This window comes from Rhizobium freirei PRF 81 (genome assembly GCF_000359745.1).
In the GTDB taxonomy this organism is placed as follows: domain Bacteria; phylum Pseudomonadota; class Alphaproteobacteria; order Rhizobiales; family Rhizobiaceae; genus Rhizobium; species Rhizobium freirei.
Genome location: NZ_AQHN01000003.1, coordinates 1 through 52,449 on the forward strand (window position 1 = coordinate 1; position 52,449 = coordinate 52,449).

Genomic DNA, 52,449 nt, shown 5'->3' on the forward strand with positions numbered 1-52,449 from the left:
TCGCCAGAGTGAGGATGTTGACATCCGAGCCATTCCACGGTGGATTGTAAATCCGCACGGGGTTTCCACGCCAATACGCAGGATAGCTCTTTGTAATTCCTCATATTGGTAGGGTTGTTCGCCAATGCTGAATCACAGTTTGAGCACAGAAAACTACATCTCGATCACCAGAACCTCCCGGGCGACAGCAACACGAGACCTTCACGATATGGTGGTGAAGGGAGCAGTGAGCCGGAGCGGCGAACGCCGCCATACGCGACATGCATTGAACATGCCCGAAGCTAGGAAATAGAAAAGCGTCTACTGACACGGCTTTTGTGCGCTCGCTCCTGAAGACCGATATCTTCGAGCACACTTGCCAGATCGGCTTGATCTGGCGAGGGCAGCCCGTTAGGTTGCCACCGCGATCAAACTGCAAAGACATGAGGATTGTTATGCCGACAGGCAAGGTTAAGTTTTTCAACGCCGACAAAGGCTTTGGTTTCATCACGCCGGAATCCGGAGGGCCTGACGTTTTCGTTCATGTCTCCGCCCTGCAATATGGCGATGTGCTGAGAGAGGGGCAGTCCGTTTCCTATGATCTCGGCCAGGATCGAAAGACCGGAAAGTCAAAAGCGGAGAACGTCAGACCGCTCTGACGACGATAGACAAACTGCTACCCGATATCTCGGGTAGCAGTGAGCGGGAATACGCAGTTGACATCGGAAAGCCCCGATCTCAACGGCATCACCTTTCGTCGTCTATCGATGAAAATCGACCGGGGCGAATTATCGCTTGCTCATTTCGTTGCCCAATCGGACGAGGATCAAGCACTTTTTTCCGTACCGCTCCATAAGATGTCATGCTCCCCCGCGGCACCTTCTCCCCGCATTGCGGGGAGAAGAAACGCTGCAGCAAAGTATCAGAACGGCGTGCCGGGCAGTGCCTGCGTCGCTTCTTTCTGAACGGCCTGCAATTCCTTCGGGTCGTAGCCGAGAGCCTGCAGAACAGTCGGCGCCACTTGTGTCGTCTGCACCAGCGCCGTGATCGTACGCGGCGGGATGGACGGATTGCTGAGAAGCAGAGCCACGTTGCGGTCATTGGCATTGCTGCCGCCGTGTTCGGCGATTTTCTTGCCGCCGGTATAAACGACGCCAGGGTTCACCGTGACTATGAAATCAGGCGCACGCGTATCGCTGGCCGGATCCTGATACGCGAGTGCGACCTGATTACTGGTCAGCAATTGGCCGATGCCGAGTGCCTTGCCTTGATCCTTCAGATACTCGGTCGCGGCGGTCAGCGCCTTTGCCCGCTCTTCCGGCTTCAGCCAGATCAGCGATGCATCGTCGGCGATGTGGAAGGCATAGCCCGGCATTTTCGTGTAGGGATCCTCGTCGGTCGGCTGGAATTTCGACGGATCGATCGGTGACTGGCCGTGTTTTGACGCAATAACAACGAGCGTCGTGTCATCGAGCTTACTGTCATGCAAGGCGCCGACGAGCTCGCCCAATGCGTGATCGACAAAGTCGAGTTGCACTGCCAACCCGCTGTTCGGCATACCGTTGGCGTCTGCATAACCGCCGATCAGACCGGCATCATCGCCAGGCCCGGCTTTCGGCAATTTCTGGCCAACGCTCACGGCCTGCAGATTCAAACCAAACAGTGCCGGGACCGGCTGCTTGTTCGCACCTGTGCTGTCGAATCCCTTGATTTCATTGATCACTGCTTTCACATGCGCTGCGTCAAACTCCCGTTCAGCCTTGAAGCTTCCGGTGGTTTTTACCTTGCTGCCAGGAATAAGCGAATCCTGCTCCAGCGCATACAGATCGTCGACACCCGTGCCGGATGGACCATTGAGCCATTCATAGGCCGGATGCTTGTCGCTCCATGCGGTGCGGCCACCGTGTTGATGCACGACCTCGAACACGTTGTTCACACGGACGAAATCATGCGGAAACACCGGCTTGCATTCGCCTTTCACCAGCATTCGCGGTAGCTTGGCTGGATCAATCTGCGTCATCGGTTTACCGGGCGTGCCACCGGCATCGAGGCGGGTATCGTCGATGTCGATGCTCTCGGCGAAATTGACCTCGATACCGGGGTTGCCTTGGCATTTCGAGTCCGCGGCAAAATAGCTGCGATCGAAGGAATCATCATAATAGACGCCCGTCACCGCGGGAGTGCCGCCGGTCACTTGCGCGACCAGACCTGGGAATGAATCGGAGGGATTGGTGGTGACGGCGTTCGGATAAAACACACCGGTCTTCTGAAGAGAGGCCATTGTGCTCTGCGGATGGTTCGCAACATAGTTCGCCAAATCCACCGCGTGCAGACCATCCACCGAAATCAGCAACACATGTTCATAGGGCTTGGCATTTGCCGGGGCTGCAGCCGCCGCGCAGGTCAGCGACGTGCCGAGCAAGAGACTGGCCATAAGCTTATACATTCACACCTCCATGGTCGAAACAAGCCCCCGAAAGGACGCTAGGGCCGCGGCATGACAGAGTGATGAACTGCGGCGGGCTCGATCCGGAGGTATTCTCGGCGCACGGGCTGAGGGCCGGCTATCTGACCGGGGCGGCCAGCCGCAGCATTCCGCTACAGGAGGCCATGCGGCAATCGCTGCACAAATCGGTGACGCCGGCCGCCAGCTGCTACAACAACGCCGAACGAAAGAAGGGACGGGCGGCGCGACCGGTCATTTCGCAAAAGCACTCAAAATGGTTCTGGTGCAGACATTTTGCGAGACATAAAACCGAAGAGAAATAATTCGCCATGGACCGGCTGGTTGACATAAGGAGCTTCCTTATATTCTCTTTCCGGTCGAGCGTCTCGTAACGACGCGTAGAGGTAACGGATGGGTGTCGAATTCGTCTTGATGACTATTCTCGGATGTAGCGAAAGTGGCACGCACTGCCGCTACATTGCAACGGCGGATGAGCGTTGGGGGAGCATCGCCCTTTGTAATGCCGTTTCAGAAAATCGTTTGCTGGCTTATCGTGACCGTCCCTATCCTGTAATAGTAGCGGTCTGCCAGAAACCTGAGCCTAAGGCGATCTCGGATATTTCTGTCAAACCGCTGATAAAACAAAGTGAATCGGATCCAGAAGCCTTGCGGTCGGTTACGCAAGGATCACCTTCCGTCACACCACAAGACAAAAAGCGTCTTGCCGACCGCGCCATCGAACAAGTTGCGAAAGTGCTACCGACAACAGAGGGTCTCAAGACTATACTGGGAAAACCGGTCAGGTTGGTCGAAAGCGGCTATTCCTGGGTTGCTAAGCGATTTGAATAATGAGGCTGTCAGCCGTCGTGAATCAGTAGATTCACCCGCAAATCCGAGCTTTTGCCGATTCTCACCTGGGTTCAGTGGACTCGTTTGCCTGATTGAATGGACTGACGCTCGCCCAACCGGCTCGGCAAGAGGCTCTCCGAGACCGCTTCCTTGCTTCAGAACCTGACCAAAACCCCATGATCAGAGTGGATCCCTTCCAAAACGGCCGACTTTACGAGATTTCCGCCATAGAAGCCCGCTGACGTGCTTTCGGCGATTACGTTGGGCGTCCATCATCAATCGGGCCATCTCAATGCGGCGGAGCTCGCCCGAGCGCTCGGCGTCGACGGCAAGACAGTTGGTTCCTATCTCGACCTGATGGTCGATCTCCGTCTGATGCGTCGGCTCGAGCCCTGGCACAGCAATGCCGGCAAGCGCCTGGTGAAATCGCCCCCCGGGTCTATGTCCGCGATTCCGGCCTGCTCCACAGTCTACTTGGTTTGACAACACTCGATGACGTCCTGGGCCATCCTGTTGCCGGATCGAGTTGCGAGGGCTTCGTGATAGAAGCCATTCATGCCGTTATGCCGGAAGGGGCTCAAGCCAATTTCTATCGCACCTCGGCCGGCGCCGAGATCGATCTCCTTGTCACCTTGCCCCGTGGACGTCGCTGGGCGATTAAGATCAAAAGAAGTCTCACTCCAAAGGTTGAGCGTGGGTTCCATCACGCCTGCCTCGACCTGGAGCCGGATCGCGGCATCGCAGTTTACCCGGGCAGCGAAGCTTATCCTCTTGGCAACGCTATAGAGGTGCTCCCTTTATCGCAGCCTGCAGACGCGACGGCCCCCTTGCCGCTCTGCCCCGCAAGCTGTCGAACGCCAGATAGATGACCGGCGTGGTAAACAGCGTCAGGACTTGCGAGACAACCAGACCGCCAACGATCGCAATGCCAAGGGGAACACGCAATTCGGATCCTGGTCCGGTTCCCAAAGCCAGCGGAATGGCACCGAACAAAGCCGAAAGCGTTGTCATCATGATAGGCCGAAACCGCAGCATGCAGGCCTGGCGAATGGCATCATGTGGCGCCAGATTCTGTGTGCGTTCGGCATCGAGCGCGAAGTCGATCATCATGATCGCGTTCTTCTTGACGATGCCGATCAACAGGATGATCCCGATCATCCCCATGATGGAAAGATCCAAATTGGCAAGCTTCAGCGCCAGCAATGCGCCAAGACCAGCGGACGGGAGGGTCGAAATGATCGTCAGCGGATGTATGGCGCTCTCATAAAGAACGCCCAGCACGATGTAGACAGCCACAACAGCCGCCAGGATGAGCCAAGGCTGGCTTCGCAGCGAGTCTTGGAATGCCTGCGCGGTCCCCTGGAACGTACCGATGACCGCCGCCGGCATGCCTGCGCTCATCTCTGCTGCTTTGATAGCCGTCACTGCATCGCTGAGCGCGCTCCCCGGCCTCAGGTTGAAGGAGATCGTCGTCGCCGGCATGGATCCCTGATGATTGATGGATACCGGCAGCACGCCGGTCCTCAATGATCCGAGCATGCTGAGTGGAACAAGCTTGCCGGTGGTCGAAGACTTCACGTAAAGATGCGACAACGCTTCGGGCGACAACGCAAACTGAGGCGCCAGTTCCATGACGACGTGATATTGGCTGACCTGTGTATACATGGTCGCTACCTGCCGCTGTCCGAAAGAGTCATAGAGCGTTTGATCGATCTGAGAAACGCTTACACCCAATCTGGATGCCGTGGAGCGATCTATGTCGAGCGTGAGGCTGGTCGCGGCCTTCTGCTTGTCGGAAATCACGTCCTGGATTTCCGGGAGACCTTTCAGAACCTTGGTCATCGTCACCGCCCACTTGTCGAGCTCTGCCGTGTCCGGGTCTTGAAGCGTATATTGATACTGCGAAGCAGAAGACCGTCCACCGATCTGGACATCCTGGCGAACTTGCAGACCGACAGTCAGCCCTTCCAGACCCGCCGTCGCCGCTCGCAAGCGGGCAAGTACTGCCGGCGCCGGGCTTCGCGTGCCGATCGGTTTAAGATTGATCTGAAGCTGACCGACGCTGGCCGACGGACTGGGATTGATCCAGTAAGCAACGTTGTCGACAGCTGGATCATCCATGACGACATGCGCAAGCGCCTGCATCTTGGTCGACATATCCGCAAAGGTTATGTCTGTCGCGGCCTGTGCCTGCCCTTGGACCCACCCGGTGTCTTGCTGCGGAATAAAGCCCTTCTGTATGGAAACATAGAGCCAGCCCGTCACCGCCATCGTGGCAACCGCAACGATCAAGATGGCGAAACGGTTGCGGAGAACGACATCGAGTGTTCGTCCGTACCCCGCCGCACATTTTTCGAAAAACACTTCCGACCAACGGAAGAGCGCCCCGTGCGGCCGATCGTGATCGTGCTTGATCAACCAGGCGCACATCATCGGGGTCACCGTCAGCGAGACAAGCCCCGATATCATGATCGCGACGCTGATCGTAACCGCGAACTCCCGGAAAAGCCGACCGACGATCCCGTTCATCAGAAGAATCGGAATGAAAACGGCAACCAGAGAGACAGTCATCGAAACGATGGTGAAACCCACCTCGCGCGATCCCTCAAGAGCTGCTTCAAAAGTAGACTTTCCATCTTCGACATGGCGCATCACATTCTCGATGACGACGATGGCATCGTCGACGACGAACCCGACCGCGATGGTCAATCCCATGAGCGAGAGATTGTCCAGGCTGTAACCGGCGAGATACATGACGGCGAAAGTACCGATCAGAGACAGCGGAATGGTCGCCGCAGGGATGATCGTCGCCCACAGATTTCGCAGAAAGCTGAAGATAACCAACACCACGAGGCCGATGGTAATGAGGATCGTGACCTTGACGTCGTTGACCGAGGACCGGATCATTCCCGACCTGTCGGCCACGACCGACAGCTTGATACCGGCAGGCAGCCCCGCCTCCATTTGCGGCAGCTTGGCCTTGATGCCCTCGATGGTGTCAAGCACGTTCGAACCAGCCATTTTATGGACATCCAGCATGACTGATCGGGTGTCTTGTAACCATGCCGCCTGATTGACATCCTCGGGAGCCGACACGACGGTCCCGAGATCCTCTGCTCGAATGGGTGACCCATTCTTATAGGCGACGACCATCGAGCGGAATGCCGGCACATCCATGATCTGATCGGTTGCATCGAGAACGGTGGTCCGTCCGTTGCCGGCGAGCTGCCCCTTGGGTTGGTTGACGGTCTGAACACCGACGGCGCTTCGGATATCTTCCAGCGTCAGCCCCCGCGCCGCAACCTTGTCCGGATCGAGCTGGATGCGGATTGCCGGCCGCTGGGGGCCGTGATAATCCACCAGCCCCACGCCATTCATCTGCGAAACCTGCTGGGCGATGATGTCTTCGGCATAGTGATCGAGTTCGGTCGTCGGAATGCGATCGGATGTAAGCGCCAACGTCAAGATCGTCGCTTCTGCCGGATTGCTCTTGTGAAATTCTGGCGCGGCCGGCAGATCCTTTGGCAGTTGACCGCTAGCGGCGCTAATTGCGGCCTGAACGTCCTGCGCGGCGCCATTGATATCCCTGTTGAGGTCGAATTGCATCGTAATCGAGGTTCGCCCGGACGAACTCGTCGACGTCATTTGAGACACGCCCGAGATCGTCGAAAGCTGATTTTCCAGCGGCGTCGCCACCGATATCGCCATGGTCTCGGCGCTCGCGCCGGGAAGGGAGCTCGAAATCTGGATTGTCGGAAAGTCGACCTGCGGCAACGATGCGATCGGCAGCAGTCCGTAGGCAATGGAGCCAACGATCAGAAGTCCGGCCGCCAGCAGGCAGGTTCCGACCCTGCGCTGGATGAATATTTGAGACAAGTTCATTGGACTGTATCCTCGCCGGCTGCTGCCAGCTTCTTGCCGTCTGAGCCTTTCGTCGAGACAACGGTTCCATCGGCGAGCCGGGACTGGCCGGAAGTGACGACGGTCTCGCCGATGGATACGCCCTGCGTGACTGCGGTGAGGTCAGAGTAAGCGTTGCCGGTGGTGACCGAAGCAGTGGAAACCTTATTGCCCGGCTTTAGAACGAAGACATACGGCCCCGTCTGTCCATTCTGAATCGCCGATGATGGTACGACCGTCGAATTTGGATCGGTGCGCAACGTTATGTTTGCAGTCACCAGCTCACCTGGCCACAGTGTCAGGTCGTCATTTGCAAACACGGCTTTCAATTTCACCATGCCGGTCGATGAATCGACCTGACTGTCTATCGCACTCAGTTTCCCGTCGGCGAGGTGCTTGGCGCCGTCGCGGCTATATGCCGACACGCTCAACCGGTCCCTCGCCTGCCCCGCGATCAGATCGGGAAGATCATCCTGCGTCAGCGTGAATTCAACCGCGATGGGCCGCATCTGCGTGACGGTCACCACGCCGGCCGCATCGGCTGCGCGGACGATACCGCCTTCCTGCTGCTGACGCAGCCCCACCCTGCCGCTGATCGGGGCCGTGACGGTTGCGAATTCCAAGTTGAGTTTTGCCGTATCGAGCACCGCCTTTCCAGCCGCCGCCGTAGCGTCCATAACCTTGACTTGGGCTGCCGCGGTCTGAGCCGCTTGTGTCGTGCCGCTGCCGGTAGTCGTCAACTTCTGCGCTCTGGTCTCGTCGATCTTGGCCTGCTCCAGTTGAGCCAGCTCCTTGTTGTAGTCCGCCTGTGCCTGCGCGACGGCCGCAGCGTAAGGACGCGGATCGATCGTTGCCAGAATATCGCCTGCTTTGACATCCTGCCCTTCGGAGAAGGCTATGTTTTGAAGCTGGCCGTCGACGCGGACTTTCACATCCACTGCGGTCAACGGAGAGACGATGCCGAGGCCGCTGCGCATGACAGGCAAGTCTTTTTTTGCCACTGCGGCTGTCTGCACCGGAACTGGGGCGCGTTCGGAAGCCGGTGCCCTGGTTTTGCTCAGACCGGGCTCTGGCCAGTATACGAAATATGCTGCAGCGGAGCCGGCTAGGGCCAGAGCGCATATCCCGAGAACATAAATTGATCTACCTGAACTGTTTGACCCTGAAGGGGATCGATCCACGACAACACTCCATCACGCGCTTGGAATTGCGCGAAAGCATGAAGCCCGCCGCGCATTGCCTGGAATTTGACGGATCGCAAGTGGCTACCAATTCGCGCCAGGATGAAAAATTTTTTATGTTTCGCCGATGGCCGGGTTCATGGCTTGATGAGATACCCGGCACCCGGGACCGTGGTGATCATGCTTGTCGTTGTGCCCATGTCGATCTTCTTGCGCAGGCGATGGACATGCATGTCGACGATATTGCCACGAGGATCGAAGGCATAGTCCCAGGCGGCCTCAAGCAGCATGGAACGGGTCACAACGGAGCCGGCGTTGCGCATAAGAGTTTGCAGAAGCAGGAACTCCCTGAACTGCAGATCGATAATGCGCTCGTTCCTGCGCGCGATCCGCCGCCGGATGTCGAGCGACAGGTCACCGACAACCAGGGTGTTCTCGTGGCCATCGCTCACGAAATGCTTTGTAATTGCCTCGATGCGAGCAAGGAGCTCCGAAAAGAAGAAGGGCTTGGCCAAATAGTCATCGCAGCCGGCGCGCAGTCCCTCCACGCGATCCATCGAGCTGGCCAATGCACTCACCATGATCACCGGCACATTGACCTTCATCTCCCGAAGGCGCCTCACGAGCTCGATACCGTCAAGCTTGGGCAGCAGCCGATCGACGATCAAGCCATCGTAGATCAACTCCATCGCGAGCGCGAGGCCGAGTTCGCCATCGCTTGCAACGTCGACGACATGCCCGGATTCGGAAAGTCCGCGCTTCAGATAGGCCGCACTTCGGTCATCATCTTCAACTACCAGCAGACGCATTCAATCCTCGTTGAAGACAGCATGTCACTCCAGGCGCTCGTGAAGATGAAATTGATTTCATGTTCAGGCGAACGAACATTCAACATTGATTATCTAGATAATACGCGGAAACTAGTCAGCGTTCCTGGAGGAAATGTGTCGAAGATACTGGTGGTCGAGGACGACCTGGGCACGGCATCGGAAATCGAGGCGGCACTTGTGGACCACGGCTGCACTGTTACGCAATCGCTCGACGGCCGGGACGGGTTGGTCAAGGCGATTTCGGGCACATTCGACGCGATCGTTCTGGACCGCATGTTACCCGGCGCTCTCGATGGGCTTGGAATGCTGGCTGCTTTACGCGCCGCCTCAGTGCAGACGCCGGTTCTCATTCTGAGCGCTCTTTCGGCGGTTGATGAAAGGGTACGCGGCCTCAAGGCGGGCGGCGACGATTATTTGACCAAGCCGTTCGAAGCGCTTGAATTGACCGCGCGGCTTGATGTTCTCATGCGCCGGCGCACCAGCGCCACCCAAGAGACCGTCTTGAGGGTCGGCGATCTCGAAATCAATCTGCTGACGCATACCGCAAGCCGGGCCGGCAACGTTATCGATCTTCTACCAAGGGAGTATCAGTTGCTTGAATATCTCGTCAGGCATTCAGGCCAAATCGTCACACGCACGATGATGTTCGAAGAAGTATGGCACTACCGCTACGGCGAAGCGACGAATGTCATCGATGTCCATATCAGCAAACTTCGCAAGAAGCTGGATCTGCCGGGCCTTGCGCCCATGATCCGAACGCTTCGTGGCTCAGGCTATGTTCTCGATGCGGCCAATTGAACTTTTCAGGACGAGCGGTTTCCGGCTGGCGCTTGCTTTCCTGCTCGTGTTCGGCACCGCTGCCACTGCTCTGTTTCTGTTTGTCGATTGGCAGATGCGGGACTTTCTCGACCAGAGAAGCGACGAATGGCTCACGCGCGAGATGCAATCACTTCAAAACCTGCCGGCGGACGCGATCGTTTCGCGCCTGTCGCTCCGCAGCAAAGACCTGACGAACAGCGAGCGTCCGTTTTCTCTCTTCGACGAGAACGGCAAGCTCATCGCCGGTGTCCCGCTCGCCTATCCGGAAAAAGCTGTCTTTGACACTCCCTTCGATTTCGCAGACCACAGTGCAGCAAGGAAAGACCATTACAGAGGGCTGCTGCATCGCCGTGCCGATGGCGGCTCCCTGCTCGTCGCCCAAAGCCTGCATGAGCAGCGTGAGTTTCGGGAGCGCCTCGAGAATGCGACACTGTTCGCGTCGCTGACGACAGCGTTACTCGGACTTGCAGGCGCCATCGCCGTCGGCTTCGGCGCGGTTCGCCGATTGGACGCAATGTCCGATGCCGCAGCGCAAATCATGAAAGGCGACCTCAAACAGCGACTGCCGACGGGCCGCGCGGGAGGCGACATCGATCGTCTCGCCAATGTCGTCAACGAAATGCTCGACGAGATCGAGCGTCTGATGCAGGAGGTGAAAGGCGTTTGCGACAATATCGCCCACGATATGCGCACTCCACTCACCCGCCTCCTGGGTAGCCTTGAGCGGGCGCGCCGTCGCGCCACAAGTATCGACGAATATCACGGCTATGTCGATGAAGCGCTCGAAGAGGTTCGTGGCATTCTCAAGACGTTCGGTGCGCTCCTGCGCATCTCGGAGGTGGAAGATGGTCTGCGAAGGTCGGGCTTCGTCGATATCGATCTGAAAGCGATCGCACGCGATGCCGTCGATTTCTTTGAACCCGCGGCAGAGGAATGCGGCGTCACCCTCTCATATGTCTCAAGCGACGACGAGCCTGCCATCATTTCAGGCGATCCCAGCCTGATCTTCGAAGCGATCGCCAACCTGATCGACAACGCGATCAAGTTCACGCCAAGAGATGGGCGAGCAACCGTCCGTGTCGAAAGAAACGGGCGTGTTGCGACTGTAGCCGTCGAGGATACGGGCATAGGGATCCGCGCGGAAGACGCCGATGCCGTGCTTCGCCGCTTCTATAGGGCCGAGAAAAGCAGGCATGCCCCTGGTAACGGACTGGGACTGAGCCTCGTTTCGGCCATTGCGAGGCTTCACGGCATGCGCCTGGAAATCACGACACCCAATATTGGCACCTGCGTTCGTCTGGCAATCGAATAGAGTTGCTTTGCCTGTGGAGTTCCGCACCGCTCGGACCCGCAATTCCATTTGGCGCTGATCCGTTCAGTCGCGGAAATGCCATCGACAAATTGGCTATATCGATAGCGGAGCGGGGTCACGGCAAAATGCAAAACAGAATTCTCAATGCAATCCGAGGAACTGCTTCAGCTCCTTGCTCTGCGGATTGGCGAACACGTCTTCGGGTGGGCCGATCTCATGCACTCTACCTTCGTGCATGAACACAACACGCGAGCAGACGTCGCGGGCGAATTTCATTTCATGCGTCACCATCAGCAGCGTCATGCCTTCGGATGCCAGCTCACGCACGACGGACAGGACCTCCGCCACGAGTTCCGGATCGAGCGCAGACGTAATTTCATCGCAGAGCAGCGCAATCGGCTGCATGGCAAGCGCCCGCGCTATCGCCACGCGCTGCTGCTGACCGCCCGACAATTCGTCCGGATAGGCATCGAACTTGTGCGCCAGTCCGACACGTTCCAGCATTTTGCGTGCGATCGCCTCCGCCTCCGGTCTCGACGTCTTCTTCACAACGATCTGCGACAGCATGACGTTGCCGCCGACGGTCTGATGGGGGAATAGATTGAACTGCTGAAAAATCATGCCGACTTTCAGCCGGAGAGCCTTGAGATGCAGGTCGTCTTCCAGCAATTGCGCGCCGGCTACAGAGACCGAACCGGCGGAAATGGTTTCCAACCCGTTGATGCAGCGAAGCAATGTCGATTTTCCCGAACCGCTTTTGCCGATGATCGCAATGACCTCTCCGGGTTCGACGTCAAGGTTGATTCCTTTCAGAACCTCGTTCGCGCCATAGCTTTTGCGGAGTTCAGTGATTTCGATGAGCGACATTAAGCTTCCTTTCGAGAATCTGGCTGCTCTTCGACAAAGGCCAGCACAGGGCGAAATAGATGAGAGCCACCAGGCCATAAACGGTGAACGGCTGGAAGGTGGCGTTGGTGACCACGGTGCCTGCCTTTGACAATTCCACAAAGCCGATAATCGATGTCACCGCGGTGCCCTTGATGACCTGCACGATGAATCCGACGGTCGGCGGAACGGCGACACGCATGGCCTGCGGCAGAATAACGTAGCGCATCTGCTGAAGACGTCCCATTGCAAGGCTCGCCGAAGCCTCCCACTGGCCTTTTGCCACTGCTTCAACGCAGCCACGCCAGATTTCGGCCAGGAACGCCGCGGCCCACAGCACGAGCGTCAGACCCGCCGCGAGCCAGGCAGGAACATCGACGCCAAACAGGCCAAGCCCGAAAAAAGCGATGAAGAGCTGCATCAGCAGCGGCGTACCTTGAAAAAGCTCAATGTAATATTTTGCGAATACCTTGATTGGCTTTCGTCGGGAAATGCGCGCGAACAGCAGTAAAAACCCAACGATACTCCCGCCTGTGAAGGATATAAGCGAAAGCAAAACGGTCCAGCGGGCGGCGAGCAGAAGATTTCTCAAAATGTCCCAGGTGGTGAATTCTATCATCTTGCACTCCTGCGCGGAAAGATGAAGCCACCGACCGCTACGAGCACCTGTCGGAGCAGAATTGCGAGCAGAAGATAGATAGCGGTGGAGACCATGTAAGCTTCGAAGGCACGGAAAGTGCGCGACTGGATGAAGTTGGCGGCAAAAGTCACATCCTCCGCGGCGATCTGTGAGACGACGGAAGAGCCGAGCATGACGATTATCAGCTGCGACGAGAGTGCCGGCCAGATCCGTTGCAGGGATGGCACGAGCACCACATGGCGGAAGGTTTCGAAACGGGTCATGGCCAGACTTGCGCCAGCTTCGAATTGGCCCTTGGGCGTAGCCTGGATGCCGGCGCGGATAATTTCGCAACTATAGGCGCCGAGATTGACCACCATCGCGATATTGGCGGCGGTCAATTCCGAGAGCTGCACCCCCACTGACGGGAGACCGAAAAAGATGAAAAAGAGCTGGATAAGAAAAGGCGTGTTGCGGATGAGCTCCACATAGGCCGCAACCGGCGGCCGCAGCCATTTCGGCCCCAGAGCGCGGACCCAGGCACAGAATATGCCCAGAGCAATGCCGAAAACACCGCCTATGGCAATCAGCTCGAGAGTGACGAGAACACCTTTGACAATCTGCGGGTAATATTCGAGGAGCCACCCAAAATCGAATCTGTAATGCACCCGATAGATTCCTTTCGATGATGAGAAAACGGCGCACCGGGCCCGTCTGACCGATGCGCGACTTTGGCGGGATTTTTTATAGGTCCTTCGGAAGATCAGTCTTCAGCCACTTCTCGGCGATGGCGTTCAGGGAGCCATCGGTCTTGGCCGCTGCGAGAATGGCGTTCAACTTCTCCAGAAAAGCAGGCTGTTCCTTGTTAAGCCCGATATAGCAAGGCGAGTTTTTGATAAGGAACTTGAGCTCGGGGCGCTTAGGCGGATTTTTCTCAAGAATGGCGGCAGCAACCACGTTGCCCGTCGCCACGACGTCGACCTGACCCGAAAGAAAGGCAGATATCGTACCGTTATTGTCCTCGTAACGCTTGATGGTCGCGTCAGCCGGAGCAATCTTCGTCAGTTCAAGATCTTCAACCGCGCCACGGGTCACGCCGATCGTCTTGCCCGAAAGATCTCCTGGCTTGGTCACGGCGACAGAGGCCGGCGCAAACACGCCGTTGAAAAACGGGGCATAGGCTGTGGAGAAATCGATGACCCTCTCACGATCCGGATTTTTACCGAGGCTCGAGATAACAATGTCGACCTTGTTCGTCTGCAGGTAGGGTACGCGGTTGGCGCTGGTGACAGGCACCAACTCCACCTTGACGCCAAGTTTTTCACCGATGAGCTTGGCGACGTCGATGTCATAGCCCTGCGGCTGCATATCTGTGCTGACACTGCCGAACGGCGGGAAGTCCTGCGGGACGGCGATGCGGATGGTGCCGCGACCGGCAATGTCGCTCAGAGCGTCGGCGATAGCAGCCGGTGCGAGGCTGATCGCTGCGGAAACGGCGGCGATAGCGAGAAAAGAACGTCTCGAAAACATGGTGATTTACTCCTTGGGCTCTTGGGATAAGGGAGGCAGCGCAAGGGAATTGCGCAGCTCCGAAAGCGGGTCTGGACGCTGGCTGAGATCGAGACCCTTTTCGACTTCATCGAGATGACGGATCGCAAGTTCGGCAGCCGCATGAAAGTCACCCGCCTGCAGCGCCTCGAAAATGCGATAATGCCCCTCGTGGGATTCCTTCGCATGGAAATCCGACTGATAGAGCATCGAAATGAGAATTGTTCTGGCGGTCAGGTCGCGCAGCGTTTCGACGATGATTTCGTTTCCGGCTATTTCGGCAATGCGGATATGGAAATCGCCCATCAGGCAGGTCAGGCGCTGGCGATCACCTTCGATGATCGCCCGTTTCTCCTCCTGCAGGTGCGCCGCAAGAACCTTCAGATCCTGCGTGCTGACCGCCAGGAGATTGCGCAACAGCCCGAATTCGATGATCCGCCGCGCCTCATAGACCTTCACGGATTCTTCAGCCGACGGTTCGACAACGAACCAGCCACGACGCGGACTGACAGTGACAAATCCCCGCGCTTCCAGCCGCATCATCGCCTCGCGAATGCGGGTGCGAGAGGTCCCGAAAAGGGTGGCAAGCTGATTTTCGCCCAACCGCGTGCCAGGTCTAATTCGTGCCGACAGGATGGCGGAGACGATAGAGGCATCGATGGCGTTCTGGGCGTTCTCTTGTGTATTCCAATCTTGCATACAAGCTTGAAAAGCAACCTTCATGCCAGTTTCAAACTGCTAGCAAAATCAGAATCATGATCTGCATAGCCGCCCCAATCGACAGCAGATTGTGCTTAAAATTTAACCATTGGATCTGCTGACATCATAGCCGTAAATGCGATTGGACTCGCGTTGTCAGCTCAACTGTTGACATTCGTCAACGATCGGGTGTCAACGATCGGTTTGATCCCACTTGCGATGGCAGAATTGAAACGTGGCTCCAATCCCCACTCCTCTTTTTCTCCAATCGCCAGACCGGAAACAAGGCTCGCATCGGGATCTCAAAGCAGTTCCAAGACGAGATTCGGGAACCGAGGCTTGGCAGTGTTGTCCGTATTGCGACGCAATATCCAACAAACGAAAGAAATGCCCCAATATGCGGTCGGCATACGGTGTGCTTAACCAGCTATTCACCAAGCGCAGATACGTTTTCCCTATAATTCAAGGGGTTTGAGCGCCATGTCATTTCTGAACCGAATGAGCATTCTTTCAAAGCTGCTTTCCGTCATCATATTCATGTCACTGATCATCGTCGCCTGTATCTGGTATGCGACCGCAGAAATGAGGATGATCGACAATTCCTATACTGCGTTTCTCGATCACGAAGCACGCGCTGTGGCAAATGCTCGGCGCACGAACACGTTCAGCTATGAACTCGTTTACAACGTCTTCAGAGCGATTGCGGAAACTGATCCCGACCAAATAAAGCGGTCGAGCGACGCGTTTGACAGCACGGTTCCCGAACTCAAGCAAATCCTGGCCGATCTTCGTCAGCAGGCACCGGCTTTTTCCGACCGCATCGATGACCTCGGGAAGAAGACGGACCTCTTCATCAACAGCGTCACTGCGGTGATGGATCTGGTGAAGAAAGGTCAAAACAAAGAAGCTGTCGATTTGTATCATCATCAGGTTGATCCAAGCTTCCATGAGCTCAGCCTGGCGATCCGTGGTCTCACGACCGATATCCAGTCCTTCGCCGACAAGGGTTCGAACGCTTTGACGGATAAAACGAACGCGACGCGATTCCTGACCGCGACGTCTTCGGCAGCAGGACTGGGCGCTGGTTTCGTGATGGCAATCATTGCGATTGTCTTTGGCATTAGCAAGCCGATGGCGGCGTTGCGTGCCAGCATGGCGCGGCTGGCGTCGAACGAGACGAATATTCAAATCCCTGGAATGGCACGAGGCGACGAGCTTGGCCAAATGGCTGGTGCGGTCGAGGTGTTCCGTCAGGCAGCCATTGCGAACGAGCGGCTGGAGGCAGAAGCCGAGGCAAGCCGTTCCCAATCGGAAGCCGATCGCTTGAAAGTGGTAGCCGAGGCCGAAGCCGCCGCGCAAGAGCGCTTAAGGGAGGCAACGGCCGGCCTTGCAAATGGCTTGAAGCTGCTGGCCGCTGGCGACCTGTCGTTTCAACTGACGGAGCCGTTCGCGCCAGACTTCGAGACACTGCGACACGATTTGAATGCGACGATCACCCAGCTCAGCGAAACGCTCCGCGAGGTCGCTCGTTCGACGGCATCGATCGATAGCGGTTCGCGCGAGATCAGTCGGAGCGCCGACGACCTTTCGCAGCGTACCGAAAAGCAGGCGGCTTCGCTTGAGGAAACAGCTGCGGCCCTCGACCAAATCACCGTCAATGTTTCGAATTCTTCCAAACGCGCCGAGGAAGCACGCGCCGTGGCCATCCAGGCGAACGCGAGCGCTGCACGATCTGGAAAGGTCGTGGCCAACGCCGTTGAAGCCATGAGCCGCATAGAGCAGTCTTCAAATCAGATCGCCAACATCATCGGTGTCATCGACGAGATTGCCTTCCAGACCAATCTGTTGGCGCTGAACGCTGGCGTCGAAGCGGCCCGGGCTGGGGATGCCGGAAAGGGCTTCGCCGTGGTGGCGCAAGAAGTGCGCGAACTGGCGCAACGTTCAGCGCTGGCGGCCAAGGAGATCAAGGATCTCATCCGCAATTCCACGACCGAGGTCGAAAGCGGCGTCAAGCTTGTGCGCGATACCGGGGACGTCTTGCACGCCATCGAGCAGGACGTGGTAATTATCAATCAGCATATGGATGCGATCGCGACGTCAGCACGCGAACAGTCGACGGGGCTCGCCGAGGTTAACACCGCCGTCAACCAAATGGATCAGGTGACCCAGCAGAACGCGGCCATGGTTGAGGAGACCAATGCCGCCGGCGCGACCTTAGCCGTGGAAGCCGGCCGCCTGAAGGAGCTCATCGCGGGCTTCAAACTGAGCGGCAACCAGCCGGCTGTCCGTGCCATCGACCGCGCGACCAAGCCCATCGCCTCTCCTGCCCGTGCCCTCGGCCAGAAGCTAGCCGGGGCTTTTGGCGGAAGAACCGCGGTTGCCGCATCAGCAAAGGAATGGGAGGAATTTTGATCTCGGCCCTCAAGACTTAGGGCCACGCCGCCGCTTTTCCCGGTGAGCCTATTCAGTATCAAGCCCGCAGCCGCGCCAAGCCTGGCGCGTGGATGGTGGACGTCCGCAACTGCCCGCAGCGACGCCACAACGATCAGCGCGCCGGGGACAATATCCGTCGGGCAGATATGAATTCTGCGAAGAGAAGGGGCCGGAGGCTGCTGCTCTCCGGCGCTTTCTATATCGTAGCTTACGCATCTGCTCGCTGCTTATCCGTTCAGGTCGACGCCCTTCGGTTTTCCTCATGGCAGCAGCTCTTCGCGTTGCGCACCAGCTTCGCCAAAACCTGCACCTCAAGCTCGAAGCATTTCTCCGCCTGGTGCGACGATCCGATGTGCTCCCTCCAGCGGCAGACCATCATCCATATGCCACCCCTGCGCCGACACACCGAGCGCCGCGCGGCTTGCCGGGCCACGGTCTGCCGCAACGCAGTCACGGCCATTCGTTTTGGCACCATAGAGCGCTTGATCCGCAGCCTCCACCAGCTCGGCTTGGCTGGTGAACGTCGATATCTCTGACATGCTCGCCACTCCAGTGCCGATCGTCACGATCGACTTGTTGCTTCCTCTGCGTGGTATTGCAAGCTACGCAACGTGGAGCGCAAAGCCTCAGCCAACCGTGGCATGCTCCTCATCCTTCCAAGGGAAGGCTGCGCTGTGCTCGCTCCGTGTGGCGACAAGAGCCGCCCCCCAACACAAGAGTTTTCACCTACACGGCATAAATTTTGCTTCTGTGGTCGACGGAGACGGTTGAGAAATCCCGATACCGTTTCCGTCCTCAGTTGCCACATATTTCATCAACCGACCGATTTCGCATGCCTCAAAATATTTCGTCTGATTTCATCCCCCGCTTTCAGGGTTCAACTTTCGAATACATGCTGGAGACTTTCGCTGGAAGTTTCGGCTCTTTCGACGCGTGGCGCACCGGTCGTGAGCAAGCTTTCTGCTGGAAGGCAGATTTTTGGTCCGACGGTAAGTTGTCGCTGATCAGCGGGCAGTATTCTTCCGAATGGTGCGCAAGGGCGGCACCTGAGACGCCGGAATGGCTGTCGGTCATCCTTCCTCGCGCCGGCGCTGTCGATATAACGCTTGGTCGAGCTGAAATTGAAGGAACACCTGGGCGACTGCTGTTGGCGAATAATCGCGAGGCTGAACGCATCTCCGTACGAGGAGCACCTCACCGGTCGGATGTCCTTCGCCTGAACTGGACAATGATTGCGCAGACCGTCACCGCCATACTGGAGGTGCCGCTGATTGGGTCAATGGATTTGGCGCCGACCATCGATCTCTCCACGACATCAGGTCAATTGATCAGCGGTTTAGCCGAAACGCTCATTATCGGCATGCGTAACAACGGACCGCTATTTCACTCGCCAATCGCGATGTCGAACCTGACCCATGCACTTGCCGATCTCGTAGTGCGCTCGATTCCTCATCGGTTCTCATATCTCCTCGACAAGAAGGTTCACTTGATCGCGCCGCGGCATATCCATCGCGCAATCGAATTCATGCATGTAAACATCGAGAAGCCGCTGACGATGCAAAGCGTAGCGGACGCGGCCGGCGTTTCCATCCGCTCGCTTGAGACGGGGTTTCGCAGTTTTAGAGGTACGACACCGTCAGCCTACCTGCGGAAGATTCGTTTGCAGGCCGCCCGGGAGGATCTGCTCGATCCTTTAAACCGGCAATCGCTGCGGGAGGTGTGCCTAAAGTGGGGGTTCTTTCATTTCGGTCGTTTTGCTTCGAGCTACAGGATGGTTTACGGGGAGAAGCCGTCGGAAACGAAAAAGCGATCCGGCTGTTGATATCGAGACCGTCAAAGCCTCTATCCTCTTGCTATCTGGACCGCAATAAATGGCCGCCCGGCTGCGTTGCTCGCCCCTGAGCAAGGTCATAACAGGGAAGAGAAAGCCTGCATTTTCATGCAGTTGCCCAATCCGGCGGATTACCTGTCACCTGACTATTTTGAGGTCATGATGCTTCTAAGCCGCGGTGCAAAACGCGCCCCACGTTATCGACGCCTATTTTAGCAGCCGTATTCGCCTGCAACGCAAGTTCAGGTGGATGAGCCAGGCGGAGCTTGCAGTGCGATTTGGGACTATCGCGTAAAAGAATTGCTATCCGACGAGCTCTCGGATCTTGTAGGCAACTTCGGTTCGGTTCGTCGCATTTAGCTTCTTCATGATGTTGCGAATGTGCACTTTGACGGTGCTTTCGCAAAGATCCATCTCATAGGCGATGATCTTGTTCGCCTTGCCCCGCCGCAGCGCTTCGGCGACCACGACTTCGCGTCGTGTAAACAGGCTGTCGAGGCAATGGTTTCTGCTGGTCATGGGAGCGATCGCCTCCTTGGCAGCCAACAGGCTGCTCGCCGGCACGAAGACACCGCCTGCGCGTGCGAGCGCTACAGCTTCCGCGGCAACCTTTATTCCGACGCTCGTCGGTATATAGCCGCGCGCGCCGCATTCCAGCGCATGCAATAGTTGTGCAAGCTCATCGTCATCGGCACCCACGATCACGGGACTTGTCTGGAAGCGTTCGACCAAGGCGCAGATCTTGGCACTGACGTCGGCATCGGAAACCTTGCGTCCGCCGATCATGAAAAGCACAGCGGATGGCAATACTTCCATATTGCGCATGTGCCATTCGTCCAGCGACCCGACCGTAACGATGTGCAGGGCGCTGTCGCACTCCGTCAAACTCTTCGATAGGCACTCGCGATCCAGCGCGCGGGAATCGATAAGAAGGATGTAGTCTTCCCACTCATCGGCGCTGGGTGCGCCAGCCGCGACGAATGGCTTCGAGGCGTCGGATGTGCGAACTGAAATAATACGCGCGTCCGATCCTTGCGCAAATATCTCATTCTTGAACGACTGTCCAATCATAGCCTCGACTCCCGGCTCTAAAATTAGCTCGTGTATTTTTTCAACTACCTCAGTATTTACCAGTCCAAAGAACGCCAAATTCGCTTAAGTCGATGTTTTTCTTGATTTTGAATTTCGGCTCTCTCATTTTTTAAATTTTATTTGATCGCACAGATTGCATGTTTTACTTTTTGGCACATTAACATATGTTAACGATGAATCGAAATATTAAATATAATTTGCTTTTATTCTCCATTTGCAATAGATGCCGATTTTTGTTCGAGTGATAGTTGTGTTTGTGCGATCCGCGAGACGCGCGATTGAGGACGATCACGATATCGTCGCAACGACAGCCGATCCGCTTCAAACATGTCCTTGACCCAGATCGTCATACCGAAGGCTTGTTTGAGAACTTAACCTGGCATCGCGACCGCACGTCATCAGCCGTTTCGATCCATACAACCCTGCATTACAGGGCGCCCGGATATCTTGGCCGAGATCCAAACTGGGGGGAGTGCCCGCCCGTTACGCGGCATCTAATCGTAAGCAATTTTGTCGGCGGTTCGCGGCCGGTTGAAGAAGTAGCGTTCGAAGCTGTAACCATTCGTGCCGGTAAAATTGCCGAGCAGGTTTGAAAGCGGCGTTGTGAATGAGTATTGCACGCGGGTGAGGACGACCTGTACACCCTGTTCCTGTATCTTTGCAGGCACCGCGATCGGGCTTGCCGCGCCTGTAGCAAGCGAAGAGGCATTGAATGCGGCCGACCAATTTACCGTAGCGGCACCATTTGCCGCCACGTCTTCCACAGCGACCGTAACGGTCAGTCCTGTCGTATCATAGGGCTGCAGAATGAAGCTCATTCCCGAGAGCAGTCCGGCGACATTGGATCTCGTCCACGTACCCTGCTGCGAAATCACATCTCCGGTGGTGGTGGCGATTTCATCGAGCTTGCGGCTGACGGTCAGGGCATGGCCAAGATCGACGGTTGCCGCCAGAAGGAGGAGCAGGATCGGCAAAACGAGCGCAAACTCCACACCCGACGTGCCGGTACGATCACTTATCAAGTGCCGAAGACAGAAGGCGGCAATCCGGCGCTTAGGCCGATGGCGTTTGATTATCATGTCAGGATGGCTCGTTACGAAACAGAACGGTCGCATCAAGAAGATAGCGACCATCCGCCAGCTTCGCGCTGGAGTAGGTGAAGTAGTTGACGACGGAACTCCACGGCAGAAATGCCTGCACCAGCATATAATCACTCGCCTTGCCGGTGGCAAAAGTCTCGGTGACGGCAAGATTGCCTGCGCTGTCGATCGCAGTGGCGCTGGTGACAGCGGACAGGTTGGAGATGACGTCGACCTTGATCAGGAGATTATCCGAGCAACTGAAGGTAAAAGCCATATCGGCGCAGATTTTCACCTTGAAATCGGTCAGCGTCATATTCGACGCGGCGGCCTCACCCGTTCTGATCATGCGGGACATCTTCTGCACCGACGCATCAAGGCTCGAGGCTGCGAAGAACATCACGGAGACCTCGATGATGGCGAAAATCATCAGGGACAGCGGCAGTATCAGCAGTGCGAATTCGACCGCGGCCGCTCCGCTGCGATCGGTAAACAGGTAACGGAGAGGCTCGGTTGGTCTGGGCCGCATCATTGGGTCAGCCGCACGGATGCTAGATATTGCGTGAAGAGCGCCGACAGGCCGGCCACGATATCGGTCGACGAGGACGCGGAAATGAACAGGCTCTTGGACGAGGCGCAATCCGCAAGTGCATAAGGAATGTAGTCGCGGCGTGTGATGTTGGCAGATACACCGCTATCCATGACGCCGCCCCATGTGCTGCGCCAATTGGCGCTCGACATTGTCGAGCCGACGGTATTGTTGTAACCCCAGTCGGTGGTAATGGGCAGATATTCGGTATAAAGCACCGCCATGGTATTCGACTGGTTCTTCAAATATGCGCACCAGTCGGGATTGATGGGTGCAACCTTATTCCACGATGATCCAGCGGTCTTCATTTTTGAACCTGACCATGTCACGCCATCCGTCACCCACTCACGCTTCGATTGAACGCCGTCCGTCAGCAACAGCACCAATTTGAGTGGCTTGGCCAAGGAACTGCCATCTCCGCCGCTACCGACTTTCTGCTGCAGAGCCGGCAGAGCGACGTCGAAGAACGTGTAGTTAGTGGATGTCGCGCTGGTCAGCCCGTAACTGTCGTCCGAGAGGCGCTTGCGGGCATCGGACGTCTCCAGCGTGGGAGCCAGAACTTCCGTAGATGTATCTCCGAGACTATAAAGTCCGACCTTGATGCGCTCGTGACTGCTGTCGGCCTCATCGATCATATCGATAACCTCGTTGACGGCATCCACAGCCACATCCGCACGCAGCTTAATGCCTTTGGCATGCGCGTAAGCATAGTTGTTGACATAACTCACGCCTCCAGCGGTGTGAGCGTCCCCGGTATGACAAGCGAACTGGCAGCCGATGCCGTTATACATCGTCTGCTGACCGGCTGTCGTTGCAGCCAGCAGCATCGAAGGCGATTTATCGATAACGATATAGACGTTCAGATAGGATGTCGCCGGACCCTTGACGGAACTTGCGACACTAACCGGGATATTTTCTATATCGGCAATCTTCATGAGCGTTGTTGGAACGATACCGCTCGCCGATGCAGTTATCTTGTGATTGCTCGTGTCTATCTCGATGTCGCCGATGGAGTAACTGCTTTCTACCTGAGTACTGAACCAATCCGCGATTTTCTGTTTGAGGGCATCCGTATCACTGGTATTGATCTGCTTCACTGCGGCGATCAACGCCGCATCGAGATCGCTCTGCATACGCTGCCTGACGTTGTAGGCCCGGATGTAGTCGAGGCTTGCACCGACTGCGAGGATCATCGGAACCAGGGATAGGGCCACGACGATCGCGACATTGCCGCTTCGGTTTACGAGCAATGCCCGGGATAGTTTCAAAAAATGGTCGCGTGAGATAAAATGTTTTGGTTTCAAAGTCGGCACCAACATTAGTCATACTAATGCACAACTCAGGCCGATTTGAGCTTAATCAGTTCTTTACATTGCCGCACGATCCGCTGAATTTCCGGTGACCCGCCCAGATTTCTGCGCAATTTGGCTGCGCTGCGTTTTTTGGATATTTCTACTGCTACATTTGGAAACCCGAACAAAATGCGCCAAAGCAGCAACAGATCATACTCTTCCCTTGTTCATGTCAGCGGTTAGCCTGACCAAAACTGGTCCAGTTTGAAGTGTTCACCTGGTTGGCTGTTTCCATGATGATAAGCAATGGCTTCCAGATTTTAGGCAAGCCGAAGAAAATGCCCCGGGCTGACTTGTTCATAGACAGGTTTTGGTGGCTGGTAATCGACGGCGCGGAATGGGCTTCTGATCTCCTCATTGGAGATGAGACGCGTCGGGCGCCGCGCTGGATCGGCAACCGGCACCGCTGCCATCAGCCGCTTGGTGTAATCGTGTTGCGGGTTCTCAAACACCGCCCTTCGAGGTCCGATCTCGACGATCTCGCCGAGATACATTACCGCAACCCGGTGGCTGATGCGCTCCACGACCGCCATGTCGTGGCTGATGAAGAGATAGCCGAGGCCAAATTTTTCCTGCAAATCCAGCATGAGATTGATGACCTGCGCCTTGACCGAGACATCGAGCGCGGAAACCGATTCATCGGCAATGAGAAGTTTTGGTTCAAGCGCGAGCGCCCGGGCAATGCACACGCGCTGCCGCTGCCCGCCCGAGAATTCGTGCGGGAACCGACCCGCCATCGAGGCCGAGAGGCCGACCCGTTCCAGCAGGTCGCCGACGCGATGCTTTGCCTGCGAGGCGCTCGCCAGCCCATGGGCGATGATCGGTTCAGCGATCGCCTGACCGACACGCATGCGTGGATTGAGGCTTTCGAACGGGTCCTGAAAGATCATCTGCGCCTCGCGCCTGATGTTCGCAAGCTCATCCTTGCCCGCTTTTAGAACGTCCTTGCCGTCGATGCGGATTTCGCCTGACATTGCGGAGGCGAGACGAATGATCGAGCGTCCGGTCGTCGACTTGCCGCAACCGGATTCGCCGACCAGCGATAGGGTTTCGCCCTGCCTGAGCTCGAGCGAGACACTCTCGACGGCATGGATGCTGCCGACGGTTCTGCGCAGAAAGCCGCGCTTGACCGGAAAGCGGGTGATGAGATTGTCGACCTTCAGGATAGGCGGCTCGTTGAGCTTTACCGTGTCTTCGGTCGGCTTGACCGGCTGCACTTCGCCGGTTGCCATATCGACCTGCGGGAAGCGCAGCGGCCTATCCTTTCCGGTCATCGAGCCAAGCTGCGGCACGGCGGAGAGAAGGGCGCGCGTATAAGGATGCCTGGCGCCGGCAAAGATCGTCTCCGTAGTGTCGGTTTCGACCTGCTCGCCGCGATACATGACGACGGTGCGATCGGAAATTTCGGCAACGACCCCCATGTCATGGGTGATGAAGAGAACCGACATGCCCTCTTCTTCCTGCAGCGTCTTGATCAGACCGAGAATCTGCGCCTGGATGGTGACGTCGAGTGCGGTCGTCGGTTCGTCGGCGATCAGCAGCTTCGGGTCGCAGGCAAGTGCGATGGCGATCACGACGCGCTGGCGCATGCCGCCGGAAAAATTCATCGGATATTCGTTGAGGCGCGATTTTGCGGACGGGATGCGCACCTTCTCGAGCAGGCGCACGGCCTCGGCTTCGGCTTGCGACTGCGACATCCCGCGATGCTGCACCAGGACCTCGGTGATCTGCCGGCCGATCTTAAGGACGGGATTGAGCGAGGTCATCGGCTCCTGGAAGATCATGCCGATCCGATTGCCGCGGATCGCCTGCATGTCGGCAAGCGGCAGAGACAGGAGATCGCGGCCTTCGAATTCGATCCTGCCAGTGATCCTTGAATTGCCCGGCGACAGAAGCCGCATGATCGACATGGCGGTGACGCTCTTGCCGGAGCCGGATTCGCCGACGACGGCCAGGGTTTCCTTGGGAGCGATGTCGAAGCTGATATTGCGGATGACATCTCGCCATTCGCCGCCGACGCGGAAGGCCGTGTTGAGGTTGGAGATGGAAAGGATCGGTTTGGTCATGGCTCAGCCTTCCCGCCGTGGATTGAGAATATCTCGCAGCGCATCACCGATGAGATTGATCCCGACGATAAGCATGAGAAGCGCAAGGCCTGGAAAGAAGCTGATCCAGTAGTCGCCCGACAGCAGATATTCGAAGCCGTTGGAGATCAGCAGGCCGAGAGACGGCTGCGTGACCGGCAGGCCGATGCCGAGGAAGGAGAGCGTCGCCTCCAGCATAATGGCATAGGCCACGCGCATCGTCGCCACGACGATCAATGGCGGCAGGCAGTTCGGCAGGATATGGCGAAACAGGATGCTCCTGTCCGGCAGGGCCATGGAGCGGGCGGCATCCACATAGGCGCGCTTGCGTTCCACCAGCGCGGAGCCCCGAACTGTGCGAGCATAATAGGCCCATTGAGTAACGATGAGTGCCAGGATGATCTTGTCGACACCTTGTCCGAGGATCGCCAGAAAGATCAACGCGATGAGGATCGCTGGAAAACTTAGCTGGATATCGACTATCCGCATCAGGAAAGCATCGAGACGGCCGCCGGCATAGGCGCTGACGAGCCCGATCGAGGCGCCGATGACAAGTGCGACGGCCGCACTCGACATGCCGACAAGCAGGCTGGTGCGAAGACCATAGAGGATCGCGCTCATCAGATCGCGCCCCTGATCGTCCGTGCCGATCAGGTAGAGCACACCGCTCGCACTGTGCGATCCGGGCGGCAGGCGACCGTCAAGGATATCGAGCTGGGAGAGATCGTAAGGGTTCTGCGGCGCGAGCAATGGTGCCAATATCGCGGTGATCGCGAAGATAGCGACGATGACGAGGCCCGCCAAGGCAAGCTTGTCATGCAAAAGGGCCGACATCGTCTGGCGAAATGGCGAGCGCGAGGCGGTTTTGCCGGCACTCCCCTGGCCCGCATGCACCGAGCCTGCATTTGCGCTATCCTGGCTCATTAGGAGTTCCCTTCGAGACGAACGCGGGGATCGACGATCGAATAAAGGATGTCGACCAGGAGATTGATGACGCTGAACATCACGACGGTGATCATCAGGTAGGCGAGGATGACCGGGCGGTCGAGCACGCCGATCGCGTCGATGATGAGCTTGCCCATGCCGGGCCAGGCAAAGATCGTCTCGGTCACGACGGCAAAGGCGATCAGCGATCCGAGTTCGAGGCCGATCACGGTGATTAGCGGGATCAGCGTGTTCTTCAGGACATGCACGGTAACGATGCGTCGCTCCGTCAGGCCCTTGGCGCGGGCGAAACGAACGAAATCGAGCAGCATCGTCTCCATCACGCCGGCGCGCGTCAGGCGAATGACCAGCGAGATCTTGAAGAGTGCCAGATTGAAAGCCGGCAAGATCAGATGGGAGAGGCCGTCGAGCGTAAAGAGGCTGAGCGGCACCCCGAGGACAGGCACCGTCTGGCCGCGGCCGGAGGCCGGCAGCCAACCGAAATGCACGCTGAACAGCATGATCATCACGAGGCCGATCCAGAAGGTCGGCAGGCTGAAGCCGAGGATCGAGAAGGTCATGATCGACTTCGAGATCAGCCCCTTCGGCTTCAGACCGGCGTAGACGCCGAGCGGGATGCCGATGACGAGCGCCATGATCAACGCGACGAAGGCGAGTTCCAGCGTCGCCGGCATGCGGTTGAGGATCAGCGTCAGCGCGGGTTGATTGTAGACGAAGGAATTGCCGAGATCGCCCGAAAGTGCCCGCGTCAGGAACAGCCAGTATTGCTCCCAGACGGGCTTGTCGAGGCCAAAGGACTGGATGACCTGTAACCGCTCCGCCGGCGTTGCCGTCGGGCTCAATAGCACGTCGACGGGATTGCCGACGAGATAGAGCCCGGCAAACACCAGAACCGACATGACGAGCAGCGTGAGGACCGTCTGAACCGATCGGCTCAGCAAATATCCGCCCATGATTTTCAACCTCCCTGCGCTGTCGCGCCGAGCCCGCTTTGCCCGAAACGGGCGATGCGCTCGATCAGCAGTACGATGAACCCGGCCTCGTCGACATCAGTGATAACGGTGGCATTCGGTGACCGATCCATCTTTCCGTAAAAGTCGGCATAGGTGTAGCCGATGGTAAGGCCCGTCACCTGCGCGCCGACGAAAGCTTCGCGGCCGCTGAACAGGTCCGGGCGGATGAGCCAGGCGATCGTCGTGGCGTCGTGGATCGGGCCACCCGGCCTGCCGAAGCGCCCGATATCGCCGCGGTCGAAGGTCGAAAACAGATTGAAAAGCGCCTTGCCCGCCTCACCGCCGGCCCGAAACTGTTCGAAATGCTCGGATGTAAACAGTGCCTGGAACGTCATGTCGAGCGGCATCACTACGATCGGCAGGCCGGAGCGATAGACGATCTCGGCTGCATGCGGATCGGCATAGATGTTAAATTCGGCCCAAGGGGTGCGATGCCCGAGCGCCGTGAAAGCGCCGCCCATCGAGACGATCTGCCGGATGCCACGCGCGACATCGGGATGCTGAATCAATGCCAAGGCGATATTGGTCATCGGTCCGATGGCGCAAATGGTGATCTGCTCGCCCGCCGCCACCGCTTCGCGCGCCAAGCGTACGATGAAATGCACCGCATGCTCCTCGGAAGGACTGATATCGCCGGGCTGGACAAGCGTATCATCAAACGCACCGATGCGGGCATACTTGCCATAGACCTGGTCCCGGACGAGCGGGCCGGCGGCTCCTGCATGCACAGGCACATCATGGCGACCACTCAGGCCGACGATCTTGCAGGCGTTGATCACCGTATCGCGAAGCGGAACGTTGCCGGCGACGATCGACAGGCCGAGAACGTCGATTTCTGGCGACGCGAGCGCCATCAGGATGGCCGCGGCATCGTCCACGCCCGGATCGGCATCGATAATGATCTTCTCGCGTCTCATGCGACGGCCTTTTTGGCATAGCGCGACAGCCGCTCGAGGAAGAAGGCGATCACGCCCTCGGCGTCGACCTTCGTGACGATATCGGCATTCGGCTCGAGGCCGCTCTTGCCGTACCAGTCAGCAATCGTCTGGCCCATGCAGAGTTCGCTTTCATGCTCCACGAAGACGCGCGCCTTCTCGGTCTCGAACAGATGCGGGGCGAGGATATAGGCGATCACCAACGGATCATGCAGCGGCCCGCCGCGCGAGCCGTAGCGGCGCACGTCGTTGCGATCCCAGAAGGCCATAAGCTCGGCAAGGGTCTGTGAGATCCGCCCGCTGACACGCGAGAATTCGGCGACATGCTCGGGCTTCAGCATGACCTGATGCGTTGCATCGAGTGCGAGGGCGACGAGCGGAATTCCGCTTGAGAAGACCACATGCGCCGCATGCGGGTCCGCCAGCATGTTGAATTCCGACGTCATCGTCCGGTTGCCCGGCTCGCGGTAGGCGCCGCCCATCATGATGATCCGCTCGACGCCTTCGGCGATCTGCGGCTTCATGCGCAGGGCGACGGCAATATTGGTCATTGGCCCGAGGCAGCAAAGCGTGACGCGGTCTCCCGTGCGTGCAGCCTCGCCCAGCGCATCGATGAGGAAATCGACCGCCGATTTGCTTTCCGCTGTCTTCTCAGGGTCCGGCAAGGTGGTGTTTCCAAGGCCGGTCTTGCCATGAAACTGACCGTGAATAGGCTCGCGCAGCATCGGACGAAAGCACCCCGCATAGACCGGGATGTCAGAACGCCTGCCAAGCTCACAGACCTGAAGAGCGTTGCGGACGGTGCGCTCCAGCGGCTGGTTGCCGCAGACCGGCGTGATCCCGAGGATGTCGAGCTCCGGCGACACGAATGCGGTCAGAAGGGCGATCGTATCGTCAATTCCAGGGTCACAATCGACAATGATCGAAATCGGCTTCATGGGGGTGCCTTCAGTAAATGGAAAATGCGATGTCAGAGAGCGCCAAGTTCGCGAAGAACATCTGCGATGTCGGTTCGTGCAGCCTCGTCGAGGGGCGGTTGCGGATGCATGGGTACGCCGACCGCAAAGCCCTGCAGTTCCAGTGCCGTCTTGATGCAGGCGGCGATCGAGTATTTCGCGAAAATCTCGTTGACCCGCCAGAGCGGCCGCTGCAGCTGCATCGCCCTTGCCCAATCGCCGGCATGGGCCGCTTCATAAAGCGCGATGCTCTGCTTCGGAACGACGCAGGCGGGGCCTGCCATCCAGCCGACGCCGCCGATCATCATCACGCAAACCGGAATATGAGCGGAGGCGGCGAACACCTCCATTCGGCCTTGGGTCCGTTCGATGATCGAGAGCAAGCGTCCGGTATTGGTCGAGGCGTCCTTGATGTAGCGGATGTTGTCGATATGGCTTAGCCGTTCGATGACGGGCAGGCTCAAGTCGGACCGCTGAAACTGCGGATTGGTGTAGAGCACCACCGGCCGTCCCTTCGCAGCCTTGGCAATGGCGGTGAAATAAGCTTCAACGCCCTCGTCGCTGACCGGAAAATAGGCCTCGAGGATGGCAAGGATGCCGTCGGCTCCCGCCTCGACCATATATTCGGTCTGGGCGATGGCGTCGCTGGTCGATGTCGATGCGACGCCGGCAACGACAGGGACACGCCCTCGGCTGGCGGCAATCACCGTATCGACGACGCTGCGGCGCTGTTCCCCGCTCAGGTAGGCGAATTCGCCGGTGCTGCCGAGCGGCGTCAGACCATGGACCCCAGAAGCGATCAGATGGTCGACAAGATCGGTCAGAACTCCTTTTGCGACCTGGCCGGAATGATCGATCGGGGAGACGAGGTAGGGGAAAACGCCGCGGAAAGACATGTTCGATCGTCCCTTCGCCGGCTCAGTTCGGCTTCACAAAATAAGGAAGCGTGTAGCCATCCGACCGGCCGGGATAGGTAAGGTCCTTCTTCACCGCCCAGGTATTGGCGAGATAGAAGACCGGGATGACGCCAAGATCGTTCATGGCGATCCCGGTTGCCTTGCGGAGGCGTTCCTCGCGCTTGCCGTCGTCGAGCGTGGAACGCGCTTCGTTCAGCGTCTTGTCGAACTCCGGGTTCGAATAACGCCCGCGGTTGCCCTGCCCTGCCTTGTCCCCAAAGGTCTCGAGGATCGGACCAAGCACGCCCGACGCCTCACCCGTCTCGACGGCCGCGCCGCCCATGATGAAGCTGAATTCGAGATTGGAAGCGCGGGTGAAATAGACGCTGCCCGGCAAGGTCGCGACCTCGGTCTTGATACCGACGCGGCTAAAGAACTGACCGATCGCCTGCGCCACCTTGGAATCGTTGGGATAACGGTCGTTAGAGGCATGGAAGGTCAGCGCGAACCCGTTCGGATAGCCGGCCTTGGCGAGAAGCTCCTTCGCCTCGTTCGGATCGTAGGGGTCGACCTTGATGGACGGGTCGTAACCGAAATAGCCTTCGGGAACCAGCTGGCCGGCCGGCACGCCCTGTCCATCCATGATGCGGTCGACGAGCGCGTCGCGATTGATCGAGAGCGAAAGCGCGCGGCGCACCTCCGGCTTCAACAACGGGTTCTTGCCGTCGGGTCCCTTGGCGAAAGGCGAAACCTCGCGCGCCTGATCCATGTGCAGATACATGATCCGGTTGCCGGCAACATTCACGACCTTTAGCTGATCGGAGGCCTGCAGCTTGCGCGTGTCGGCCGTCGGGATGCTTTCGATCATGTCGACATCGCCGGAAAGCATCGCCGCAACGCGCGCGCTGCTGTTCTTGAAGACCTTGAAGGTCACCTTGTCCCAGGCCGCCTTTTCGCCCCAGTAGGCGTCGTTGCGCGCGAGCACGACATTGTCCTCGGGCGTCCAGGAGACGAATTTGAACGGGCCGGTGCCGATCACCCCCTTGCCGGAATTCATCTCCTCGGTCGTGGTGTTCTCGACCTTGGCCGGCAGGATCGCGATGCGGCTGAGATTGTTGAGAAGCAGCGGCGTCGGGCCGGCGGTCTTGATGCGAACCGTCAAAGGATCGACGGCGGTGACCTCGGTGATCGCCTTGACATAGGCCGCAAACGAGCTCGGGCTGTTCTTGGAGGCGAGCGGAACACGCTTGATGCTGGCGACGACATCAGCCGCGGTGAAGTCGCTACCATCGTGAAACTTCGCATCCGGACGAAGCTTGAACTCCCAGGTCGTGTCGTCGATGGTCTTCCACGACAATGCCAGCGCAGGCTGGATCCGCTGCTTCTCATCCTGGTTGACGAGACCGTCGAAAATGTTGCGCGCCATCGCGCTGTTCGGGCCGACGACGTAAAACTGCGGATCCATCGAAGTCGTGGTGGCAGCAAGGCCGACGGTCAGATCCCTGGCTTGGCTTGCGAGCGGTATGGCAAGGGTGGAGGCTGCTAAGACGGCCGCGACCTTTAGAAAATTCATGATGGAGCTCCTCCGGGGTTTCCGAAATCCGCCCTCTCCCAGCGGATTTAGTCTGCCTCTAAAGAACTCGGAAAGAAAAGAAAAATTGCAATTTGTGTTCAGTCCATGCCCTAATGTTATGATAGGAGTTCGGGAATGCGATTGAAACCAAGACAAGTCGAAGCTTTCAAAAGCGTGATGATGACGGGTGGTATCACGGCTGCCGCCGATGCTCTAAATGTGACGCAGCCTGCGGTCAGCCGCCTTATCCGCGATTTGGAGGAAACCGTCGGGATCACCCTGTTCGAGCGGGTAGGCACCCGCCTCGCCCCGACGGTCGAAGCCACACAGCTTTTCAGGGAAGTCGAGCGGCTATACCTCGGCCTCGACCAGATCGCGCAGGCCGCCGACGACATCCGTCGGCACAAGAACACAGTTCTGAGAATTGCAAGTGTCACGTCGCTGGTGAGACCATACCTTCATCAGGCAATCATCGATGTCGTCGGCAATCGGCACGACATTCCGCTAGTCATCGATGTAGAAAATAGCCGGCACATTTGGGACATGGTCGATAAGAATCGCTACGATCTCGGCTTCGTCTTCGGCTCGCCGCGCATGGCGGACAAGAATACGGTCTTATTGCACAGCTCCCATGCCGTCGCCGCGATGGCGCCGGGGCATCGGCTTGCTTCCAGAAGAGTCATCACACCCGCCGACCTCATGGACGAGCGCGTGCTAATCCCCGGCCGTAATTCGCCACTCAGGCTGGCGCTCGACCGCGCATTCTCAAAGCAAGATCATCAGCCCACAAGCACTATGGAAACCTCGATGCTCAATTGCTGTTATTTCGCAGCCGCCGGAATGGGTGTTGGCATTGTTGACCATACAAGTTTGCAGTCCGCAGGAACCGAGATCGTCGCAATCCCGTTCGAGCCGAAAATTGAAGTCTCTTATTTCGCCATTCGCCCTTCCGGTAACACCAGGACGATGATCTTGGAAGACATTGTTCAGCGGATGGGCGAGCTCATCCGCTCAAATGCCACCTAGATCGTCAGTCAATCTCGGGCAAATGGACTTTAAGCTCATCGACCGACCTATGCCCGAGACGTCGGGAAACTCTAGATATTTGATCCCAGGCATAGACGGGACATCCTCAAGAATAATTGCCCGGTCGCAATACGGGACGATGGACGGCCTATGCGCCACAGTCACAAGCGTTGTTCCGGATGATTTGACGCGAACGACGGCCTTTTCGAGAACGGCTTCGCCTTCGGCATCGATGTCTCTGCGCAAAACACCGGCAAAATCATCAGGATCCTATGAAGCGTGATCTCAACTGCCTCGGCTAGCCTCCATAGTGCACGCTAGTTCCCGAACATTGAGTGCCCGGCACCGTTGCCTTCACGGTGAAGGAGCGATCCCCGACTGCGAAAGACACATATGCACCATAGGAGCGTCTGTGCTTAGCGGCAGGCTAATCATTGCAAATTTAAAACGTAATTTTCTCCGTCGAACCGCTGCTCTACACCAGCCAAGAAAACCGCACACAGCCCTGCGGGGAAAAGGACGCATCCATGTCAGTTGAAACAGCGGACACGCTTGTTGTTGGTGGCGGCCAGGCCGGAGTAGCAATGAGCGAACACCTAAGCAAGGCCGGTGTCCCTCATCTGGTGCTCGAGCGCAGCCGCATTGCCGAACGCTGGCGTTCGCAGCGATGGGATTCGCTGGTTGCCAACGGACCTGCCTGGCACGACCGTTTTCCTGGAATGGAGTTTCCAAATTTCGATCCGGATGGCTTTCCAACGAAAGAAGCCGTTGCGGATTATTTCGAAGCGTATGCCAGGCAGATTGGCGCTCCCATACGCTGCGGTATAGAGGTAAAAAGCGTCGAGAGGCATGTTGGCCGATATGGCTTCCGTGTTGAAACATCTCATGGTGTGATCGAGGCGCAGAACGTTGTCGCTGCGACCGGCGCTTTCCAGGTCCCCGTTGTTCCCAATCTGATCGCGAATGCGTCCGGTGTCGCTCAGATGCATTCGACCAAATATCGAAATCCGAGCCAATTGCCCGAAGGTGCCGTCCTGGTCATCGGCGCGGGCTCTTCCGGTACACAGATTGCTGAGGAGCTTCTTCTGGCGGGACGGCGGGTTTATCTGTCCGTCGGCCGGCATGATCGCCCGCCGCGTGCCTATCGCGGCCGCGATTTCTGTTGGTGGCTTGGGGTTCTCGGAAAATGGGACGCCGAAACGCCTGGTCCTGGTACAGAACACGTGACGATTGCCGTCAGCGGCGCGCGCGGCGGTTACACGATCGACTTCCGCCGCCTAGCGGCGCGAGGAATGACGCTGCTCGGCCGGACAGTCTCCTTCGATGGCACCAGATTGAGTTTCTCGGAAGACCTCGCCCAAAATCTGGCGCGGGGCGACGTCAACTATATGGCGCTGCTGGATGAGGCCGATGACTATGTCGCGCGAAACGGTATCGACCTGCCAGCGGATCCGGAAGCCCGCCGGATCGAGCCTGAGCCCGATTGCGTCGCCAAGCCGATCCTCAGCCTTAATCTCGGACAGGCCGGCATCCGCACGATCATCTGGGCGACCGGCTTCTCTTCGGACTACAGCTGGCTGAAAATGGATATATTTGACGAACATGGCCGTCCGAAACATCAGCGGGGCGTTTCGGCCGAGCGCGGCATCTACTTCCTCGGCTTGCCATGGCAGTCGCGCAGGGGATCAAGCTTCATCTGGGGCGTCTGGCACGATGCCAAGCATCTTGCCGACCGCATCTCGACACAGCGCAAGTACGATGAATATCGCCCTTCAAGCCAGAACGGCCAGTGACAGCTGATGTACGCCAAGGTTTCGGTGCTGCGCTCGCGACCGCCAAAACAAGCCCAAAACAAGCATTGTCTCAATTCCGAGGAGCTAAAACATGGTCCACACCCGCATCCGCAAGTTCAATACGAAAGACACCTATCCTGAACAGTAACGGCAATGCCATCGCACCGCCCACAAAATCACGTCACCCTGAAAATGACGCCACTTGAAATCGCTCACCAAAAGTCTCGCTGAAAATCGTCAGCGCTCTTTCGGGCAGCAATAGGATTTTTGCAACAGAGCCATCATCAATACTGGCTCTCGCCGCGGCAGAATAATCCACGCAGCACTGCGCGGACCAGTTGTTACGGTTTCAACCGATCAGTCACCAGTCGGCTGTTCCGGATCGTCCTGGCGCGAGGCCCCTTCGCCCTCTTGCCGGATGCTTCGCAGGACCTGTAGCGCTGCCTCCCGCAGCTCCGGTGCGAAAAGACGCCGAAACCGCGCCTCGTGCGCCTCGATGATGGCGCGCACCGTCTCCAGTCTCTCGATACCGGTCCTGGTCAGGCGAAGAGCCTGCGATCGGCCGCCGACCGGAGCACGGTCGACAAGTCCAGCCTTGGTCAGCCCGACCATCAGGGGAACCATGTTGGCACGCTGGATGCCGAGGCTACGTCCAAGATCGCTCTGCGTACAGCCGGGATTGGCATCGATCAGCGTCAGAATGGACGCTTCCACCGGCCTGAGTTCGATGGCCTGAAGCCTTGAGCCCAGCTCGGCCATCATCACATTGGATGCCCTCCTCAGCTGATAGCCAAGCAGGGTCTCGAGCGGGTCGCTCAATTTCGATGTGCGGGCGTCGATATCCATAATCCGCCTATAATGCTATTGCGCATAACAATCAAACAATGCTATGAGACATAACATTGTCGGCGAGGAGACCGTATGCCGGGACTGGAGGAATTTCTTTTGACGAATATCGACAGGAGCGCCGCGATCCGTTGATCAGCGACGCAATGGCTAGCCCCGCTAGTCGCGCATTCACGCCGGCAAAGATGAGAGGCATTTCATTTCGATTGCACTGCGGCCCACCGGCCCGGTGAGGCTTACCGTATTCGATGCAGGTCGCCCCCTTGCGGCCCGCTCCCCTTGATGCGCAGCCCGAACGGCAAGAAGGACACCATCATGACAACAGAGCATTCCGAAAAAGATACCGTCGCCTTTGCCGTTGAAGCCGGCATCGCTTGGGTCAGCTTCAATCGCCCGGAGAAACGCAACGCCATGAGCCCCACGCTCAACCGGCGCATGATGGAAGTTCTGGACGAACTCGAGTTTCGGGCCGATGTCGGTGTTCTGGTTCTGTCCGGTGAGGGGACGGCCTGGTCCGCGGGCATGGATCTCAAGGAATACTTCCGCGAGACCGAGGCCCGCGGTCTGCAGGGCACACGAAAGGCGCAGCGCGAAAGCTATGGCTGGTGGCGCCGTCTGCGCTGGTATCAGAAACCGACCATCGCCATGGTGAACGGCTGGTGCTTCGGCGGCGGTTACGGGCCTCTTTTCGCCTGCGACCTCGCCTTTGCCGCCGATGAGGCCAAATTCGGACTGAGCGAGATCAACTGGGGCATCCTGCCCGGCGGTGGCGCCGCCAAGGTAGCGGCCGAACTCACCTCCTTCCGCAACGCCATGTACCACGCGCTGACCGGCGAAAACATTGACGGCAGGAAAGCTGCCGAATGGGGTTTCGTCAACGAGTCCCTGCCGCTTGCGCAGTTGAAAGCGCGTGTAACCGATGTCGCCAACATTCTGCTGCAAAAGAACCCCGTGGCGCTCAAAGCCACCAAGGATGCCGTTCGCCGCGTGCGGGAGATGACCTACGACAATGCCGAGGATTACCTGGTCCGCGCCCAGGAAGCGGCCAACAGCCATGACAACGAGGGACGCAAGGAAGGTATCAAGCAGTTCATCGACGACAAGACCTACAAGCCCGGTCTTGGTGCCTACGATAAGTCCAAGCATCGGGCCTGAGGAGTACCCTGCCATGACGGTCGAGATCTTTAGCCGACTTCCATCAACGCTTCCAGGTGGTTCGATGGAACGGTTGCTGCGCCCAAGATCGGTGGCGATCGTCGGCGCCTCCGACAAGCCCCGCGCGCTTGGCGCTTCGGTGCTCTCCAATCTCGACCGCAGCGGCTACGCCGGCGCCATTCATCTCATAAACCCCAAACGGACCGAGATCGGCGACCGGCCCTGCCTCGCCTCGATCGACGATTTGCCGGAAGGAGTGGATGCGGCGGTTCTTGCCGTTCCGCGCGCAGCCGTGCTTCCCGCCATCGAGGCGCTTGCCCGTCGCCGCGTTGGCGCGGCCGTTATCTTTTCGGCAGGCTTTGCCGAGGGTGGCGAGGAAGGATTGGCCGACCAGCGCGAGATCGCCCGCATAGCGGCCGAGGCGGGAATGGTGATCGAGGGGCCGAATTGCCTCGGCATGGTCAACCATGTCGACCGCATACCTCTGACCTTCATCGAAACCGTTTCGGAGGCGCTGGGCGACCGGCCGGGCATCGCGATCGTGTCGCAGAGCGGCGCCATGGCTGCCGTCCTCGGCGTGACCTTCGCGAGCCGCGCGCTGGGCCTCTCCTATTCCATCTCCACCGGCAACGAAGCCGGCAGTGGCGTCGAGGACTATGTCGAGTTTCTGGTGGAGGATGCCTCCACGCGGGTCATCGCGATGATCGTCGAACAGTTCCGCAAGCCGGCCCGCTTCCTGGCCGCGGCGCGCAAAGCATATGCGAAGGGAAAGCGGATCGTCCTTCTTCACCCCGGCCGGAGCAGTGCCGCGCGTCAATCCGCCGCGACCCACACCGGCGCCCTGGCCGGCGACCATCAGGTCATGCGCGCCAAGGTCGCGCGTGCCGGCGTCATTCTTGCCGAGACGCTCGAAGAACTCGGCGACATCGCCGAAATCGCCCTGCGTTGCCCGGAGCTTCCCGCTGGAGGCCCTGCCGTTCTTGGCGAATCCGGTGCATTCAAGGCGTTGACACTCGATCTGTGCGAAGAGCTCGGGCTCGATCTTCCTCCGATTAACGATGAGACCGCGCCGGCGCTACGCGCCGTTCTGCCGCCCTTCGTCGGCGTCAGCAATCCGCTGGATCTGACGGCGCAAGGCCTTGTCGAGCCGGATCTTTACGACCGAACGCTCACCACGCTGTTCGACGATGCCCGTTTTGCCAGCATTGTCGCCTGCATCATCCAGACCGACCCTGTCACCTCGGGCATCAAGCTGCCGCCGATCCTGAAAGCCGTACGCGAGCGCAAGCCGACAAAACCGCTGATCTTCGCCGGGCTCGATGAAGGCGCCCCTATCCCGGCCGACTATATCGCGCAATTGCGCGCGCTTGGCATCGTCTATTTCCCGTCGACCGAACGCGCCTTTCGGGCGTTGAAGCGCATCGACGAATTCGCGACACGCGACCTTACTGCGTCCGCCACACCACCGGTCAGGATCGCCGATCTCCCCTCGCAGGGAGGTGTCGTTCCCGAATATCGGGCCAAGCAAATCCTGACGCCACTCGGGATTCCCTTTCCTGAAGGCCGCCTGGCAGCGACCCTCGAGCAAGCCCTCGCGGCGGCGGCCACGATCGGGTATCCAGTGGTGCTGAAGGCGCAGTCACCCGATCTCAGCCACAAGAGCGATGCGGGCGGTATTATCATTGGATTGACGGACGCAGCCAGCCTCAAGAAGGGCTGGATCAAGCTGCATGCCGATGTTGCGGGCCACCGCCCCGGCCTGACCCTGGACGGCATACTGATCGAAGCCATGGGCAAACGCGGCATCGAGCTGATCATCGGCGCACGCAACGACCCGGACTGGGGACCTGTGATTCTCGCGGGCTTTGGCGGCGTTACGGCGGAGATCCTGAAGGATGTCCGCATTCTGACCCCCGACCTGCCCGAAGACGCCATCATCCGCGAGCTATATCGGCTGAAGAATGCGCCTTTGCTGCGCGGTTTCCGCGGCTCACCGCCGCTCGACGTGGGTGCCGCCGCCCGGATCATCGCCACGCTCGGCCGGCTGCTTCTGGCCGAGGCGGCGATCCAGGAAATAGACCTCAATCCCGTCGTGATCTATCCCGACGGCCAAGGTGCGGTGGCGCTGGATGCCCTGATGCTGACCGCACCCGCAAATGGCCGCACCTGAGCCGCGAAACTCACGCGACCGCGCGATGGTCACGGCCAGTCCGAATAGCCCGACGAGAGCATGTCGCTGCGGGCGACCTCCGTCTTTCGGGCAAAGTCACGATAGGTCGCGGGTGAAAATCCGGTCCTTTTCTTGAAGAAATGGCTGAAATAGGTGGGATCGCGAAAGCCGAGACTGTCGGATATCTCCTGGACCGTGCGGGCAGAGCGCTCCAGCCGCAGCTTCGCCTCCTGAACGACGCGCTCATGCAGGAGCTGGACGGGCGGGCGGCCGAGCGCGCCGCAGCAAATCGAATGCAGACGATCGGTGGTAACGCCGAGCTCCCGCGCATAATCGCTGATCGGCCGATGCTGCCGGAACCAGATCTCCACCAGCTGCCGATATCGCTGCAGGATCGAGGCGCCGCCGCCACGACCGCGCTGCTCGGCCGCTTCACTGCCGCCCGTGCGCCACAGGGTCATGAGGATCAGCCGCAAATAGGCGGAGATGACCATCCATGAGGCGCGGGAGGGATCGCCAAGCTCTCGCACGAAGCCCGCCACCAGCGGCTGCGTCTCTTCCACGGCATGCGGCCTCGGTTCGTCCGTCAGCCAGAGCCGCTCGCTGAAGGTCCGCAGCGCATAGGATTCCGCCTGGTCGCCGATCGCGTCCACCATGATCTGCGGCGACGCACCGATCAGGAAGCCGGCGGCACCGGCGGCCATACGCAGCTCGCACCGGGCCTGCGGCGGCAGATAGGCGAGCGCCGGGCCTTGCAGCGATCGTTGCTCCTCGGGCTCAAGCAGCAAGACAGCCGTCCCCGCCTGCAGCAGGAACAGGTGATGGAAATCGGCATAAATGCCTTTCTGGAAGCGGATCGTTCGATGCGACAGCGACGGTTCCCGCCACTCGCCATGCGCATGATGGTGGATGCCGCCATCGGAAACCATAGACCTCTCCTCCCGTCGGCATCATGATTCCTTAGCCGGTAAAGCCAGATAATTACAATATTAACCCAGAAAAACACATTCCTTCCGAATTGCAATGGCGTAGTCTCATCTCATGAGCCTCTGGGAGGAGGACTCCACACAACAGATGCCGATTGCGAGGCCACATCCCGGCCACGCTCGACCGTGTGCGCTTTCTCCCATCGATGGCAAACGCGGAAAACCGGACGATCGCGATGTTTGTGGCAAAGCTCCTGATCAATGACGAGATGGCGGATGCGGCAGATGCGTCCACCTTCGAATGCCTTGATCCGGCGACCGGCGATGTCGCGACCATCGCGCCGGCCGCCTCGACATTGGACGCGGCCCGGGCGGCCAATGCTGCGGCCGCAGCCTTTCCCGCATGGTCGGAACTGGGACCGGGTGAACGCCGCGCAATGCTCAGCCGGGCAGCAGATGTTCTCCTTGCGCGATCGGCGGATTTCGCCGCGGCGATGATTGGAGAGACCGGGGCGACCGTCCTTTGGGCAAGGATCAATTGCGATCTCGCCGCCGATATGCTGCGGGAGGCCGCCGCGCTGACCACCCAGGTGACCGGCGAGATCATCCCCTCGGGCATACCCGGCAACATTGCCATGGCGCTGCGCCAGCCGGCCGGCGTCTGTGTCGGCATTGCGCCGTGGAACGCGCCGATCATCCTTGGCGTGCGGGCAATCGCCATGCCGCTTGCCTGTGGCAACACGGTCGTGCTCAAGGCCTCCGAACTCTGCCCGAAGACTCATTGCCTGATCGGAGAGATCATGCGCGAGGCGGGCTTTCCCGCAGGCGTCGTCAATGTCGTCACCAATGCCCCGAAGGATGCCGCTACCGTCGTTGAGGCCTTGATCGCCCATCCTGCGGTGCGCCGGATCAACTTCACGGGCTCGACGCGCGTCGGACGGATCATCGCGGAGACGTCGGCGAAGCATCTGAAACGCTGCCTGCTGGAACTTGGTGGAAAAGCGCCCTTCATCGTGCTCGCAGACGCCGACATTGATGAGGCCGTCCGTGCGGCGGCCTTTGGGGCCTTCATGAACCAGGGCCAGATCTGCATGTCTACCGAGCGCATTATCCTGCTCGACGGGATCGCCGATGAATTCGTCGAGAAATTCAGGGCGAAGGCCGCGACGCTCGTGGCGGGAGATCCGCGTCACGGAAATACACCGCTCGGAACCATGATCAACGCGGAGGCGGTGCGGCGTATCAAGGCGCTCGTTGACGATGCCTTGCAGAAAGGCGCGGCCATCGTCTGCGGCGGGCATCCCAACGGCACGCTGGTGGATGCGACCGTCGTCGATCACGTGACGCCTGCCATGCGCATCTACCGCGAGGAGAGCTTCGGGCCGCTAGCGGCGATTATTCGTGTCGATAGCATCGATGAAGCCGTGACCGTCGCCAATGACAATGAGTACGGATTATCGTCGGCCGTCTTCAGCCGCGACATCAACCAGGCGCTGGCGGTTGCCCGGCGCATCGAGACGGGCATCTGCCACATCAACGAAGCAACCGTTTCCGATGAGCCGCAAATGCCCTTCGGCGGGGTCAAGTCCAGCGGTTATGGCCGGTTCGGCGGCAAGGCCGCAATCGACGAATTCACGGAACTGCGCTGGATCACGCTTGCGTCGGGCAGCCGCAACTATCCGATCTGAACCGTCGCGGATCGGCAAAACACAAGAGAACACGGAGTAAGAGGGCTCCGGGAAAGAGGGAGGAAATTGCATGACTGATTTCAAAAGACAACTTCTCGGCGCCGGATTGACCCGGCGCAGCTTTATCACCGCAGCCGCCGCAGGCACGACCGCGTTGGCCTTGGGCGGGCGGGCGGCGCTTGCCGCCGAAGATACGCTGAAGGTCGGCTTCATCAGCCCGCGAACCGGACCGCTCGGCGGCTTCGGCGAGACGGATGGCTACGTCCTCGAACTGGCCCGCAAGGCGCTGGCCAACGGGCTGCAGGCCGGCGGCAAGACCTGGAAGGTCGAGATCCTCGACCGCGACACGCAATCCGATCCGTCGCGCGCCGGCCAACTGGCCAAAGACCTGATCAACAATCAATCCGTCGATCTGATGCTGGCGGTCTCGACGCCGGAAACCATCAATCCGGTCGCCGATGCCTGCGAGGCTGCCGGCGTGCCCTGCCTGTCGACGGTCATGCCCTGGGAAGCCTGGTATTTCGGCCGCGGCGCCAAACCCGGCGCACCGTCGCCGTTCAAATGGACCTATCATTTCGGCTTCGGCGTCGGCGAGTTCCTGAAGACCTATATTTCACAGTGGAACCTGATCGAGACCAACAAGAAGGTCGGCGTCATGTATCCGAACGATGCCGATGGCAACGCCATCCGCGCCAATCTGGCCCCGGCGCTCGCCAAGGCCGGCTTCACGATCGTCGATCCCGGTGCATACGAGACAGGCACCACCGATTTTTCCTCGCAGATCGCGCTCTTCCGTCAGGAAGGCGTCGAAATCTTCAACAGCTTCCCGATCCCGCCGGATTTCGCGGCTTTCTGGCGTCAGGCGGCACAGCAAGGCCTCATCCAGCAGATCAAGATCTGCCAGGTTGCCAAGACCGGGCTCTTCCCGTCCGACATCGAGGCGCTCGGCGACCTCGGCGTGAATATCGCCAGCGCAGCCTATTGGCACAAAGCCTTTCCGTACAAGTCGACGCTGACGGGCGTTTCCGGAACCGAGCTCGCCGATGGCTATGAGGCGGCAAGCGGCAAGCAATGGACGCAGCAGCTTGGCGCCAGCCTGTCGCTTATCGATGCCGGCTTCGACGCCCTGAAGGCCGCCTCGGATGCCAAGAGCAAGGAGGCCGTCGCCAAGGCCCTGAGCACGCTCAAGACGACGACAATTGCCGGCAAGGTGGATTTTACCAGCGGCCCTGTTGCCAATATCTCACCCGGACCGATCATCGGTACACAATGGGTCAAGGCGCCGGCCGGCTCGAAGTTCGCCCTCGACTATGTCGTGACCGAACACGCCACCGATCCGAATGTGCCCGTCGCGACCAAACTCGTCGCTTACAATGGGTAAGGCTATCGTGCAGGGACAGGAACGACATGGGTCAGGACAGGATTTCCTGTCTGCCAAGGGGATACACAAGCGCTTCGGGGCGCTTGTGGTCCTCGAAAACCTCGATTTTTCGATGGGAGACGGCGATGCCGTCGGCATCGTTGGACCGAACGGAGCGGGCAAGACGACTTTGTTGAGCGCGCTGGCGGGTGCATTTCCGCTAAATGCCGGAACGATCACCTTCGACGGCCGGAACCTGACCGCCTTGACGGCGGCCGATCGCTGCCGGTTGGGTCTGGTACGCACGCATCAGATCCCCAAGCCCTTCAGCGGCATGACGACCTTCGAGAACGTCTTCGTCGCCGCATCGCACAGCAATGCCGCCAGCCGCGACGAAGCCTATGAGCGTGTCGTCGATTCCCTGACACTGTGCGGCATGCTCGGCGTTGCCAATCGCCGCGCCGATACGCTCGGCCTGCTCGACCGCAAGCGCCTGGAGCTGGCGCGGGCGCTTGCCACCAAGCCGAGGCTACTTCTGCTCGACGAGATCGGCGGCGGCTTGACCGATGGCGAGGCCAGCGAGCTGGTGGATACCATCCTCGAATTGCGCCGGCGCGGCATCGGCATTGTCTGGATCGAGCATATCGTCCACATCCTGCTGCAGGTGGTCGAACGGCTGATCTGCATGGACGCCGGCAAGATCATCGCCGACGGCGAACCGAAAGCGGTGATGCGCGATGCCGAGGTCGTAAAGGCCTATCTCGGAGGGACGCCCGCATGAGCCTTCTCTCCATCCGCAACCTCGACGTCCGCCACGGCTTGCTGCAGGCGGTGCGCGGCGTCAGTTTCGATATCGCCGAGGGCGAGGTGCTCGCTCTGGTCGGCGCCAATGGCGCGGGCAAGACAACGCTGCTGCGATCGATCGCCGGAGCCCATCTTCCCGCCGCGGGCCAGGTGTTTCTCGGCGGCCAGGATGTAACGGCGGTGCCCTCGCACAAGCGGATCGCCATGGGCATCGCCCTGGTGCCGGAGGGCCGCCGCCTTTTCTCGCAGATGACCGTCGAGGAAAACCTGCTGCTCGGCAAGACTCCTGGCCGCAAGGGCGACTGGACCATCGAGCGGATCTTCGACGCGTTTCCAAACCTGAAACCCCGCCGCCGTGCCAAAACCGGCCATCTCTCCGGGGGCGAGCAACAGGCGACCGCTATCGGCCGGGCATTGATGAGCAATCCCGACCTTCTCTTGCTCGACGAAGTCTCGCTCGGCCTATCGCCACTCGTGGTCGATCGCGTCTACGTGCAGCTGCAGGCGCTGCTGTCTTCGGGGACCACCATCGTTCTTGTCGAACAGGACCTTGGGCGGGCGATGAGCGTTGCCAGCCGCGTCATCTGCATGCTGGAGGGACGCGTCGTCCTCGACAGGCCGGCGGCAAGTGTTACGCGCGACGAAATCACCAAAGCCTATTTCGGGCTGCATCATCGGGCAGACGGCGACAGGAGCGCATCGTGATCAATACCTTGCTCCAGGGCATCCTGCTCGGCGGCTACTATGCCGTCATCGCCTGCGGCCTGTCCTTCATGTTCTCGGTCATGCGCATCATCAATCTGGCGCATGGCAGCCTGGCGGTTGCGGCCGCCTACGGTCTCTGGCTGCTGGCCTCGAAGTTCGGCATCTCACCCTTCGCCGGGCTGCTGATCGTATTGCCTGTAATGGCGGCCTTCGGCTGGCTGCTGCAGCGCTTCGTTCTCGAACGCAGCGCCCGCGGCGGCACGCTATTGCCGATCCTCACCACCTTCGGCCTGTCGATCGTCATCGACAATCTGCTGTTCGAGCAATTCGGCGCGGACACGCGATCGCTGGCGCCCTTTATCGGCAACCTGTCCTACGCGTCCTGGCAATTGCCCGGCCATATCTTCGTCGGCAAGCTCGCGGTGATGATGATGGCGACGGCGATTATCATTCTCGGCGGCTTGCAGTTCTTCCTCAGCCGCTTCGCGCTCGGCCGCGCGATCCGCGCTACGGCGGAAGACCCCGATACGGCCGGTCTGGTCGGCATCGACGCCCGCAGGGTGAATGCGACGGCAACGGCGATCACCATGGTCACCATCGGGATCGCCGGGGCGTTCCTCGCCATGCGGGCCACCTTCAGCGCCTATGCGGGAGCGCCGCAGCTGCTCTTTGCCTTCGAGACGGCGGTCATCGGCGGCGCGGGTTCTCTGTGGGGCACGCTGGTCGGCGGCATCATCCTCGGGCTCGCCCAATCGCTTGGCGCACAACTGCATCCGCAGGGCTTTCTGATCGGCGGACATGTCGTGTTCCTGCTGGTCGTCTTCCTGCGGCTCTTCCGGTCCGGCATGCCGGCCTTCGGCAAAATTCGCGCTTTTCTTCGGAGCCCGGCATGACTTTGCTCTCAAACGACATATCCATCGAGCGCTGGACAAGATCGTCTCGGCTGGCGCTGAGCGCCATGGCGGCGACAATCGCAGTCCTGGCGCTTGCTCCTGTATTCCTCGGCGCAGGCATGATCGACCGGATGACGGCCCTGTTCATCTATGTGATCCTTGCCGCCATGTGGAACGCGCTGGCCGGGTTCGGCGGGCTGGTCTCCGTCGGCCAGCAGGTGTTTTTCGGCCTCGGCGCCTATTTCACCATCCGGCTCGCTGATGCCGGGCTCAATCCCTTCGTTGCGCTGTTTGTCGCCGCGATCGTCACCGGTGCCCTCTCCATCCCGCTCTCGCTGTTCATGCTACGGCTTAAGGGCGGGGAGTTCGCCATCGGCATGTGGGTCGTGGCCGAGCTTGTCCACCTGCTCGTCAATCTCGATCGCCTCATCCAGGGCGAGACCGGCACGTCGCTGATCTCGCTGAACGTCTATGACAGCGCCACCCGCCGCGCGATCATCTACTGGCTGTCGCTGGTTGCCATGACGGCCCTGCTCGGCGCCCTTTTCACGCTGATGCGCAGTCGCGCCGGGGCGGCCATGCAAGCCATCCGCGACAATGAGGACGCTGCGACCTCCGTCGGCGTGCGCGTCATCGCCACGAAGAGGTTGCTCTTCGTGCTCGCGGCATTCGGCATTGCAGTTGCCGGCGGCCTCTGGCTGGCGACGGCCACCACTTTCCAGCCGAAGACCTACTTCAGCGTCCAGTGGACCGCCTACATGATCTTTATGGTCCTGGTCGGCGGCATCGGCAAATTCGAAGGCGCGATCCTCGGCGCGATCCTGTTCTTCGTCATCGAGACCATCTTCGGCGGAACCGGCGTCTGGTACTTGATCGGCCTTGGCGCGACGGCCGTCCTCTTCTCCCTTTACCTGCCGCACGGCCTTTGGGGCGAGATCGAGCGGCGCTTTGGCCTGCAACTGCTGCCCGTCGGCTACCGGCTGACACTACCGAACCTTCTGAAAGACAAACGATAGCGACTGGCGGATTTTCCGATCCCGTCGAGAAAGGTACAAACCATGCTTTTCGGCAAGACCATTCTGATCACCGGCGTCGCCTCCGGTATCGGCGCGCGTACCGCGGAACTGGCCGGGCAAATGGGCGCTGATGTCATCGGCGTCGATGTCCGCGAGCCGACCCAGGCGGGCGCCGCCTTTATAAAAGGCGACATCTCGACACCCTCCGGCGTTGCGGAAATCGTCCAGCAGCTGCCCAGGCGCATCGACGCGCTTGCCAATGTCGCTGGCCTCTCGGGCAGTACCGGTATTGTGGCAACGCTGGCGGTGAATTTCTACGGACTGCGCGCGCTGACGGAAGCGGTGGCGCCGCGGCTTCGCGAAGGCGGAGCTGTGGTCAATGTTGCCTCCATTGCCGGCTATGGTTGGCGCGCAAATCTCGAGCGGGCCAAGACATTGACCGCTATCGAGAGTTTTCCGGACATCGAGAGCCTCGCCACCAAGTACGGCCTGAAGGACGAGGAAGGCTATCCTCTCTCCAAGGAACTGCTTCTGCTCTGGACGATGCGCGCCGCCCACCAGCCGCTATTCAAGGAGCACGGCATCCGCGTCAATGCCGTGAGCCCCGGCCCGGTCGAAACACCTATCCTCAAACAATTCCGCGCGGTCCTCGGCGACGAACGCGTCGACAGCGACATTAGCCGCGTCGGACGCGCCGGAACCTCGGCCGATATCGCTCCCGCCATTCTCTTCCTCTGCTCGGATGGCGCTCGCTGGATCAACGGCACCAACCTCGCCACCGACGGCGGCCTCGAGGCCTCCATCAACGCCTCGGTTCTCGGCTTCTAGCTTTCGCTTTCATCAGGAGACAGACATGACTATTTCGCTTCTCGTCAACGGCGTGGATCGCCCCGCGGCCAGCGGCCGGACGTGTGACCGCATGAATCCCTTCACCGGAGAGCTCGCGACCCGCTCGGCCGCCGCCGGCCTCGATGATGTCACAGCAGCGATCGATGCTGCATCGGCCGCCTTTCCGGCCTGGTCGAAGACCGGACCGGGCCAGCGTCGCGCGATCCTGATGAAGGCGGCCGACATCATGGATTCCAAGGTCGACGAATTCACCCGGCTGATGATCGAGGAGACCGGCGCCACCGCGCCCTGGGCCGGTTTCAACGTGATGCTCGCTGCCAATATCCTGCGCGAAGCCGGCGCGATGACGACGCAGATTGCCGGCGAGATCATCCCCTCCGACAAGCCCAGCACGCTCGCCATGGGCGTTCGTCAGGCCGCAGGCGTGTGCCTCGCAATCGCCCCCTGGAACGCCCCCGTCATTCTCGGCACCCGCGCCGTCGCCATGCCGATTGCCTGCGGCAACACGGTCATCCTCAAGGCATCCGAACAATGCCCGGGCACACATCGCCTGATTGCGACAGCACTGACCGAGGCTGGCATGCCGGCAGGCGTCATCAATGTCATCACGAATGCACCGGAAGACGCGCCGCAAATCGTGGAAGCGCTGATTGCTCATCCGGCCGTTCGCCGCGTCAACTTCACGGGCTCGACCAAGGTCGGCAGGATCATTGCCGAACTCACCGGCCGGCACCTGAAGCCGGCACTTCTGGAGCTCGGCGGCAAGGCGCCCCTCGTCATTCTGGATGACGCGGATATCGATGGCGCGGTGAATGCCGCAATCTTCGGCGCCTTCATGAATCAGGGCCAAATCTGCATGTCGACGGAACGCATCATCGTCCACCAGGCGATCGCCGACGAATTCGTCGCCAAGCTCGCGGCGCGTGCCGCAAAACTTCCGGCGGGTGACCCACGTGGCCATGTCGTACTGGGTTCCCTCATCAGTCTCGACGCGGCCAGGAAGATGGAAGTTTTGATCGCCGACGCTGAGGCCAAGGGGGCAAAGCTGGTCGCCGGCGGCAAACGGACGGGTACGGTCGTCGAGGCAACGCTTCTCGATCACGTCACGCCTGCCATGCGGGTCTATTCGGAGGAGTCCTTCGGGCCGGTTAAGCCGATCATCCGCGTGGCGGACGAGGATGAGGCCGTGCGCGTCGCCAATGACACCGAATATGGGCTGTCGTCGGCAGTCTTCAGCCGTAATGTCGAGCGAGCACTCGCTGTAGCGACCCGCATCGAGTCGGGGATCTGCCACATCAACGGTCCGACCCTGAATGATGAAGCGCAGATGCCGTTCGGTGGCGTGAAGGGCAGCGGCTACGGCCGCTTCGGCGGCAAAGCCGCCATCGCCGAATTCACCGACCTGCGCTGGATCACCATCGAAGATCCGGCTCAACACTATCCCTTCTGACAAAACAGGTGGCAATCATCCAAGCGCCGGCCAATACCTGGATGCCCTATTGGCCCGGCGCTTCGGAGATCGTCGCTGGGAGAGTAACGATCCTTCGGAATGACGTTATTGAAACGGGCGCCGAATAGACCGGCCCATTGGTATCCGGAGTATTTTCCCTGCTGGCGAAATCGGCACGAGCTTGCAAATTGGCGTTGATCCGATCAGGGCGTGTGCCGAAGAAAGATGTCGATGCAGAGGGCGAAGGCGTTGTCTTTCGATCTTCCCACCGCGTTACCGCGGCAATCGCTATCGCTCTGGCATGCCGCACCGTCAGCCCGCAAAATGGATCGATCAAAATTGTTCTTGAGTACGGCCGCCCTGATGGCATTTGCCCCATTACGCAGTCGAAGCTCTCGAAAGATACTGAACCGGAAACCTCCTGTTCCTTAGCTCAGTCGCCCCAGAGAGAAAACAGCGGTATCGCGGCAAGGTCATCGCCAAATGGGAGGATTTTATCATCGTCGGACAAGACCCACCCAACTTTGAAGGCGTTGCCGGTGACCGAGGCGAGTTTACGCAAGCCTTTGAAATCGGCTGCGGTCACCGTTGCCGCGGCCTTAACTTCAAATTCGCCTATGTTGCCGCGTCATCTTCGATGAGCGATATCCACCTCGTCTTGGTCCTTGTCTCGATAGTGATGATAAGTTGGTTGCGCGCGAACCCCCGGCTCCCTTAAGCCGCCACCCGTAACAAATTGCAATATTTCCTGACACATCGCTATAATTCCTTCTGCTATGGACGGCCGAGGATATGATCTGCGAGATTTTCCTTCGAAAGTCATCGATCGCCGGTTGCTCTCGGCCCATCTCCTAGGCCTTTTAGGCAGTGTAAGATTTGCCCCCGGCACATGGATAACGGGCGGACGATCAGGATCTACAAACATGGTTGCACACATGAGGATGGTCGAGCCTTCACATCACATTCTTGTCGTCGAAGACGACGACGAGATCGCAATCATGTTGGTCGAGCTCATCAAGGACCACGGCTTGCGCGCCTTGCCTGTGCGAAGCGGTGCGGAGATGGACAAGATATTGCAAAGGCACTCCTTCGATCTCGTAATCCTCGATGCCATGCTGCCCGGAGAGGATGGTTTCAGCATCTGTCGGCGCTTGAGGTCGGCCGGAACGATCCCGATCCTGATGCTGACTGCGCTCAGGGAAGATATCGATCGTATAATCGGCCTCGAGCTCGGAGCGGACGATTATGTCATCAAGCCGTTCAACCCGCGGGAACTCGTTGCCAGGATCAAGGCGCTTCTTCGCAGAGCTTCGTATGGTACTGAGACGGCAGAGCGAAAACCGCTCGCGAAAATGACCTTTTCAGGCTGGGTGATCGACCCAAGAAGCAGGCGGATCGTGGATCCGGAAGGCGCCGAAGTACTGATGACAACATCCGAATTCGATCTCCTGCTGGCCTTCTGTCACAATCCAAACCAGATTCTGACCCGTGAACAGCTATTGTCGATGACGCATGCGGGAACGGCTGGCCCAGTCGAGCGCAGCGTGGATGCTCAAATCAGCCGTCTTCGCCAGAAGATAGAGCCGAACCTCAAGGAGCCGGCCTTCATAAAGACGGTGCGGCTTGGGGGCTATCTTTTCGCTTCAGATGTCGAGTATCTGCGGTGAGGTGGCTATCTCAATCATCCGTCCGCACACAGATCGCCATTCTCACCGCTTTGCTTGCAGCCGTCGTCACGACCATAGCGGCCGGAACAGAACCGTTCGTGCGCAGCCGGTTCGACAAAGGCGTCGAAGTCGGCCTTTTTGCCGGCCGCATTGAGACCATCACCAAGGAATTCGCCCTTTCGACAGACAAAACGCAAGGGGATGCAGTCCTTTCCAGATTCAGGGCGCAAGGCGTTAACGTCTGGAGAGCGGCCGGCGAACAGACGGCCGATCCGCCGGTCACCGCACGTGATATTCCCGCGGCAGTGCGCCGGCTGCTCGATTACAATATCTTTTTCGACCCCTATGGCTTCATGGGTTGGAACAATCCGAAGACTTTGACGGTCAGCGCCGGGGATGGCAGTCTGGTGTTTGCCTTGCCCGAGTTTTCCACGACACGATGGATCTTACCCGCTGTCTTCGGCAAACTTGTCCTGATTATTGTTCCCGCTGCAGTTCTGGCAATTCTAACCGCATGGTTGATCGGCAGGCCAATCGTCGATCTGGCGATAGCGGCCGAACGTGTCCGCTCCGACGACGAGCTTGACGAACCTTTCGAGGTTAGCGGCTCGGCGGAACTGCGCAGCCTCGCAACATCGCTCAACCTCATGCGCAAACGCGTCCGCGAACTCATGGCCGGACGCACCCGCATGCTGACATCCATCAGCCACGATCTGCGCACGCCCTTGACGCGGCTCAGAATGCGCGCCGAGCGTTGCGATCGGGCAGAGCTGCGACAACAAATGCTCAGGGACATTGATGTGCTTTCCAGCATGATCAACGAAAGCCTTGCTTATCTCGGGGGCGAAGTCGAAGCTTTGAAGAAAGTCGAGCTGTCCAGTCTCCTGCAAACCGTGACCGACGACTTTGCCGATACCGGCATCGATGTCACTTTCACCGGCCCGCGGCGCCTGCCCTATATTTGCAAGCCGCGAGCGCTATCAAGAGCCGTATCGAACCTGATCGACAATGCCTCTCGCCATGCCGGCAGCATCGATCTTGCGCTTGTGGAGGAAGAAGACGGTTCGGTCGTCATCACGGTTGCGGATAACGGCCCTGGAATAGCCGACGAATTGAAGCTCCAGGTCATGGAGCCCTTTTTCAAGGCGGACAAGGCGCGCTCGACGAGTAAGAACAGCGGTTTCGGTCTCGGCCTTTCCATTGCGCATGGGATCATCACGGTCGGCCATCGAGGCAGTTTTGAACTGCGCGATCGCAAGCCGCACGGCTTGGCTGTCGTGATACGACTGCCCGCCAATTCGGGCATCGGCAACGCCGCAGCATCTTCATAAAAATCCGAACACAACGCAACAAAGGCAAACCTTACAAGGAGAGCGCATAAACGATCCAGGAGCTCTCCATGAAGTCCATTCCCGCATGCCTCGCATTGGCGGCCATTTCTCTTGCCGCAGCAGGCTGCGCCACCTCCGAACCCATGGTCTATCAGGGCCTCGCATCCGCGGCACAACTGAGACCTGATCCGAGCGACAGTTCGGGGCGGGCGCCGTTCAGCTATAAGGTAGTCGTGAACTGGAGCCAGTATGACAAGATCATCGTGGAGCCTGTCAGCATCTACAGAGGCAAGGACAGTCAATTCGCGAACCTGCCCGAAGAGGACAAGCAGAAACTCGCGCGCTATATGCACGACAAGTTCGGCGAAGTGCTCGCCCAACGCTACGTGATGGTTGCCACCCCCGGCCCCACGACGCTGCGCCTTCGCTTGACGCTTGCCGGTGCGGAGACAACCAATCCCGTGCTCGGCCCGGTCTCGCACGTCGATATTGCCGGCGGCCTCTACAACACCGTGCAGGCAACGCGAGGAAAGCAAGGATCGATGACCGGCTCGGCGACCTATGCGGCGGAGATCTATGATTCGACATCCAACCGCCTCCTGCTTGCCTATGTCGCCAAGCAATATCCCGGTGCGCTCAATCTCGGAGCGTCGTTCGGAAGTCTGAAGGCCTCCTATGTTGCAATAGACAAGGGTGCTTCCGATCTCCTAACTCGGACTAGGTAGCCGGCTGCGGAGCCCGGCTACGTAAACTAAAAAACAACTAGGTGGCAACGCCCCGCTAATCGTTTTCAATGACGCTGACATCGACAAGCCCGTCGACGGTGCGATTGCAGCAAAACTCCGCAACGCCGGCCAAACCTGCGTCTGCGCAAATCGCATCTACGTTCAAACCGGAACCTATGACGAATTCACCAGACGCTTTG

At 59.1% G+C, this 52,449-nt stretch carries 47 protein-coding genes and 3 pseudogenes; 26 read left to right on the plus strand and 24 right to left on the minus strand.

What is annotated here, in order from left to right:
• Positions 1-434: 434 nt before the first annotated feature.
• A complete protein-coding gene (locus RHSP_RS00700) occupies positions 435-638 on the plus strand; it encodes a cold-shock protein (protein ID WP_004107359.1) in 204 nt (67 codons plus the stop codon).
• 263 nt (positions 639-901) lie between these two features.
• Here the strand turns inward: RHSP_RS00700 and RHSP_RS00705 are convergent, their stop codons facing one another.
• Entirely contained in the window at positions 902-2,401 is a 1,500-nt protein-coding gene (locus RHSP_RS00705; protein WP_240535332.1) for an alkaline phosphatase family protein, read from the minus strand.
• A 98-nt stretch (positions 2,402-2,499) separates the two neighbouring features.
• Here RHSP_RS00705 and RHSP_RS00710 point away from each other — a divergent pair.
• From RHSP_RS00710 to RHSP_RS33280, 4 genes and pseudogenes are all read left to right on the plus strand, one after another.
• A pseudogene (locus RHSP_RS00710) lies at positions 2,500-2,682 on the plus strand (integrase); the annotation flags it as partial.
• A 154-nt stretch (positions 2,683-2,836) separates the two neighbouring features.
• The gene (locus RHSP_RS33275; RefSeq protein ID WP_081615272.1) at positions 2,837-3,274 is read left to right on the plus strand and encodes a hypothetical protein; all 438 of its coding nucleotides are present in this window, start codon (positions 2,837-2,839) and stop codon (positions 3,272-3,274) included.
• Between the two features lie 243 nt (positions 3,275-3,517).
• Positions 3,518-3,757 carry a DUF4143 domain-containing protein gene (locus tag RHSP_RS35425; protein ID WP_004107363.1) on the plus strand — a complete coding sequence of 80 codons (240 nt, stop codon included), beginning with the start codon at positions 3,518-3,520 and terminating at the stop codon, positions 3,755-3,757.
• Positions 3,754-4,143 carry a DUF4143 domain-containing protein gene (locus tag RHSP_RS33280; protein ID WP_240535333.1) on the plus strand — a complete coding sequence of 130 codons (390 nt, stop codon included), beginning with the start codon at positions 3,754-3,756 and terminating at the stop codon, positions 4,141-4,143. Before RHSP_RS35425 ends, RHSP_RS33280 begins: the two co-directional genes overlap by 4 nt.
• Here RHSP_RS33280 and RHSP_RS00720 read toward each other — a convergent pair.
• From RHSP_RS00720 to RHSP_RS00730, 3 genes are all read right to left on the minus strand, one after another.
• Positions 4,055-7,156, minus strand: a complete 3,102-nt coding sequence (locus RHSP_RS00720) for an efflux RND transporter permease subunit (RefSeq protein ID WP_004107364.1) — start codon at positions 7,154-7,156, stop codon at positions 4,055-4,057. The two genes, RHSP_RS33280 and RHSP_RS00720, sit on opposite strands and share 89 nt — an antisense overlap.
• Positions 7,153-8,355 (minus strand): efflux RND transporter periplasmic adaptor subunit, encoded by a 1,203-nt coding sequence (locus RHSP_RS00725; protein WP_004107367.1) that lies wholly within the window; start codon positions 8,353-8,355, stop codon positions 7,153-7,155. The genes RHSP_RS00720 and RHSP_RS00725 overlap by 4 nt, the downstream gene beginning before the upstream one ends.
• Before the next feature lie 137 nt (positions 8,356-8,492).
• Positions 8,493-9,164, minus strand: coding sequence for a response regulator transcription factor (locus RHSP_RS00730; protein WP_004107370.1), 672 nt, complete (start codon positions 9,162-9,164; stop codon positions 8,493-8,495).
• 135 nt (positions 9,165-9,299) lie between these two features.
• Here RHSP_RS00730 and RHSP_RS00735 point away from each other — a divergent pair, with 135 nt between their 5' ends.
• Positions 9,300-9,983: a response regulator transcription factor gene (locus RHSP_RS00735; RefSeq protein ID WP_004107373.1), complete on the plus strand. Its 684-nt coding sequence runs from the start codon at positions 9,300-9,302 to the stop codon at positions 9,981-9,983.
• Complete coding sequence (locus RHSP_RS00740) at positions 9,970-11,316, plus strand: sensor histidine kinase (protein ID WP_240535335.1); 1,347 nt, start codon at positions 9,970-9,972, stop codon at positions 11,314-11,316. The genes RHSP_RS00735 and RHSP_RS00740 overlap by 14 nt, the downstream gene beginning before the upstream one ends.
• A gap of 141 nt (positions 11,317-11,457) precedes the next feature.
• Here the strand turns inward: RHSP_RS00740 and RHSP_RS00745 are convergent, their stop codons facing one another.
• From RHSP_RS00745 to RHSP_RS00765, 5 genes are all read right to left on the minus strand, one after another.
• Positions 11,458-12,183 carry an amino acid ABC transporter ATP-binding protein gene (locus tag RHSP_RS00745; protein WP_004107379.1) on the minus strand — a complete coding sequence of 242 codons (726 nt, stop codon included), beginning with the start codon at positions 12,181-12,183 and terminating at the stop codon, positions 11,458-11,460.
• Complete coding sequence (locus tag RHSP_RS00750; protein WP_004107382.1) at positions 12,161-12,820, minus strand: amino acid ABC transporter permease; 660 nt, start codon at positions 12,818-12,820, stop codon at positions 12,161-12,163. Before RHSP_RS00750 ends, RHSP_RS00745 begins: the two co-directional genes overlap by 23 nt.
• Entirely contained in the window at positions 12,817-13,488 is a 672-nt protein-coding gene (locus RHSP_RS00755; protein ID WP_004107387.1) for an amino acid ABC transporter permease, read from the minus strand. Before RHSP_RS00755 ends, RHSP_RS00750 begins: the two co-directional genes overlap by 4 nt.
• 76 nt (positions 13,489-13,564) lie before the next feature.
• Positions 13,565-14,350: a transporter substrate-binding domain-containing protein gene (locus tag RHSP_RS00760; RefSeq protein ID WP_004107389.1), complete on the minus strand. Its 786-nt coding sequence runs from the start codon at positions 14,348-14,350 to the stop codon at positions 13,565-13,567.
• A 6-nt stretch (positions 14,351-14,356) separates the two neighbouring features.
• Positions 14,357-15,067: a GntR family transcriptional regulator gene (locus RHSP_RS00765; RefSeq protein ID WP_004107392.1), complete on the minus strand. Its 711-nt coding sequence runs from the start codon at positions 15,065-15,067 to the stop codon at positions 14,357-14,359.
• Between the two features lie 480 nt (positions 15,068-15,547).
• Between RHSP_RS00765 and RHSP_RS00770 the strand changes: the two genes are divergently transcribed.
• Positions 15,548-17,479 carry a methyl-accepting chemotaxis protein gene (locus tag RHSP_RS00770; protein ID WP_004107396.1) on the plus strand — a complete coding sequence of 644 codons (1,932 nt, stop codon included), beginning with the start codon at positions 15,548-15,550 and terminating at the stop codon, positions 17,477-17,479.
• 332 nt (positions 17,480-17,811) lie between these two features.
• On the opposite strand, the gene RHSP_RS34440 is transcribed toward RHSP_RS00770, so the two are convergent.
• Entirely contained in the window at positions 17,812-18,039 is a 228-nt protein-coding gene (locus RHSP_RS34440; RefSeq protein ID WP_004107399.1) for a hypothetical protein, read from the minus strand.
• Between the two features lie 293 nt (positions 18,040-18,332).
• Here RHSP_RS34440 and RHSP_RS00780 point away from each other — a divergent pair, with 293 nt between their 5' ends.
• Positions 18,333-19,322 carry a helix-turn-helix transcriptional regulator gene (locus tag RHSP_RS00780; RefSeq protein ID WP_037148760.1) on the plus strand — a complete coding sequence of 330 codons (990 nt, stop codon included), beginning with the start codon at positions 18,333-18,335 and terminating at the stop codon, positions 19,320-19,322.
• Between the two features lie 312 nt (positions 19,323-19,634).
• On the opposite strand, the gene RHSP_RS00785 is transcribed toward RHSP_RS00780, so the two are convergent.
• The 11 genes from RHSP_RS00785 to RHSP_RS00835 all read right to left on the minus strand — a co-directional run bounded on the left by RHSP_RS00785 (position 19,635) and on the right by RHSP_RS00835 (position 31,845).
• Positions 19,635-20,402 (minus strand): helix-turn-helix transcriptional regulator, encoded by a 768-nt coding sequence (locus RHSP_RS00785; protein WP_004107406.1) that lies wholly within the window; start codon positions 20,400-20,402, stop codon positions 19,635-19,637.
• 515 nt (positions 20,403-20,917) lie between these two features.
• A complete protein-coding gene (locus RHSP_RS00790) occupies positions 20,918-21,502 on the minus strand; it encodes a TadE/TadG family type IV pilus assembly protein (protein WP_037148763.1) in 585 nt (194 codons plus the stop codon).
• 1 nt (position 21,503) lies between these two features.
• Entirely contained in the window at positions 21,504-22,034 is a 531-nt protein-coding gene (locus RHSP_RS00795) for a TadE/TadG family type IV pilus assembly protein (protein ID WP_004107424.1), read from the minus strand.
• Positions 22,031-23,410: a TadE/TadG family type IV pilus assembly protein gene (locus RHSP_RS00800; protein WP_004107428.1), complete on the minus strand. Its 1,380-nt coding sequence runs from the start codon at positions 23,408-23,410 to the stop codon at positions 22,031-22,033. Before RHSP_RS00800 ends, RHSP_RS00795 begins: the two co-directional genes overlap by 4 nt.
• 293 nt (positions 23,411-23,703) lie before the next feature.
• Complete coding sequence (locus tag RHSP_RS00805) at positions 23,704-25,509, minus strand: ABC transporter ATP-binding protein (protein ID WP_004107432.1); 1,806 nt, start codon at positions 25,507-25,509, stop codon at positions 23,704-23,706.
• Between the two features lie 3 nt (positions 25,510-25,512).
• Positions 25,513-26,451, minus strand: a complete 939-nt coding sequence (locus tag RHSP_RS00810) for an ABC transporter permease (protein WP_004107448.1) — start codon at positions 26,449-26,451, stop codon at positions 25,513-25,515.
• Positions 26,451-27,425 carry an ABC transporter permease gene (locus RHSP_RS00815; protein ID WP_004107451.1) on the minus strand — a complete coding sequence of 325 codons (975 nt, stop codon included), beginning with the start codon at positions 27,423-27,425 and terminating at the stop codon, positions 26,451-26,453. Before RHSP_RS00815 ends, RHSP_RS00810 begins: the two co-directional genes overlap by 1 nt.
• A gap of 5 nt (positions 27,426-27,430) precedes the next feature.
• Entirely contained in the window at positions 27,431-28,402 is a 972-nt protein-coding gene (locus RHSP_RS00820) for a nucleoside hydrolase (protein ID WP_004107468.1), read from the minus strand.
• Complete coding sequence (locus RHSP_RS00825) at positions 28,399-29,358, minus strand: nucleoside hydrolase (protein WP_004107469.1); 960 nt, start codon at positions 29,356-29,358, stop codon at positions 28,399-28,401. The genes RHSP_RS00820 and RHSP_RS00825 overlap by 4 nt, the downstream gene beginning before the upstream one ends.
• Positions 29,359-29,390: 32 nt before the next feature.
• Positions 29,391-30,272 carry a dihydrodipicolinate synthase family protein gene (locus tag RHSP_RS00830; protein ID WP_037148768.1) on the minus strand — a complete coding sequence of 294 codons (882 nt, stop codon included), beginning with the start codon at positions 30,270-30,272 and terminating at the stop codon, positions 29,391-29,393.
• Between the two features lie 22 nt (positions 30,273-30,294).
• Positions 30,295-31,845: an ABC transporter substrate-binding protein gene (locus RHSP_RS00835; protein WP_004107472.1), complete on the minus strand. Its 1,551-nt coding sequence runs from the start codon at positions 31,843-31,845 to the stop codon at positions 30,295-30,297.
• A gap of 135 nt (positions 31,846-31,980) precedes the next feature.
• On the opposite strand from RHSP_RS00835, the gene RHSP_RS00840 reads away from it, so the two are divergent.
• Together RHSP_RS00840 and RHSP_RS00845 are read left to right on the plus strand one after the other, a co-directional pair.
• The gene (locus RHSP_RS00840; protein ID WP_004107474.1) at positions 31,981-32,871 is read left to right on the plus strand and encodes a LysR substrate-binding domain-containing protein; all 891 of its coding nucleotides are present in this window, start codon (positions 31,981-31,983) and stop codon (positions 32,869-32,871) included.
• A gap of 527 nt (positions 32,872-33,398) precedes the next feature.
• Complete coding sequence (locus RHSP_RS00845) at positions 33,399-34,664, plus strand: flavin-containing monooxygenase (protein WP_004107476.1); 1,266 nt, start codon at positions 33,399-33,401, stop codon at positions 34,662-34,664.
• 144 nt (positions 34,665-34,808) lie between these two features.
• Here RHSP_RS00845 and RHSP_RS34445 read toward each other — a convergent pair.
• Both RHSP_RS34445 and RHSP_RS00850 read right to left on the minus strand, forming a co-directional pair.
• Positions 34,809-34,880: pseudogene (locus RHSP_RS34445) on the minus strand (IS6 family transposase); the annotation flags it as partial.
• A 141-nt stretch (positions 34,881-35,021) separates the two neighbouring features.
• Entirely contained in the window at positions 35,022-35,510 is a 489-nt protein-coding gene (locus RHSP_RS00850) for a MarR family winged helix-turn-helix transcriptional regulator (protein ID WP_004107478.1), read from the minus strand.
• Between the two features lie 315 nt (positions 35,511-35,825).
• On the opposite strand from RHSP_RS00850, the gene RHSP_RS00855 reads away from it, so the two are divergent.
• Both RHSP_RS00855 and RHSP_RS00860 read left to right on the plus strand, forming a co-directional pair.
• Positions 35,826-36,665 (plus strand): p-hydroxycinnamoyl CoA hydratase/lyase, encoded by an 840-nt coding sequence (locus RHSP_RS00855; RefSeq protein WP_037148778.1) that lies wholly within the window; start codon positions 35,826-35,828, stop codon positions 36,663-36,665.
• A gap of 13 nt (positions 36,666-36,678) precedes the next feature.
• A complete protein-coding gene (locus RHSP_RS00860; RefSeq protein WP_004107489.1) occupies positions 36,679-38,835 on the plus strand; it encodes an acetate--CoA ligase family protein in 2,157 nt (718 codons plus the stop codon).
• A gap of 29 nt (positions 38,836-38,864) precedes the next feature.
• Here RHSP_RS00860 and RHSP_RS00865 read toward each other — a convergent pair whose 3' ends face one another.
• The gene (locus RHSP_RS00865) at positions 38,865-39,764 is read right to left on the minus strand and encodes a helix-turn-helix transcriptional regulator (protein WP_004107492.1); all 900 of its coding nucleotides are present in this window, start codon (positions 39,762-39,764) and stop codon (positions 38,865-38,867) included.
• A gap of 233 nt (positions 39,765-39,997) precedes the next feature.
• Here RHSP_RS00865 and RHSP_RS00870 point away from each other — a divergent pair, with 233 nt between their 5' ends.
• The 13 genes and pseudogenes from RHSP_RS00870 to RHSP_RS33290 form a co-directional block, all read left to right on the plus strand.
• On the plus strand, positions 39,998-41,449 hold the full coding sequence (locus RHSP_RS00870) for an aldehyde dehydrogenase (RefSeq protein WP_004107494.1): 1,452 nt from the start codon (positions 39,998-40,000) through the stop codon (positions 41,447-41,449).
• Positions 41,450-41,519: 70 nt separating this feature from the next.
• On the plus strand, positions 41,520-42,830 hold the full coding sequence (locus tag RHSP_RS00875; RefSeq protein ID WP_004107497.1) for an ABC transporter substrate-binding protein: 1,311 nt from the start codon (positions 41,520-41,522) through the stop codon (positions 42,828-42,830).
• Positions 42,823-43,590, plus strand: a complete 768-nt coding sequence (locus tag RHSP_RS00880; RefSeq protein WP_081615273.1) for an ABC transporter ATP-binding protein — start codon at positions 42,823-42,825, stop codon at positions 43,588-43,590. The genes RHSP_RS00875 and RHSP_RS00880 overlap by 8 nt, the downstream gene beginning before the upstream one ends.
• A complete protein-coding gene (locus RHSP_RS00885; RefSeq protein WP_037148771.1) occupies positions 43,587-44,318 on the plus strand; it encodes an ABC transporter ATP-binding protein in 732 nt (243 codons plus the stop codon). Before RHSP_RS00880 ends, RHSP_RS00885 begins: the two co-directional genes overlap by 4 nt.
• Entirely contained in the window at positions 44,315-45,211 is an 897-nt protein-coding gene (locus RHSP_RS00890) for a branched-chain amino acid ABC transporter permease (protein WP_004107504.1), read from the plus strand. The genes RHSP_RS00885 and RHSP_RS00890 overlap by 4 nt, the downstream gene beginning before the upstream one ends.
• On the plus strand, positions 45,208-46,227 hold the full coding sequence (locus RHSP_RS00895) for a branched-chain amino acid ABC transporter permease (protein ID WP_004107506.1): 1,020 nt from the start codon (positions 45,208-45,210) through the stop codon (positions 46,225-46,227). Before RHSP_RS00890 ends, RHSP_RS00895 begins: the two co-directional genes overlap by 4 nt.
• Before the next feature lie 42 nt (positions 46,228-46,269).
• Entirely contained in the window at positions 46,270-47,055 is a 786-nt protein-coding gene (locus tag RHSP_RS00900; protein ID WP_004107509.1) for a coniferyl-alcohol dehydrogenase, read from the plus strand.
• A 25-nt stretch (positions 47,056-47,080) separates the two neighbouring features.
• A complete protein-coding gene (locus tag RHSP_RS00905) occupies positions 47,081-48,526 on the plus strand; it encodes an aldehyde dehydrogenase (RefSeq protein ID WP_004107511.1) in 1,446 nt (481 codons plus the stop codon).
• 188 nt (positions 48,527-48,714) lie between these two features.
• On the plus strand, positions 48,715-49,167 hold the full coding sequence (locus tag RHSP_RS34450; protein ID WP_157385276.1) for a hypothetical protein: 453 nt from the start codon (positions 48,715-48,717) through the stop codon (positions 49,165-49,167).
• A gap of 282 nt (positions 49,168-49,449) precedes the next feature.
• Complete coding sequence (locus RHSP_RS00910; RefSeq protein ID WP_004107513.1) at positions 49,450-50,193, plus strand: response regulator; 744 nt, start codon at positions 49,450-49,452, stop codon at positions 50,191-50,193.
• Positions 50,190-51,524, plus strand: coding sequence for a HAMP domain-containing sensor histidine kinase (locus RHSP_RS00915; protein WP_004107517.1), 1,335 nt, complete (start codon positions 50,190-50,192; stop codon positions 51,522-51,524). The genes RHSP_RS00910 and RHSP_RS00915 overlap by 4 nt, the downstream gene beginning before the upstream one ends.
• A 68-nt stretch (positions 51,525-51,592) precedes the next feature.
• Entirely contained in the window at positions 51,593-52,249 is a 657-nt protein-coding gene (locus tag RHSP_RS00920) for a DUF3313 domain-containing protein (RefSeq protein ID WP_004107527.1), read from the plus strand.
• A 34-nt stretch (positions 52,250-52,283) separates the two neighbouring features.
• Positions 52,284-52,449, plus strand: a pseudogene (locus RHSP_RS33290) (aldehyde dehydrogenase family protein); the annotation flags it as partial.

Bases quoted from the DNA above. Each gene is read 5' to 3' on its own strand.
- RHSP_RS00780 (WP_037148760.1), top strand. From the start codon at position 18,333: ATGCCTCAAAATATTTCGTCTGATTTCATCCCCCGCTTTCAGGGTTCA.
- RHSP_RS00860 (WP_004107489.1), top strand. From the start codon at position 36,679: ATGACGGTCGAGATCTTTAGCCGACTTCCATCAACGCTTCCAGGTGGT.
- RHSP_RS00795 (WP_004107424.1), bottom strand. From the start codon at position 22,034: ATGATGCGGCCCAGACCAACCGAGCCTCTCCGTTACCTGTTTACCGAT.
- RHSP_RS00840 (WP_004107474.1), top strand. From the start codon at position 31,981: ATGCGATTGAAACCAAGACAAGTCGAAGCTTTCAAAAGCGTGATGATG.
- RHSP_RS00835 (WP_004107472.1), bottom strand. From the start codon at position 31,845: ATGAATTTTCTAAAGGTCGCGGCCGTCTTAGCAGCCTCCACCCTTGCC.
- RHSP_RS00810 (WP_004107448.1), bottom strand. From the start codon at position 26,451: ATGAGCCAGGATAGCGCAAATGCAGGCTCGGTGCATGCGGGCCAGGGG.
- RHSP_RS00745 (WP_004107379.1), bottom strand. From the start codon at position 12,183: ATGTCGCTCATCGAAATCACTGAACTCCGCAAAAGCTATGGCGCGAAC.
- RHSP_RS00870 (WP_004107494.1), top strand. From the start codon at position 39,998: ATGTTTGTGGCAAAGCTCCTGATCAATGACGAGATGGCGGATGCGGCA.
- RHSP_RS00895 (WP_004107506.1), top strand. From the start codon at position 45,208: ATGACTTTGCTCTCAAACGACATATCCATCGAGCGCTGGACAAGATCG.
- RHSP_RS00805 (WP_004107432.1), bottom strand. From the start codon at position 25,509: ATGACCAAACCGATCCTTTCCATCTCCAACCTCAACACGGCCTTCCGC.
- RHSP_RS00885 (WP_037148771.1), top strand. From the start codon at position 43,587: ATGAGCCTTCTCTCCATCCGCAACCTCGACGTCCGCCACGGCTTGCTG.
- RHSP_RS34440 (WP_004107399.1), bottom strand. From the start codon at position 18,039: ATGTCAGAGATATCGACGTTCACCAGCCAAGCCGAGCTGGTGGAGGCT.
- RHSP_RS00740 (WP_240535335.1), top strand. From the start codon at position 9,970: ATGCGGCCAATTGAACTTTTCAGGACGAGCGGTTTCCGGCTGGCGCTT.
- RHSP_RS00815 (WP_004107451.1), bottom strand. From the start codon at position 27,425: ATGGGCGGATATTTGCTGAGCCGATCGGTTCAGACGGTCCTCACGCTG.
- RHSP_RS00760 (WP_004107389.1), bottom strand. From the start codon at position 14,350: ATGTTTTCGAGACGTTCTTTTCTCGCTATCGCCGCCGTTTCCGCAGCG.
- RHSP_RS00720 (WP_004107364.1), bottom strand. From the start codon at position 7,156: ATGAACTTGTCTCAAATATTCATCCAGCGCAGGGTCGGAACCTGCCTG.
- RHSP_RS00905 (WP_004107511.1), top strand. From the start codon at position 47,081: ATGACTATTTCGCTTCTCGTCAACGGCGTGGATCGCCCCGCGGCCAGC.
- RHSP_RS00765 (WP_004107392.1), bottom strand. From the start codon at position 15,067: ATGCAAGATTGGAATACACAAGAGAACGCCCAGAACGCCATCGATGCC.
- RHSP_RS00800 (WP_004107428.1), bottom strand. From the start codon at position 23,410: ATGTTGGTGCCGACTTTGAAACCAAAACATTTTATCTCACGCGACCAT.
- RHSP_RS00920 (WP_004107527.1), top strand. From the start codon at position 51,593: ATGAAGTCCATTCCCGCATGCCTCGCATTGGCGGCCATTTCTCTTGCC.
- RHSP_RS00830 (WP_037148768.1), bottom strand. From the start codon at position 30,272: ATGTCTTTCCGCGGCGTTTTCCCCTACCTCGTCTCCCCGATCGATCAT.
- RHSP_RS00850 (WP_004107478.1), bottom strand. From the start codon at position 35,510: ATGGATATCGACGCCCGCACATCGAAATTGAGCGACCCGCTCGAGACC.
- RHSP_RS00820 (WP_004107468.1), bottom strand. From the start codon at position 28,402: ATGAGACGCGAGAAGATCATTATCGATGCCGATCCGGGCGTGGACGAT.
- RHSP_RS00855 (WP_037148778.1), top strand. From the start codon at position 35,826: ATGACAACAGAGCATTCCGAAAAAGATACCGTCGCCTTTGCCGTTGAA.
- RHSP_RS00785 (WP_004107406.1), bottom strand. From the start codon at position 20,402: ATGATTGGACAGTCGTTCAAGAATGAGATATTTGCGCAAGGATCGGAC.
- RHSP_RS00900 (WP_004107509.1), top strand. From the start codon at position 46,270: ATGCTTTTCGGCAAGACCATTCTGATCACCGGCGTCGCCTCCGGTATC.
- RHSP_RS00750 (WP_004107382.1), bottom strand. From the start codon at position 12,820: ATGATAGAATTCACCACCTGGGACATTTTGAGAAATCTTCTGCTCGCC.
- RHSP_RS00880 (WP_081615273.1), top strand. From the start codon at position 42,823: ATGGGTAAGGCTATCGTGCAGGGACAGGAACGACATGGGTCAGGACAG.
- RHSP_RS00770 (WP_004107396.1), top strand. From the start codon at position 15,548: ATGTCATTTCTGAACCGAATGAGCATTCTTTCAAAGCTGCTTTCCGTC.
- RHSP_RS33275 (WP_081615272.1), top strand. From the start codon at position 2,837: ATGGGTGTCGAATTCGTCTTGATGACTATTCTCGGATGTAGCGAAAGT.
- RHSP_RS00790 (WP_037148763.1), bottom strand. From the start codon at position 21,502: ATGATAATCAAACGCCATCGGCCTAAGCGCCGGATTGCCGCCTTCTGT.
- RHSP_RS00700 (WP_004107359.1), top strand. From the start codon at position 435: ATGCCGACAGGCAAGGTTAAGTTTTTCAACGCCGACAAAGGCTTTGGT.
- RHSP_RS00865 (WP_004107492.1), bottom strand. From the start codon at position 39,764: ATGGTTTCCGATGGCGGCATCCACCATCATGCGCATGGCGAGTGGCGG.
- RHSP_RS00875 (WP_004107497.1), top strand. From the start codon at position 41,520: ATGACTGATTTCAAAAGACAACTTCTCGGCGCCGGATTGACCCGGCGC.
- RHSP_RS00825 (WP_004107469.1), bottom strand. From the start codon at position 29,358: ATGAAGCCGATTTCGATCATTGTCGATTGTGACCCTGGAATTGACGAT.
- RHSP_RS00910 (WP_004107513.1), top strand. From the start codon at position 49,450: ATGGTTGCACACATGAGGATGGTCGAGCCTTCACATCACATTCTTGTC.
- RHSP_RS00845 (WP_004107476.1), top strand. From the start codon at position 33,399: ATGTCAGTTGAAACAGCGGACACGCTTGTTGTTGGTGGCGGCCAGGCC.
- RHSP_RS00730 (WP_004107370.1), bottom strand. From the start codon at position 9,164: ATGCGTCTGCTGGTAGTTGAAGATGATGACCGAAGTGCGGCCTATCTG.